The organism is Mesotoga sp. UBA5847, from assembly GCF_002432735.1.
Classification (GTDB): Bacteria; Thermotogota; Thermotogae; order Petrotogales; family Kosmotogaceae; genus Mesotoga.
The window spans coordinates 1-57671 of the sequence record NZ_DJGL01000074.1 but is presented as its reverse complement, the minus strand read 5'-3'; the positions used below and the strand labels follow the sequence as shown (position 1 = coordinate 57671).

Genomic DNA, 57671 nt, shown 5'->3' with positions numbered 1-57671 from the left:
CAAAGATGGCTCAACTCCTATCAAGTCGTGCAGAAGGAATCCTGCTATTATTCCAAAAAACACGGTCAGCGATTTGTACAGTGAGGATTTTGAGACTATGGCCTTGTTGGGATCCATACTTGCAAGCCGCTGAAGTCTGTCTCCCATCAATCTATAACTCTTGAAAACCCTTCTGTCAAGAAAGACGACAGTTATTAGCAGTGCGATGAGAGTAATAGGGCCATCTATCCTTATGAAATCCATAAATCCGAATCCACTCGCTGAACCGACAAGGATATTGGGCGGATCTCCAATCAGCGTTGCCGTTCCTCCAACGTTTGCGGCGAGGACACCCGCAAGCAGGAAGTTTCTGGGGGAGACTTCCAGAGAATCCGCAACAAGAAATATTACCGGAGCAAAGAGAAGTATAGTAGTGACGTTGTCTAGAAAGGCAGAGAAAAGCGCAATTGTAACCATAAAGAAGACTAATAATGCTCTAACATTTCCCTTCGAAATCCTCACAACATGAACAGCCACAAACTCGAAGAACCCGGTTGTCCTAAGAGTGCCGACCACTATCATCATTCCGATAAGAATGCCTATCGTATTGAAGTCTACAAGAAAACCAATTTCCTTCATATCGAAGTTAGGTATTACTTTAGAAAGAAGTATGATTATACCTGCTGCAAACGCAACGGTAGATCTATTGAATTTACCAGATATTATGAGAATGTAAGCCAGAACAAAAACAACTAGAACGAACAACCACTGCATTTCAAGTCACCTCTCGAAAATGAACTATAACAGTATATCACCAACCAATTCCTTGAACAATGAACAAAAATCTTCAGTCAAATTGATACCGGAGTAGCCAACTCGAAGAAGGAGGTCAGAGTTATGAAGAAGGTTTTTGTAGTACTTGTTGTAGTTATGTTATCAGTGGCTTCTCTGGCCCTGGTTAATGAAGGCTACGAGAGCCCAGTTATTAACGTAGTTGAAGCAGCAGGACCAGCAGTTGTCAAAGTAGACGTTGAGGCGACAAGGAAATATTCCATCAGAGATCCTTACGGTTTCGAGGAATTCTTCAGGCGTTTTTTTGGTGAAATTCCCGATCAGAAGGTGACCGGCGTTGGGTCCGGATTCATCTTCAGTAAAGATGGCTATATTTTCACTAACGAACATGTTGTCGCTGGAGCAGACAAGATATCGGTATCTCTTCTCGACGGCAACGTCTATCCGGCAAAGTATATTGGAGGAGACGCCGAACTGGACATTGCCGTGATAAAGATCGAACCTGACGGTGCCGATCTTCCCATTGTTGAAGTCGGTGACTCCGACTCTCTTAGGATAGGCGAATGGGCAATTGCGATAGGCAATCCTTTTGGTCTAAAACACACAGTTACCCTCGGCGTGATCAGCGCTGTCGGCAGGCAGCTACCGAAACCCGACGGTAACGGAGTCTATTCGAATCTTATCCAGACTGATGCAGCAATCAACCCCGGTAATAGTGGAGGTCCACTCCTCAACATTTACGGTCAGGTTATCGGAATCAACACAGCCATTATATCTCCCGACGTTGGGACTTCTCTTGGCTTCGCAATACCGATCAACGTTGCTATGAGATTCGTTGATTCGATAATCGAAACGGGATCGGTTCAGAGGGCTTATCTGGGAGTATACATGGACTCCGTCACTGAGGCAATCTCTCGATCGTTGGGTCTCAAAGTTGATAAAGGTGCCTTAATAACCGATGTCGTACCTGACTCAGCTGCTGACAAGGCGGGAATTAGGCCACAAGACGTAATAATCGGATTCGAAAACCTTGAGATCTCAAACTCCTCTGAGCTTAGAGCAGCTGTACTCAACTACCCTGCTGGTTCTCAAGTTAGAATCACGATCGACAGGTTCGGAGAGAGAATTGTTGTAACTGCAGTCCTTGGGACTCTTTCTCAAGAAAGTACTTCTTCGCAGGAAGAGAGTGAAGAGCCAAAAGCTTTCGAGAGCTCTTTAGGCCTCTCAGTTTCCGAGATAACTCCTGAAGACAGAGAGCGTCTCGGCCTTTCTCAAGAGTTCAGAGGGATAATCGTTAGGAGTGTAAGCACAGAAGGAATAGTATACAGGCTGGGCATAGGCAAAGACGACATAATAACCCGTTTAAGCATAAATGGAAATCAGGTGGCTATTGATAATGTAAGTGCTTTTGAAGAAGCTGTTGATAGCATAAGAGAGGGAGATTACGTGGCTTTCTTCGTCTATAGAAGCGGCGTAAGATTCGTTGCTTCTTTCCAGTTCTAAAACGGAAATGCCGTCACCCTTCGAAGGTGACGGCTTACCCCCTTTAGTCCCCTGTGCAGGATCAACGCCTAAATTATAGCACAGGGGTTTTTTCTTTCCAAAATCATTGATCTAGCGAAGTGACAAGTAGAACTGCCTTGACAGAAAGTTTGCCGTCTACAAAAGCTGTAGCATCTATTTTGGCAAGATTCATCTTTCTTCCAATCAGTCTGATTGAGTATTCGAGTCTGCATGGAGGTTTAACTATGGTCTTGAACCGAGCCCTTTCTATTCCTACGAACAAAGGGGTTGTCCCAGGCTTTAGAAGAAGAATTCCCGCCGTTTGTGCTAGACCCTCAATTATTAGTACTCCCGGGTAGATTGGGCACCCGGGAAAGTGACCTCTGAAAACGGGATCATCTTCAAGGATATCTCTGTAAGCTTTAGCCTCCGTTTCTCCAATAGATGTTACACCATCCACTAACAGAAAAGGGTCTCTGTGAGGAATTCTCTCTTGAACATACTCCTTGTCTTTCAAAGCTCTCCTCCTGTAGCGTTTCCGGTCAATAAGACCGCAAAGCGTCCGAAATCCATACTTTATTGGTCTCCTTGGGCCCTGGTATAGTGTTGCTGACTCTTTATCAGCATTTCCGTGCCAGGAGGAACGACATTGACGAGACAGGGAAGAACACTAACTGAACTATTAGGAATAAAGTATCCAATATTACAGGGAGGGATGGCCTGGATTTCAGACAACGGCTTGGCAGGGGCTGTTTCAAATGCTGGCGGGTTAGGGATTATTGCTGGCGGTAGCCTTTCGGCGGAAGAGTTACAGACTGAAATCCGAAGAACAAAAGAGATCACATCAAAACCTTTTGGCGTAAATATTATGCTTCTCTCTCAGAACATCGAAGATCAAATAGAAGTTGTCTGCCGAGAGAAGGTACCGGTGGTGACCACAGGTGCAGGAAGCCCATCACGCATTATTGAAAGGCTCAAGTCTTCTGGGACAAAAGTAATCCCGGTTGTTGCTTCAACGGCACTTGCACGAAGGCTCGAAAAACAAGGTGCTGACGCAGTAATTGCCGAAGGAATGGAAGCCGGTGGCCATATCGGAAAGGTGACAACAATGGTTCTGGTGGCTGCCGTTGCATCCGTAGTAAAGATCCCCGTTATTGCTGCCGGTGGAATCGCAGATGGAAGAGGGCTCGTAGCAGCTCTTGCTCTAGGGGCAAGCGGAATCCAGATGGGAACAAGGTTCATTTGCACGACGGAGTGTTCGGCACACCATAATTACAAAGAAAGAGTTCTTTCATCAAATGAGCTTGATACAGTCGTTACAGGGATCTCAACCGGACATCCTGTCAGAGCCTTCCGAAATAAATTGACTAGGAAGATTGAAGAACTTGAAAGACAAGGTAACGGAGTCGAGGCAATTGAAAGAGTGGCGATTGGCGGCCTTAAAAGAGCCGCAAGAGAAGGTGATCTCAATTTTGGCTCGCTCATGGCCGGTCAATCTAGTGGATTGATCAGAGACATCAAAAGCGTAAGTGAGTTGTTGGAAGAAATCATCGGGGAAGCCGAAGAGGTCATCGAAGTTTTGGGAGGGATCAAGAGATGGTAGCATGGATATTTCCTGGTCAGGGGAGTCAGTACGTTGGAATGGGAAAGACGCTGTTCGAGGAAAGCGCCATAATACGAGAATTCATTGGGCTCTCGGGCCGAATGCTTGGATTTGATATGTTAAGATTGATGCTTGAAGGTCCGGAAAGTGAGTTGACTCTTACACAGAATGCTCAGCCGGCTATTCTCTCTGTCAGCATCGCTCTTTCGGATTTCCTCTCGGAAAGGGGTGCTAAACCTGATATTGTAGCAGGTCTATCTCTTGGAGAATTCAGCGCGCTTACTGTTGCGGGATCACTTGAGTACGCTGATGCTCTTCGACTTGTCAGGTTGAGGGGAATAGCGATGCAAGAAGCAATTCCACCCGGTGAAGGAATAATGGCGGCAATCATAGGTTTACCCAATGAGGTCGTAGAGAAAATCTGTCTGGAAATCTCTTCTGAAGAAGAAGTTATCGTTGCCAATTACAACTGTCCAGGCCAGGTTGTGGTTTCGGGAACTACAGAAAAAGTGCGTTTGGTAACTTCAATGGCACTGGAAGCAGGTGCTAGAAAGTGCGTTGAGCTTTCCGTCAGCGCACCTTTTCACAGTCGATTCTTACAGCCAGTAGGCGATGTCTTGCGGGACTTTCTGAAGGACGTCAAGGTGAGTCCTCCTAGAATCCCCGTGATCTCAAACGTCACTGGAGACTTCTTCCCCGAAGATCCAGAGGAAATCAAAGAACTCATAATCTCCCAGGCATATAAGCCAGTTAAATGGGAACAATCAATAAGAAGAATGATACAACTTGGCTCGGACAGATTCATTGAAGTAGGACCCGGAAAGGTTCTTAGCGGATTTATGAAGAAGATTGATAGAAACGTTTCGATTAGCACAACAGATTGCGAAAGCCTTGAAGTAATAAGAGAATTCCAGGAAATCGCTAACTAAAATACTTTTAAATGAGAGGTGAGTTCAATGGAAAAGACGTCTACTGTACAGGAAAGAGTGATTTCGATCGTAGCAGAGAATCTGAGTATTGAAGCTGGAGAAATCGTCGGAAGTTCAAGATTCATAGAAGATCTTGGAGCTGACTCCCTTGACTTGGTAGATCTTGTAATGGAACTTGAAGACAAATTTGATATCCAGATCAGCGACAGTCAGACTGCAAGCTTCAAGACCATCGATGACGTTGTGAAATTCATAATCAAACTGGAAGAAAGATAGGATGAGAAGAGTCGTAATAACTGGAATGGGTATAATTTGTTCAATAGGAAAGAACCTATCGGAGTTTTGGGAGTCGCTAGAATCTGGTAGATCTGGTATTGACTGGATTGACACTTTTGATGTCACTCAGTTTGGATCAAAGGTTGCTGGTCAGGTAAAAGACTTCGATCCTGTTGCATTTATGGGCAAAAAAGAAGCAAAAAGAAACGCAAGATTTGTTCAGATGGCTGTTGCAAGTGCTTGCCAGGCGTACGATGATTCCGGTCTGGACGGAAAGATTTCTAATCCTGAAAGGGCTGGGGTGGTCTATGGTGTAGGTCTAGGCGGAATGGATGTCATTGAGGATCAGCACTCCGTCTTGATGGAAAAAGGCCCCTCGAGAATCAGCCCTTTCCTGATTCCCATGACTATCGCGAATATGGCACCAGGACTTCTCGCCATACGTTTCATGTTCAAGGGTACAAACTTCACTGTGTCCACAGCTTGCGCCTCTGGCACAAATGCGATTGGTGAAGCAACGAGGCTTATAAGAAATGGGATAATCGATATCGCGATGACCGGCGGTTCTGAAGCCACGATCACGCCCCTTGCTCTTGCCGGCTTCTCGAATATGACAGCCCTATCACGTGGAAATCCTGAAAATGCTTCAAGACCGTTTGATCGCGAACGCGATGGATTTGTTATGGCCGAAGGATCCGCAACACTGATCATCGAGGAATACGGGCATGCTTTGAAGCGTGGAGCAAAGATCTACGGGGAAATCGCCGGATACGGTTCAACCGATGATGCGTTTCATATCACTTCACCCGAGGAATCTGGCGATGGAGCTTACAGAGCTATGAAAATGGCTCTTGAAGAAGCCGAAGTTGACCCATCAGAAGTTGACTATATTAACGCTCACGGCACTTCTACACCCTTAAACGACTTGATGGAGACACGAGCCATAAAGCGTCTATTTGGGAGTAGTAATGGGCTCAACATAAGTTCCACGAAGTCAATGGTCGGACATGCCCTGGGAGCCGCAGGAGCAATTGAATCTGTAGCAACTCTTCTTGCAATTCAGAACTCTTTCGTTCCACCAACGATTAATTACTCTATCCCCGATCCTGAATGCAATCTGAACTACACACCAAATTCAGGAGTTGATAGGAAAATCAACTACGCCCTAAAAAACTCATTTGGCTTTGGAGGCCATAACGCTTCTTTGCTATTCAAGAAGCTCTAACTATCTTAATCGGGCGGGGCGCATCTGCGCCCCGCCATAGCTATGATTTGCCCGGTTCAATGAAAGCGCTTCCTACCCTATTAAGAAAAGCAGAACTTCCCAAAAATGCGCCTCACTATTAAGCTCGACTTTCGTCACCAAGTATCCGAGATAGCGTTCTAACGGCGAATTTTACCGCTCTGGTCCTAAAAGGTTTCGCTTGACTATCTAGTTGAATCAGCCAAACTTCTTCCCTTTTGGAAAGACTTATATAGAATCTTTGAGAATAGCCTCTGTCAACCGAAAGAGTCTCAATTAGAAAGACCTCATTGTCAAGCTTTCTGTAGACCCCCATGAACTTGACAAACATCTCATCACTAGAAAACGACCGCCCTGCAACTCTATCGAGCCGGGACTTGTCGATGTTCTTCACCCACAAATGCGACAAGTTAACCACATCCTCTTCACATTTCACTGCTTTGCTGTTTCTTCTACAGATGAGTCTGAATATCTCCCTCTGCATAGCCAGCCATTTTCTCTCGTATCTAGTTCCCACTCCGGCCGTTGGATTTATTTCGACTGTGTCCGAATCGAAGAGACCAGTTAGGTCTACGCTCGAGCTCATCTCAGAGATGAATTCCTTCGAATCGGAATAGAGCTGAAAGAAACCCCCTTTTTTTAGAACCCGCCCAATCTTCAAAACGAAATTGAGGTCGTTCAGCCGCCGATTTGAATGTCTTTTCTTTGGCCACGGACAGGGGAAATTCATATAAACACCGGACAGTGAATCCTTAGGAATTACGTTATTTAAACAGAAAGACGCATCCGTCAGAAGCACTCGGACGTTTTCTACAAGCTCTCTCTTAAGCGATTTAAGAAGTTTCTCTGTGCTTATTACAGACAACTCAACTCCCAGGAAATCTTTTGCAGAATTATCAATCGCTTTCTGAACAAGGAACTCGCCACTACCGAACCCCACTTCCAGGTATGTTTCGCTTTCCCTCCCAAAGATTGTAGGCAAATCTAGAGGAATCTCATATTCGGAAGCGTCGAGGTAATTACTCAGAAAATGTTGATCCATACAATCGCCCCATTCTGTAGGCAAAAAGATTAGCCAAGAAATCCGTGCAACTTCACAAGAAGGATTGTAACCTACTCAACCTCGCATTTCCACTTAATGCTTCATAAGAATAGATCGTTTCATAGTCTTTCTACGATGGTATAATTATCATGACTGCCGGAGGTGAAGGAAATGCTCTTTGATCCTGCTAAGATCGCGGTTCTTTACTCAGAAGAGGCCCTTGAGAGAATTGTTAGTAGACTTGCAGAAGAAATCAACAGTTACTACTCCCCGATTACTGAAGAGATAACGGCTGTCTGCATTCTGAAGGGCTCAGTTCATTTCTATAGCGATCTCCTAAAGAGACTTGAGTTGAAGGTGCGCTATAATTTCGTTCATGTTTCCAGTTATTCAGGAGTCTCCACTACGGGAAGAATTCGTGTGAAGACATGGGTGGATGAATCTGTTACGGACCGTTACGTTCTTCTTGTTGAAGACATAGTTGACACCGGAGGAACTTTGAGATACATAATAAACTATATCTGGAAGCAGAAACCGGCAGACGTGAAACTGGTCTCGCTCTTTGAAAAGACTATTCACGATCATGGAGTTGTGATAGACTTTACCGGCGAAAGAATAGGCGATCAGTTCATTGTTGGATATGGACTTGACTATGATGAAGTATACAGAAATCTACCTTACGTAGGTTATTTGAAAGGTGATTGATGAGAAGAGGCAACATTGTTACACTTGTTCTCTCTGTCTTACTTCTGAGTATCTGTATGATAACTTCTTTTTTTGCACTGAGTGTAGTGAACTCAAATCGCAAAAACACGCAGTTAATGCTTGAGGCTTCAGTAAAGAGAGGAGTAAGGGTTTCTGCCGAAAGACTTCTTCAGTTCAGCATAGATAATGGCAGACCACTTGCTGTGGAACTTAACGGGTATTCACTGGAGACTGATTTTGTCGATGGTAGATGGTGCGTGAGAATAGATAACGGAGACGACCAAGAGCAGATTTTCGCCGAAGGAAGGTGAACGAATTGATTGCGGTATCCGTTGATTCAGGTTGTGCGCCAACGAGAAGTTTCGTTGAGGAGCATAAACTCTTTTTCATGGGAATGAAAATCATTATTGATGACAAGGAATATAACGACGAGTTTGACTTCATGGAGAATGTTTTCTACAATATCGTCGAAAGCTCCAGAGAGTTTCACACAGCTCAACCGCCACTCGGACAGGTTCTTGATTACTACAATGACATAAAGTCAAAAGGTTACACGAAGCTACTTGATATTCATTTCTCATCGAAGATGTCGGGTCTGTATGATACTTGCGTTATGGCCTCCAAAATGGTGGAGGGGCTGGAAGTCACAGTTGTTGATACCAGAAAAGTCTCTATTGGAGCTCATTTGATCGCTAAGAAACTTATTGAGTTAATAGAACGAGGGTTGGAGATCGATGAGGCAATATCGAGAGTGCCGGAGATAATTCAAGACACGTTCATGGAATTCAGCGTTCCCACGCTGAAATACTTGATAAAGAATGGAAGAATAGGAAAAGCACAGGGGCTAGCCGGAACCTTGCTCAACATCAAGCCGATTCTTTCAGTTGATGAAGAAGGATATATTAGTCCTGTGGCGAAGCTTAGAGGTATGAAGAAGTTGCAGGAGCAGATGGTTTCAAACGTCCTTGAGTTTCTCGAGAGAAGGAGAGAATCAGTTGTTTTGTACTCGATCTACGGGAGCGAGGAGTACTCGGATATTGCGAAAGAAACAACCGAAAAAACCGTCGAGTTGATCGAAGAGAATTTAGGCATCCAAAGAAATGAGATTGAACTTGTTACCGGAAGAATCTGGCCAACAATAGCCTGCCATAGCGGACCCGCAGTCTTTGGCCTGGCGTGTTACGGGGAGAAAGAAAGAAAGTAATGCTTTTTGAGCAAGTCCTTGACGAATGTGAAATGCTTTTCGAAGCTTCGCTCTCAGGAAGAGACAATGAAGTTCTCTTCTCAGAACTGAAGCGAATCGTATCTCAGACAGACAAAGAGGAGTTTTCCCGATTTCCCTTACTCAACGAATACTTGTCCAAATTCGTCTCCTACTTCTCGAAAAGCGAAGCGCTTAGTCAAGATAGAAGGAAAAAGAGACTGATAAATGGACTCGAAATGGTAGCAAAGTTGAGAAGGATTTTCCTTCTGCGAACTGTTGACGAAATCGAGGCGCTACTAGGAAGGCCCGCATCACTCTCAACACCCATAAAGTATGCTTACTCAGTCGGTGAAGCAAGATCCAAAATTCTTAAGAGAATGGATATCGAAACAATTGGTGATCTAATCTATTACTTTCCGAGAGACTACGAAGATCGAAGGGTGATTCTCCCGATTTCGTCACTTTCAGCTGATTCCAAGGTAAGTGTAAGGGCGAGAATACTTAACTTCTCAGTTAAGAAGGTTTCAGGCTACACGATAATCTCTGCAGTCGCAGGCGATGGCTTCGGTCAACTGCTTCTCAAATGGTTCAATCAGGACTACATTCTACAAAAGCTCAAGAAAGACAAAGAGTATCTCATTCACGGATTGGCAAAGAAGACCCCATTTGGTCCTCTGGAGATGAACTCTCCGGAAATCGAAGAAGTGAATGGCGAAGTCTCGGGTGAGATTCTGCCCGTCTACTCCCTTACTTCAGGAATCTCTATGAAAATGATGAGGAAAATAACCAAGCGCAATCTTGGTGTTGTGAGATCCCTAGAAAACCTTATCCCTCTGAAGATCAAAGAAAGAAGGCAGCTCCTCGAAAGAAAGCATTCATTCACTGCGATACATTTTCCCAAGAGCATGTTCGAAGCAAGAAAGGCTCGCGAAACGCTTGCATATGAAGAGTTTTTCTTATTTGAGATTGCAGTTCTTTCTCGTAGAAGACAGATGAGGTGTAAATACCAAGGCCTACCTAAGGAAATCGCCGGGATTCTCGCCGAAAGACTTGTAGAGTCCCTGCCCTTTGAGTTAACAGAAGATCAGGTAAAGGCTTTCAGAGAGATAAGAGATGATATGAGGGCCACCTCGCCAATGAGCAGGTTGCTTCAGGGAGATGTGGGCTCTGGAAAGACACTTGTAGCCGAACTGGCAATCACAGACAACTATGAAGCTGGATATCAGAGCGCCTTGATGGTTCCAACGTCTGTCTTGGCAATGCAGCACTTCGAAAAGATGAAGAAGGATCTTGAACCGCTCGGTATCGACGTCGCACTGTTGACTGGTTCACTCAAGAAGACTGATCAGGAGAGTATCAGAACCAGATTGACAAAGGGAGAGATAGACGTAGTGGTTGGAACCCATTCCCTAATTCAGGAGGGTGTGGAGTTCAGAAGCCTTGGTCTTGTTGTGGTTGACGAACAGCACAGGTTCGGAGTTAAGCAACGTGAAACATTGACTTCAAAGGGGAGACTTCTTGATAGTCTTGTCATGACTGCGACTCCTATCCCCAGAACACTTGCCTTGACGGTATACGGTGATCTTGACGTATCAACAATTCATACGATGCCAAAAGGAAGATCGCCAGTACGAACGATACTGCTTGCCCGAAGCAGGATCGATCATCTCTATTCATTCATTTCGGAGGAAATAAAGATGGGTCATCAGATTTTCTTCATTTATCCTCTCGTAGAAGAGTCAGAGCAAGTGGACCTGAAAAATGCAACAGATGAAGCGGCAAGGCTAAGAGAGAAAGTCTTCCCTGGTACAGGAGTGGAACTGCTCCATGGAAGACTAACCGACACCGAAAAGCAAGAGATTATGCAGAGATTCAAATCAAAGAAGAGCATGATTCTTGTTTCCACAACTGTTGTTGAGGTAGGAATTGATATACCTTCGGCAACCGTTATGGTTATTGAACACCCCGAAAGATTTGGAATGGCGCAACTTCACCAGCTCAGAGGACGTGTAGGAAGAAGCAATCTCAAGTCGATCTGCGTCATGCTAATGAACCGAGCGATTTCGGGCGAAGCGCTCTCGAGGTTGAGAGAGTTTGCTTCGACCGCAAGTGGATTTGATGTTGCTGAGCTCGATCTTAGACTTCGAGGCCCCGGTGAGTTCGTTGGTTTGAGGCAGCACGGAATGCCTCAATTTCTTCTCGGCGACATTGTCGATGATCGAGATCTCCTTTTCAAAGCCAGGGAAGATGCTCAGGAGACTATTGAAAGAGACCCCGATCTTCTGGAGCATGGAGCTCTCAGAATCGAAATGCAGAGGCTATACTCGGAAAGAGTAAGATTGATAGAGGTTGGATAGTATGTTGGTCATAACGGGAGGGAAGTGGGCTAGACGATCTATAAAGACTCCTCCAAGGAGGAGTACAAGATATACACCTCAGTCCGCCAGAAAGGCCCTTTTCGATATAGTGGACGTGAGCTCGAAGACCTTTCTTGATCTCTTCTCAGGAAGCGGGATAATTTCTTTTGAAGCATTGAGCAGAGGCGCAATAGATGTAACATCAGTTGATTCATCAAAGAAGGCATGTCAATCAATTCTCGAAAGCAAGAATGGACTTGATCCTTCAGCGGACTTGAAAATAGTCTGCTCCGACTTTCGCAGAGCCATCCCTTCCCTCGTAAGAAAGGGTGTTGAATTTGATATTATCTTTGCAGATCCCCCTTTTGATGAACAATATATTAAACCTCTTATTGAATTGCTAGAACAAAACTCTGTCGTTCTAAACTCTAGAAGTCTCCTGATAGTCGAAACTTCAAAGAGAGAAAGCGATTCTCTTGCAAGAACCGGTACTCTGTTTAGGCTTATCGATCAAAGAGAATATGCAGGGATAGTATTCTCGATCATGGTGAAGAAATGAAGTTCCTAGTTGAAGACTCTCTTACAAAGCTGGCGAAGAAGCTCCGGTTTCTTGGCTTCGACACCGAGATATGCTCAAGAAATGAGATTGAAGGAGCTGTCAGTAATCGAGACGTATTTCTTACCAAGAGCAGGAAAGCTCTCGAAATTGCAATGAGATTCAGGATCAGATGTTACCTTATCAAATCTGAGAACTGGAAGTCGCAACTGAAGTCGGTCGTTCACAGGTTCAGGATAAATTACAAAGATATCGATTTCCTCAGCAGATGTTCAAAATGCAACGGCGAGCTAGAAATAGCCTCTCTTGAAGATCTTTGCGGAGTACCGGACTATATACTACTTACAAAAGAGAGCTTCTCAAAGTGCAAGAAATGCGGTCATATCTACTGGGAGGGAAGTCATGTTGAGCACATGAGACTGATAATAGAGATTGTCGAGAAGTGGTGATTGAACTGAGAGGAACGGGGTTTGAAACATCTTCTGATGAGATAATCCAGAGAATACTGAAAAGAATAGCGCTGGAAATCTCATCGGAACCATCACTCTTTATTCTGGAGAAGTACCGGGATGTCTTCAAGGAAGTGAATTTCAGAGAAGGATTCACCCGTACAGGAAGGGAAATTGGATTGAATAAGAATCCCTTTCTGAGAGAACTAAACAAAGCTGAAGTGTTCGAGAAGGAGATAGTCCTTTCTACTCATCTCGAGGAACACAAGGAAAAGGTTAAGTTCATAGGTTTGTTTTGCGAGGGTGAACCGCTTGGCCTTTTGACCTTCCCTACAAAATCTAAAGTCAAAGGCTCACTCGGAAGCTGGATAAAGGAGCTAGAAATGGTTCTGCACTATTCAATCAAGAGATCGCTAGAAGAAGAAGGCTACAGGAGACTGAAGCTTGTCTCTCGATTGACTTCGGTTCTCGAAACGGAAACCGATTCGGAAGAGCTTGTATATAGATCTCTTGAAATTGCCAGAGAGATGTTAAGGGTTAGATGGATCTTCTTTCTTGAAAGGCTTGACACCTCATTTCACCTTAGGGCAGCGATTGGTGAAGGAACAAGTCCTTTACGAGGAATAGAGATGAGTATTTCCGATGAGCAACTTGATGTTCTCTCAAGAGAGAGGCTTTTTGTTTCAGCCAAGAAGTCGGATCTTTCATCAGTAATCTTCACAGAAGAAGTCTCCGTGGGTTCGTTCATAGCAGTTCCACTCTTGGTCGAGGGAATGGTAGTTGGATTGATTGTTGCTGCCGATAGAGAAGAGGTAGAAGGTGAATTCAGAGCTTACAAACACCTTGACAGAGAAGATTTGAAGATGCTTGATGATATGAGTAGAAGGATGGCATTTGCCATAAGTAGGTTAAGACTTACTTCTCGACTGGAAATAGAAGTGAGAAAACTCAGGCAGCTCGGAAAGAAGCATGAGGAACTAATAAGCGAACAGAAAGAGCAACTCTTCAAATTGAGCGTGCTTCACAAAATCACAGAGGCAATGAAGAGAAGCCTTGACAGAGAGAGAATAATTAGAATTCTTCTTATGGGCGCAACCCACTCCTCCGGACTTAAATTCGATAGAGCAATATTCTTCAGAGTGGATAACGCACGTTCTGTTCTTGTTGAAGAGAGCAAAATGCTCTCAAAAAGCAGAGAAAACTCGGACAGATCAGTGTATAGCGATCTAGCAAGATATCTTCAGGATGTGTCGCTTGAGGAATCTTCAAAAGATGAAAATGAATCTGGGGCGTTGATTTCTTACCCGGGTAATATCATCCTTGAGAGAGTAGTCCTGAGGAAGAAAATCGTTCATGTCACACCCGAAATGCTTAGGCTGAGAGGGGAAGAGTTGGCTCTTCTCAATAGGATCATCGGTTCAGATGAATACTTGATTGTTCCCGTATCCGGTGAAGAAAAAGTATTAGGAATTCTGATAATCGACAACAGTGATTCTGGAAAGAGAATCAGCAATGCCGATACGGAGATTCTCGGGTTGCTTGCCGACAGCACAGGGGTAGCTCTGGAGCTTACGGAGAACTACGAGAGAATTGTCCAAATGGCTGAGAGCCTTGAGAAGGAGAAAAACCTATCTAATTACTATCGTAGGTTTGTATCAAGTATTCTTCAGTCTCTCGAATCGGCAATAATCGTCTGTTCGGTTGAAGGCAAAATAACAGAGGTAAACAGAACCGCTGAGTTCCTTCTTGACGTCAATAGAAATGACCTTATCGGAAAGAGCATCCAGTCCATGAATTTGAAACTCGACGGTATCATCGAACTACTCTTTGACGCGATGAGAATTGGAGAGACGATTACTTTGACTGATCAGCATTTTAACGCTTTTGGCGACAAGTATTTCGATGTTCAAATAACACCCTTGAGAGAAGAGAGAAGAAAGAAGCTTACCGGTGTGATTCTATCTCTAGATGAAATAACTAGAAGAAGAAAGCTGGAACAGGAGTTGAAAAGCAGAGAAAAACTCGCTGCTCTCGGAGAAATGTCTGCCAAAGTTGCTCACGAAATCAGAAACCCCATCACGATAATCGGCGGTTTTGTTAAGAGGATTCTGGCCTCTTCCGACAGGGAAAAAACTAGAGAATATGCGAAGATACTTATGGACGAACTCCGTAGACTCGACAGCATAGTTGGAGAAGTACTAGAAGCCTCGCGAAGAAGGAGTGTAACAACGGACGAGGAGTTCGATCTCGTTTCCATAACACGCGAGATACTTGCCGGTTTTGAAGAAAAAGCCGACCAAGAAAGTGTTAAACTTGTTCTATACTCAAGAAAAGATAAAATTGAGTATTACGGCAACAAAGACAGGATTAAACAGGTAATAATTAACCTTGTTCAGAACGCTATTGAGGCTTCTGAAAGTGATGGTGAAGTACGGATAACTATTCAAGAAGAAGATGATAGTATAGACTTTTCCGTCTGGAATGGCGGAAGAACGATACCAGAGGAGACCTTGAAGCGTATCTTTGAGCCGTTCTTCACTACCAAGACCCTTGGCACGGGTCTAGGACTTTCGATATGCAAGAAGATTGTTGAGGAACACGGGGGAGAGATTTCCGCTTCAAGCGGAAGCGGAGGAACTAACTTCACTTTCAGGTTGCCGACTAGAAGAGTTGGGAGGTTTGATCTTGAAAAGAGTGCTGATAGTTGAAGATGAAAAGAACATGAGGCTACTCCTTGAAGAAGAGCTCAAGGAATCGGGATATGAAGTCGAGGGCTCAAGTAGCGCAGAAGAAGCTCTGAGCATCTTAAAGCAGGGAACATCGTTTGATCTCATTACTATCGATGTTGAAATGGAAGGGATAAATGGACTTGAGCTAGCCGGCATATTGCGCGAAAAATATCCCGATAAGAAGATCGTTCTTTTGACAGCGTATACACACTACAAACATGATCTCTCTTCTTGGGCCGCTGACGCGTATGTCGTTAAGTCACCCGATTTCTCGGAATTGAAGTCTGAGATCAAAAGACTCCTGGAAGAGAACTGAAAATTGAAGAAGGAGGAAGTTACATGCGTTTGAGAATCATCCCGCTTCTAATATTGCTTGTTATTACAGTTTCCCTTTTCGGATACTCGGTTAGACCAGGTGATCTGCTATCAATATCTGTTTATGGTTCAGGCGATCTTTCCAGCGAAGTACTTGTTGGTCCTGACGGTACCGCTTCTATTCCACCGCTAGGAAATATTGCTTTACTGGGAAAGACTCTCGAAGAAATCCAATCTTTGCTTTCTTCTCAGTTCTTAAATCAGGGCATCCTTACATCTAAACCACAGGTTACAGTATCTGTGAAATCATATGCACCATTCATGTTCTACATCCTTGGGGAAGTAAACAAACCAGGGGCGATAGAGTGGCATGAAGGCACGATCGGAATCTCTCAGCTTCTTGCCCTTGCTGGCGGGCTCCAGGATGGGGCAGATCTCTCTTCTGCCTTCGTTGTCTATAAGGATGGAACCAGAAAGCACGTCGATCTGTCTTCCATTTTGTCGGCAGGCGAAGCTTTGAAGGAGAAGATTACGGAAGGTTCAACCCTATACGTTCCAACGGGTACAAAAGCATGGATCTTGACTATGGGAGAGTTCAGGTCACCTACTCTAGTGAAATTCAATCCAGGCATTACGTTAACCCAGGTTATTGCTAAGTCGGGCGGCCTTGCCGAAACGGCCGACAAAGAAGAGATTCTGATCATTAGCGATGAATTCCAGGGCAACTCATCCTCAATAAACCTGAATAGTATACTATTTGGAAGAGTAAGCGACCCGGAAGTCCCCGCCGGGAGTATCGTAATAGCAAACGATTCTTCATCAAAATCCGTGAAACTTCTTGGTGAGTTCAACAACCCAACATCGCTACCATACCGTGAAACACTTACCCTTCTACAGGCAATTGGAGAGGCCGGCGGCCTAAGACAAACTGCATCAGAAGGATTGTACATTCTGAGAAGCGGCGTCGCGGTACCTGAGTCCTTTGAAGTCGATAAGCTCTTGAGCGGTTCAATCGAGGACGTGAAATTGAATCCGGGTGACACGGTCTTCGTTCCTCGTCTGCGAGAAAGGTTCGTCTATGTCGCTTCAGCATCATTCGGCGGAAAAGTAGAATTCAGCATCGACGAGAATCTTACTCTTGTAAATGCTCTGGTTAAGGTAGACCTATACGACCCATCTAGTCTCGATTCTGTCGTGATAGTTGAACCTTCTGGAAAACGTTATGACTCCATCGAAAAAGAGGATATGCTTCTCGAGGCAGGCTCGATGATTATTATGCCCCACGGAGAGAAGACGGTCTTTGTAACTGGAGAGGTTAGAAACCCAGGCTCTCTACCCTTTTCAAATTTCGAAGAAATCACTCTCAGTAGAGCAATTGCTAAGTCAGGCGGTCTTAGTGAAAAGGCAGGACTTGTCGAGGTTCTTATGAAAGATGGAACAAGGCTCTTGTCAATAGAAGAGGCCACTAGAAGCTCTCTGGTCCTAGAACCGCAATCTATCGTTCTTGTTAGGGAGAAAGAACAGCGATTTGTCTACGTTGTCTCTTCCACAGAGGGAGGAAGAGTCGACTTTCAAGAGAATGAAGCCTTCACCCTGAGAAACCTCCTTGCCAGAATCAATCTCCTTAATTTCAAGTCAAGCAAGTCCATTTCGATTATTAGTTCAAACGGTACTAATCTAGAGATCCCTGCCTCGGAGTTGGAAGAGAAGGATTACTTCCTTGAACCCGGCTCAATCGTAATTGTTCCTGACACCAGCACTTGGGTATACTTGTTTGGAGAAGTGGGAAGACCCGGAAAAATCGAGCTAGATGAAGATGACCTTCTCTTAACCAGAGCCATTAGCGCGGGTGGAGGATTTTCGCAAAATGCCGACATTTCTTCAGTACAGGTTCTTTCAGGAACGAAAATAATCGACATCGATCTCGATAGAGTTCTTAAAGGTCTTTCAATAGACCCAAAAATTGAGTATGACGATTTAATCTATGTTCCAAGAATCGACAACAGATTCGTGTACGTTATCTCCGACAACAGCGGAGGCAAAGTTGACTTCTCTTCGGGAGAGAAGATCACATTGAGAAACGCTCTGGCGAAACTAAATCTCGTAGAGATTTCCTCAGAGAAGGAAATAAGAGTGATATCTCCTGACGGCGGCGAAAGAAGGATTCCTATCAGTTCTCTAATAAAGACTGACTGGGAACTTGAGACAGGAAGTGTTGTGTTCTATCCGCAGGCAAGCAACGTGGCGAATGTTCTTGGGCGAGTAAGAAACCCCGGTACAATCACCCTGAAACCCGGTATCCCCTTCAACCTGGCTACCGTGATTTCCGCTGCCGGTGGTTTTGATGACTATGCTGACAGATACGGCATAACAGTAATTGACTCGAGAGCAGCCTCAATAACCGTATATACTATGGATGATCTATCGAAGGATACCCCTCCGTCTATTCCTGATGGAGCAACAGTCTTCGTGCCCGAGATAGAATCAAGATATGTGTACATTCTTGGTGGTGTAAAGGAGCCTGGGCTCAAATTGATTAGCAGAGAAGAACCGAATCCCACCCTGACAAAGCTAATAGCAATATCCGGAGGGTTAATCGATCCTCTATCAAAAAACGTTGAAATAGTTGAATCCGACCAACGCAAGAAACTTGACCTTCAGGCAGTTATAAAGGGCATATCACTTGATCCACAGATAACAAGTGGTTCAATAGTATACGTGCCCGAGACTTCAGAACGGTTCGTTTACGTTATCTCAAGAGAAAAAGGCGGGAGAGTTGACTTTTCTAGTAATGAGGAGATCACCCTTAGAACTGCCCTTGCAAAGCATAACCTGCTTGATTTTGACTCAAACAGTAGAGTAACTGTGATTCTCCCCGACGGAACAAGAAGAGAAAGACAGATCTCCGATCTCAAAGATAATGACATGGTACTTTCACCCGGATCGATAATCGTGTATCCCAACGTTCTCCGCCAGATATTTGTGGTTGGTGCGGTAAATAGCCCAGGATTAGTTCAGTTCGAACCAGGAGAAAAAGTTACATTGACTACTCTAATTGCAAGAGCTGGCGGGATGACGCCACTTGCACTCAGCAACAAGATACAGATAACAGATCCCTTTGGTAGAACTTCCACAGTAAGTGTTGACCCAATACTACTAGGAAAGGCCCTCGATCTTACGCTTGAAGATGGGTCCTTCGTATATGTACCAGTTTATGAGGCTGTTAGAGTGAATGTAATTGGAGAAGTTAGAAACCCGGGAATCGTCGAGTTTTACAAGAATGAGACCCCTAGCCTGATGCTAGCCATTTCCAAGGCCGGCGGTCTAACAAATAGGGCCGCTTCGAATATAAAGATCACAGATCAAGATAGAGAGATTCGCTGGTTCGATCTAATTGAAGGTGAAGACATTCATTTGTCGGCAGGTCAGACTGTGTATATTGCCGGAGATGACCGCTACGTTTATGTTAGCGGAGAGGTGAATTCTCCTGGCAAGTATGAGTTTTCCTTCGAAGAGGAGATCACTGTTCTCAGAGCACTTGCGAGAGCAGGAGGAGAGAAGATTACTGCTTCAGACCAAGTTAGGATTCTTATGCCTTCCGGAGAGATTCTCCCGATTAGTCTGGCTGAAGTCAAGAACGAAGGTAGAGACACGGTAATTGAAGCGGGAAGCACGGTTATCGTTCCAAGAAAGGTGATTAGGATAACTGTTCTGGGTGCAGTAAACAATCCAGGCCTCTACACATTTAGCGTAGATGAAAGCCATTCTCTTTCTGATGCAATAGCAAAAGCGGGCGGAATAGTTGACGAGAATCAGGTTGGAAAGATAGTAATTCATGATGGAAAATCCGTCAGCGAGTTCACCGCATCGGTTCTGCAAAAGCGAGGGGATCCTCTATCAGACAACTCATACATTTATGTGTCGAGCAAATCTTTGATATCAATCACAGTGCTCGGCGATGTAGTAAGACCTGGAAAGTACGAGATCAGCGGAGAAAAACCTTCATTGGCGACAGCGATTGCAGTTGCTGGAGGACTCGACAAATCAGTGACTACGCTCAGTCTTGTAGGAATCGATGGCACAATAAAGCTGGTAGATGCACTGAAGACCGAGGAACTGGCTAGAAGCTATGTTAAGGATGATGATACCATTGTTGCGCTAAGAAACTATGATTCATTCGTTACTGTCGTAGGAGACGTCAAGTCACCAGGCATATTCTCTGTTTCAGAATATGGGGAGCTTTCGCTTGCAGAACTACTGAGTCTTGCAGGGGGTCTTGCCAGCTTCGAAACCAGGGGCAGAATCTTCATCTCTTATTCCGGAAAGACTGAAGAAGTGATTACTACCCCGGAAGATTTCCTCACATTAACCAGAAGGATTGTCCCACCGGGGTCAACGATATATGTTCCTTATTCTGAACCCGCCAGAGTGTACGTCTTTGGCGAAGTGCAGAGACCGGGAGTTGTAAGGTTCTATGATGGCATAACGGCAATCGAGGCGGTCGTCGAGGCGGGAGGTCCCACAAGCTATGCAGTTTTAGGTAACGCGCTGCTGTTCCAGGACCCTGACAAACAGCCTCTGGTACTTGATCTTGATCAGCAGAAGGGGAAGCCTGCGAAAGGCAACGTTCCTTTGACGCCGGGAAACATCATTTTCGTTCCCCAGTCGTCTATCGTGAACATCAAAGACATCATGTCGATTGTTGCTTCATCGCTTAGCATAGTGAATTCGGCCGTCGGCATATTCAAGTGAGGTTGATCTGCATTGAATATCGACTCTCACTGCCATCTGCTCCCTGGAGTGGATGACGGTGTTGATAGTATTGAGGAGTCTCTGGCACTCCTTGAAGAAATGAAGCTCAAGGGGCTTCAGAGACTTTACTTGACACCTCACCTTTTTTCCCCGATGAGTCCTTCGGATCCTGAACAGATAGTGAAGAGATGGAACGAATACCATTTTGAACTGAACTCTCACTCAGTTGAAGTCTTGCTTGGCTCTGAGATATTCTTTAGACCAGAGATACTGGACGTCGATCTGATTACTATGGGTGGGTCAGACACTGTTCTATTGGAGCTTCCAACGCAGCGAAGACCTCACTATCTGTTTGAAGTGATCGAAAAACTGCAGGTCAAGGGATTAAGAATAATACTTGCTCATGTTGAGCGTTATGAATACCTTTTCAAAAAAGGCGGGTTGTTTTTTGGCAAGCAAGAGCTTACAGACGATATACTTAGGCTTAGAGACATGGGAGTTCTCTTTCAGGTAAACTGGAACAGTCTGGACAAGAATCCCAAGACTCGGGTTCTTATCAACGAGGGAATAGCCGAGATCATTGGAAGCGATAAACACAAGTCTGGCGACAACAGACTCTTCATAGATTTTCACGATGATCGATGTAGGTTTTTTTTGAACGATTACTATCTCTAGATGGAGGTGCTTTCGTGAGCGAGTTCGAGGGCAGCGATTATAGGGAACTAACTCTTGAAGACATTTTTAGAATGTTTAAGAAGCGAATGGTTCTCTTCGTTTCTATTGTACTTGCAGTAGTTGTTGTCACAGGCGTTTATCTCATTTTCGCTACGCCAATTTATGAAGCCAGCGTCACCATCAAGGTCGATCCAACCTCTCAATCATCTGTGGGGGATCTCTTTAGTAGTTCCCTTACAGGGAGCTCGGGATCGAATATCTCAACCGAGGTTGAACTTATTAAGAGCAGGACGAACATCGAAGAGATAATCGAAGTGCTCGGGTTGGTCGACAGAGTATATTCAGAAGAGACGAAGGCTCGGCTACTATCGGAAGGTTATTCGGACCGTGATCTAGTAGCTTCACTCACGCGAAGTATTTCATCAATGATAACTGTCTCACCTGTTAAGGATACCAGGATTGTCAGAGTCTCAGTTCAGAACAAGGACCCCGTTCTTGCGAGGGATATCGCCAATACCCTAGCCGAGGTTTACAATACCAAACTGGCAGAATTGTCAAAAAGAGACCTGACAAGAAAACGTGAATTCATTGAGGCACAGATCCCACTTCTGGAGAGCGATCTGAACGAGGCTACCGATAAGATAAAGCAGTTCAAAGAAGAAACAGGCATCTACGTACTCGACAAGCATGCCGATCAACTATTCCAAATGCTCAGCAACTATGACAAGCAGCACAACGAACTGATGATCTCCGCTGAAGAGAAGAAAGCAGAAATCGAAACTTACCAGAGTATGCTCGACGATTTTGACAGCACTGATTCAAAGAGCATAAAGGCACTTTGGGTTCAAACATCTGAGAGTTTTTCCGTAAACCCCGTGCTTACCAGTCTAAGACAGAGCCTTGCAACTCTTCAAGTTGAGCTTGCTTCGCTGGAGGAGCAATATCCAAAAACTGACCCTAGAGTGAGATCGAAAATCACAGAGATTTCGAAGACTGAGAGTTTGATTGCAGAACAGATTCAAAACGAGTTCATAATCTCAGGCCAGGGCATGACCTTGAATCCTGCGTACCAGCAGATAATAACTGGCGTCATCAGTTCAGAAGCAGGATTTCAAATCCTTCAAGCTTCGATTCAGGCAGTCGGTCTTTTGAGGGACCAGTATCAATCTGAACTGAGAAACCTGCCGGCAAAGGAGCAACAGCTGCTCGATCTTGAGAGGCAGATAGCAGTTAAAGAGAGCCTCTACACCTTGCTTCTGGAGAGACTTGAGGAGGCAAAGATCAGTGAAGCTGCCGTAGTTGGAAACGCTGCAATTGTCGACCCCGCGACCGTGCCTCAGTCGCCGGTGAAACCCAACAAGAAACTATCTCTGGCCATTGGAGGAGTTTTGGGGATCTTTCTTGGAATGCTAATGGTCTTTCTTGCCGAGTACCTCGACAAAACTCTCAAGACAGAGGAAGAGATAGAACGTTTCAGTAGGCAGCCGATAATCGGAAGAATTCCGAGTATCGAAGGAACAAGCGAAGAAATGTATGTCGAGAAAAACCCGACCGCCCCTTCTTCAGAATCGATAAAGCTTGCAGCAAGCAATCTCTCTTTCACGATGGGCGAGGGAAAGACAGTGGCAGTTACATCGGTTCTCCCTACTGAGGGAAAGAGTTTTGTAATTGCAAATATCGCCTATTCAATGGCAAACAGCGGTCAAAGAGTAGTCCTCTTGGACCTTGATCTGCGTCGCCCCAGGGTCGAAAAGATACTTAAAGCTGGCAAGAGAACCAAGGGCGCGGTGGATGTGATAATGGGAACTGCCTCAATTGATGAAGTTGTCGAGAACTACGCTGAAAACATGGATTTCATAGGGGTGGGAAGCATTCCCCCGAATCCCACAATAGTCCTTTCGTCGAAAAGGATCGACACTCTCCTTTCTGAACTGAAGCAGAGATATGACAGGGTTCTGATAGATATGCCACCGGCGGTTGTCACTTCAGACGTTTCTTTGGTGGGAAACAAGTTAGACGGAATCGTGCTAGTTGTTAGGCCCGGAAAGGCAATAAAAGATGGCTTGAGAATAGTTGTGGAGAATCTCAAGACCGTGGGAGTGAAGATTCTTGGAGTAATAGTCAATGGAGTAGATGAGAAGAATTCAAGCTATTACTACCACTACTATTACTATTACAACGAAGAAGGAAAAAGAAAAAAGAGAAGGAAGAGGACCAGCAAGTAGATGTTTCAGGCAATAACGTTGCTTTTTGGCAAGCTATGAAGACAACATATTGAGAAGGTATCTCTTTGTAGAATTCTAATCTCATTTTTCGAGGTGGTCTTAATGACGGAGAAGAAACACCTAATAGACTTCGAAACCATTGTTTATCTGATTCTGACTCTGTTTATTCCTTTGTTTGTCACCAAGGGATTCACACACGAGCCTTCAACCGGAAAACATCTCTTCTACGTTGTCGGATTCACAGTAATCTTCCTTTCTGTGTTTATTAGGAAGAGAGAGGTTTTGATGCGGTTTGGGTACGTACATCTGGCCTTTTTCGGAATCGGAATCGCTGCCTTACTCTCGTTGATTGTGGTTTCGATGGACAATCCTCAGTACTTCAGGTACTCTTTGGAGATTGCTCTTTATGTTGTGTTCCTTTCCTTCACCGCGATCTATATTTCCAGTAAATGGGACTCCGTCGAGAAGATTGAAGTAATTATGCTGTTCTTCTTGATTGGAGCAGCCGTTGTCGCAGCTGATGCACTCCTTAACTTCTACCTGGGATTTGACATTTTTCTAGGCAAGGTCGGAGAACCTTTTGCAAGAGCCTCCGCTAGATCGACTATTGGAAACCCGAATTTCGTCTCTGATTACATGGGCATGACAATTCCTATGATCTTCTATTTCCTGATCTCCAGAAGACCACTCGGGATTCTGTTCAAGAGTGCAAGAAGTCAACTTATCCTTAAGATAATCATGCTGGTATTCTTGATTCCGATGGTAGCCTCTGTATTTGTATCACAGACGAGAACGGTAATAACTGCGATATTCATAGGCAATCTACTATTCTTGCTATTGTACTTCTTCTTGAGGAAAGGAAAGAAGCCAGAAGCTCTGGAAACCTCTGAAGAGAAGAAGTTGAAAAGACTCTCACTCATCTTTCTTCTGTTGGCTCTAGTAATCATAGCCGTATTGTCATATCTTTATCTCACACCATCTCCCCTGACCGGCGACGGAAAAATCAATATCACTGCCAGACTTGAATATGTATTAACTTCCTCTGGATCGTGGAAAGAGAGGTTCTCAGCATGGTACAACTCGCTTTTCCAGTGGCTCGATGATACCAATAAGCTGAGAATTCCTTTCGGGAGTGGAATCGGAACGTTTCAGCTGTATCATCTCTTATACAGTCCTCAAGTACTTAACCATAGTCCTGACTTCATGCCTGTATGGAATAATTTCAAGAGGACTCACAACGACTACGTCCAGGGTCTGGGAGAGATGGGAATCATCGGCCTCCTCTTCATTGTATTGATGGTCGGCCTACTGGTCTTCAGGTACGTAAAAAACTTGTTCAGAATAGACAATAAGAGGGATCTGCTGCTTTATGGCTCCCTGGGAGCGGGAATATTTTCCCTGGCAGTTCACAGTTTCTTTGAATTTCCTCTCCACATGCAGCCAAATCTTATGCTGGCCATCTTTTTGGGATCTATCGCCGTTGGAAAGTACTTCAATCCAGATCTGAAGGAAAGAAAGCTTCCAAGAGTTCCTGCTGTGATTGCCTTGTTCGCTATAGCCGCCGTACTGATCTTCCTGAAGACGTCGGCGTTTCTTGGAGAGGGCTTCTTCAGAATTGGACAAACTAACCAGCAGTATTATCTTGCTTACTATAATCAAGCACAGAACATCAATCTAAGTGCTCTTCAGCAAATCAAGAATGAGATCAGCACTTTCTCTGGCAACTACGCTCACCTGCAAGATGTCGCGAGTTATATGAATGTGAAGGGAAGCGAGATCCGATCGAAGTATCCTGGCGCCAATCAAATCGATCTTCTTGAGCTAGCTGAAAAAGAGAGACAGAGCGAGATCAGAAAACTATTGGATGAGATAAACAATCGAATAAACCAGTACAACTTCTATATTTCCAAGGCGGCGGAGTTCTATGATAAGGCATTAGCCGATTTCAAACTTTCAAACAGACTGTATCCCGTATTTGGCAAACCCTTATGGTATATTGCAGGCCTGGGAACAAAGGCACAGCGACTTGAGACAGCGAGAGACAACCCGGAGCTCATGAAATCGATTCTAACAGGGAAGGATGAGTATTCCTCTGACATAATACTTGAGTTCAAGGGAGATCCCGAAATAATTCCGGTTCATAGAACAAGCATTAGAACTCTTCCGTTCGCTGAGTTCTTCCAGAAGCACGCTTCGGTTTTCGACAATCCTGAACTTGTGTCGGGCTTACAGCTTTACTTCATTACACAGATTCAGATGATACTCGATGCTGCCGACTACTATGAATCATCTGTTATACTGTTCAGCGAGCGCCAGACGCCAAGGATTCTTGGCCGCCTATACACAAGCTTGAATAGCGAACTCAAGAAGTACTTCAACTTCATCAATTCTAGAGAAAGCACTGTGGTCTCTGCCTTTGGAGAAAGCGGAGAGTTCAGGCAGATAATCATAGATCTGGTATACGAAAGTGGTGATCGAGCAACTTACTGGTTTGATCTTGCGATCACTCTTCTTCCCGGCACATGGAACAGATACCCGGACTGGGAGGACATCTACATTGAATATTTGAACTCAATACCCTCGATTGTTGATTCTATAGATGCACAGAAACTGAAGATACTTGAGGTTGTCCGGAAACACGTATGGGCCTGTGAGAACATGGGACCGGCAACTCCAGACGAAACACTGCAATTCGCAGTACAGTGGGGCAGATCAAATCTATCTGGAGAAGAATTAAGTAGCTTCGAGCAAAATCTGAAAAATATTTACGAAAGAGTGGTCAATCTAAATAGGGATCTGATTGAGAAGACGCCCAATCTTCCAGAGAAAACCGTTGATCAGATACAAAGCTTAATCTCGCTCTTCGAAACGCTTTGAGTGATTTTCCCTGGTATACATTTAGCTAGGTAAATGATATAATACTTCTGGAGGTGTCCTGTGAAGAAGTTCTATGTTACCACGCCAATATACTACATAAATAGTGAGCCTCACATTGGCTCTGCCTATACTACAATAATTGCAGATGTAATTGCCAGATACAGGAGACTCTCCGGCTATGAAGTATTCTTCCTCACTGGCACCGATGAGCACGGTCAAAAGGTCTTGAATGAAGCGCTAACGAGAAATATCAATGCTCAGGAATACTGCAATATAATGGCCGCCAAATTTAGAAAGCTCTGGAAAGATCTTGAATTGACGAACGATGGGTTCGTGAGAACTACTGATGAGAATCACATGAGAGCCGTGCAGGAATTCGTTTCACGACTAAAGGAAAACGGTGATATTTATAAGGGGAGATATGAAGGGTGGTACTGCATACCAGATGAAACTTTCTGGAATGAGGAAGATCTGAAGGAAGGAAAGACTTGCCCAGAATGTGGTCGCGAAGTGAAATGGGTGAGTGAAGAGAACTACTTTTTTAGACTTTCTAAGTACAATGATCCTCTTCTCAAACTCTACAAAGAGAACCCTGAATTTGTCCAACCGGATTTTAGAAGAAATGAAATGCTGAAAATTCTCGAATCCGGGCTGAAGGATTTAAGTATAACGAGAACGTCTTTCAATTGGGGGGTACCGATGCCTGACGATCCAGAACACGTGATTTATGTTTGGGTGGACGCGCTGATAAACTACTTGAGTGCAATCGAGTTCCCGAATGATCACGACTCCTTTGAACGGTATTGGCCCGCCGATGTGCATCTGATTGGAAAGGAGATAAATCGTTTTCACTCGATTATTTGGCCAGCTATGCTTATGTCTGCTGGAATCTCTTTGCCTAAGCAGGTTTATGCCCACGGATGGCTAACAATTAATGGTCAGAAGATCTCCAAGTCATTGGGAAACGCGATAAGTCCGATGACCTTTGTCAAGGTTTACGGTAACGACGCTCTGAGATACTACCTCCTAAGGGACATCCAGTTTGGTCGCGATGGCGACTTTTCCGAAGACAACCTTATTGGCAGGATCAACGCAGATCTTGCAAACGATCTGGGTAATCTTCTGCATAGAACAGTCGTTATGATTCAGAAGTTCAATGACGGAGTTGTTCCTGAAAGAGGCGTAGAAGAGATGGTTGATGAGTCCCTTAAAGAGCTTTCGGAAAGCACCTTTTCCACATATGTGGACTCAATGGATAGACTCAGGTTCACACAGGCACTTGAAAGTGTCTGGGAACTCATAAGATATGGTAACAAATACATCGATCTGACTGAGCCATGGAAGCTCGGGAAAGACAACGAAAAGAAAAAGAGACTAGACACTGTCCTGCACAATCTTGTTTGTGTTCTTGGAAATGTGTCGTTAATGATTGAACCGGTTATGTTCAATACTGCAAAGGAGATTCGAAAACGATTAGGTATTGAGTCGAGAATGACTCTTCAAGACCTTGACTGGGCCGATCCGTATTCTGGAAGTAGAGTCAGTCACGGTGAACCGATTTTTCCGAGAATTGACATAGAAAAACATAAGAAGGTGACAGATTTGAACGGTCAGGATACTAAGCCCGAAACTGAAAATAACGTTCTAATATCAATCGACGAATTCACCAGGGTTGAACTTAGGGTGGCGGCTGTAATTGAGGCGGAGAACGTTCCGAAATCCAAGAAACTTGTCAAGTTGCAGCTCGATCTAGGTGAACTTGGCAAGCGGCAGGTCGTAGCTGGAATCGCTCAATTCTACAGCCCGGAAGAATTGGTCGGTCTGAAGGTGGTGGTGGTCGCTAATCTTCAACCTGCAAAACTGATGGGGATTGAGTCAAACGGGATGCTTCTTGCCGCAAAGATAGGAAATGCGCTTTCACTGCTAACTGTTCATAAGGATCTGCTTCCAGGCGCCAAAGTCTCATGACAAGTAGAGGAGGAATAAGTCTTTGCCCGAAGAAATTATCCACAAGAATATTGATGATGAACTGATTAATTCATACATGCTCTACTCTATGAGCGTTATAGTAGGGAGAGCGATTCCGGATCTGCGCGATGGTCTGAAACCTGTTCAGAGAAGGATTCTTTTCGGGATGTCGGAATTGGGTCTTCGCCATAATCAGAGTTTCAAGAAAAGCGCTCGTATAGTCGGAGAAGTCATGGGAAAGTTCCATCCCCACGGCGATGCTGCCATTTACGACGCTCTAGTGAGAATGGCTCAACCATTCTCTATGCGTTATCCTCTTGTCGAAGGGCAGGGCAACTTCGGATCAGTCGATAGAGATCCTCCTGCTGCAATGAGGTATACCGAAGCACGAATGCAAACTCTTGCAGAAGAATTGCTTCAGGACATCGATAAGAGCACCGTACCGATGATGCCGAATTTCGATGGGTCTCTTTCAGAACCTGATGTGCTTCCTACGAAAATCCCAAACCTACTCCTGAATGGCACTTCTGGAATTGCCGTGGGAATGATGACGAGCATACCACCACACAACCTAATCGAAATCGTTGATTCCCTAAATCTGCTGATAAAGGATCCAGATTGTACGGTTTCCGATCTCTTGAAATTCGTGAAGGGACCGGATTTTCCTACTGGCGGAATGATAATGGATGCTGGATCCATCCCTTCAATATATGAGGAGGGGAAAGGAAGAATCACCGTTAGAGCTATTGCCGAGATTGAAGAGTCAGGTGGAAGTCCTCAAATAGTTGTCCATGAGATACCTTACAACACATCGAAGGCAGATCTAATTCAGCAGATAGTTAGCGCAACTCAGAACCACCGCGACCTTCAGATAAGAAACATAAGGGATGAGTCCGATCAAAAAGGGCTCAGGGTAGTTATTGAACTGAAACGCGGTGCCGATCCTAACGTAGTCCTTAATCTTCTTTTCAAGCATACACAGCTTCAAACAACCTTTAGCGTGAACATGCTGGTTATCGACGAGAAGAAGCGCCCAAGAGTAATGAATCTTAAGCAAATACTTCAGGGCTTTCTTTTTCACCGGTTCAATGTAATTAGAGCAAAGACTGAATACGATCTTGAGCAAGCATCCAGAAGAGCTCACATTGTAGAGGGGCTGACGAAGGCGACAAGATCTATTGATACAGTTGTAGACATAATAAGGAATTCGGCTAATACGGAAGAGGCATCCAGGAATCTGATGGAAACACTTGAAGTAACTGAGGAGCAAAGCGCCGCGATTCTAGACATGCGAATGGGTAAGCTTACAGGAATGGAAATCGAGAAGCTTCTCGGTGAGTACAGGGATTTGGTAGCCAAGATCAACGAGTACAGATTGATTCTAGGAAGTGATGAAAAGGTCTATGAGATCATTGTTAAGGAGCTCGATGAAATAAAGACCAAGTACGGAGATGCTAGACGCACTAGGATTGATTTGGGCAATGGAAGGGATTTTGACATCGAAGACATGATTCCGGATGAAGAGATCGTCTTGATGGTAACAAAGAAGGGGTACATAAAATCTACACCTCTTGAAAGTTACAGAAAGCAAGGGCGTGGTGGCAAAGGCGTCATCGGAGTAAGAACGGGCGAAGAGGATTTCGTTGTCAACATTCTTACAACAACCAGGCTTAGCAAGACAGTTATCATCACATCAAAGGGAAAAGCATACGTACTTAGCAACCACATCATCGATCACTCTTCGAGAGACTCAAAGGGAAAGCTTCTCGCCAACTACATCAAGATCGATCCCGATGAGAACGTACAGGCAGTCCTTTCAACGAGAAAGGAAGAGGTTCAAGGAAAGCATCTGGTTATTACCACTAGATCTGGCAAGATCAAGAAGACGGTATTCGAGGCCTTCCTGAATGTGAGGGTATCTGGAATTAGGGCAATCGGTTTGAACGAGAACGATAGGGTGATAGATGCTTCACTTGCATCAAGGGAAGATGATACCATTATTATTTCAACAAGGAACGGTATGGTAACTAGATTTCCGCTTGTACAGGTACGTGCAATGGGAAGAGGAGCAGCAGGAGTTATGGGCATAAGACTGAAGAAGAATGACGAGGTCGTTGGAGCCAGCATCGTTTCTGCTGACGACAAAAGATTCCTCCTGACAACTACAGAAAAGGGAGGAGGAAAGAGAACCTGCATTTCCGAGTATAGATGCCAGAATCGTGGAGGCATGGGTGTAAAGAACATCTACGGACTCGAGAAGATCGGTCCTGTTGTCGGAACTCTCGTAGTGACCAGCGAAGACGAGATTATTCTTGCGACCAAGTTGGGCATGTCAATAAGAATTCCTATCTCACAAGTTAGACCGACCGGAAGAATAACCAAGGGAGTTAGGATAGTGGACCTAAAAGAAAACGATACCGTCGCTACGATGGCAGTTGTCGTTGATTAGTAACCCAGCCAAGAATAGGGGGTGTAATGAATTGACTCTGACCGAGAAACAAAAGAAGATCCTGGAGTACATTGAGAATTTCATTAAGCTCTATGGTTACCCGCCTAGCATAAGAGATATCTGCAGAGACTTTGAAATATCTTCTCCAAGGGGAGTGGCAAAGCATCTTGAGTCACTTGAGAAGAAGGGTTACATTGAAAGAACCGGCGTTTCTCGAGGAATAAGAGTCTTGAAGAGTCCTGACGGCTCATCGCTTGAACCTGGCGAAGATGTTGTCATGCTCCCTGTTATTGGTAACGTAGCAGCGGGTGAGGCTGTCCAAGCTGTCCAGACTGAGGAAGAGAAAATTCCTGTTCCTTTGTGGATGATAAGAAGAGGTTTTGAATACTACATGCTGAAAGTAACCGGAAACAGCATGATTGACTCTCATATCATGAGCGGTGACTTTGTTATCATTAGAAAACAGGAATGGGCTAATAACGGTGATATTGTTGTGGCCCTAATAGACGACGAGTATGCTACCCTTAAGAGATATGAGAACGAGGGACCTAAGATTAGGCTGGTGCCTTCAAACCCGGAGATGCTTCCAATTGTCGTTGAAGCAAACAGGGTGAAAATCCAGGGACGGCTTTCCGGTGTACTCCGCTGGTACAAATAGCAAAGCCATTTCTAAGGAGTATGAACATGAAAATCGCAGTTGCTTCTGATCACGCTGCCTATCAGCTCAAAGATTTCGTTGTAAACTACATCAGAGAAAAGGGGCATTCAGTGGTCGACTTCGGTCCTGAATCTGGTGAACGATCTGTTGATTACCCAGACTATGCTGATAAGGTATGTAAGTCGGTAACCACCGGAGACTCCGACTTCGGTGTTTTACTATGTGGGACTGGAATTGGCATGTCGATTGCCGCAAACAAATATCGGGGTGTTCGCGCTGCTCTTTGTCTATTTCCGGAAATGGCCGAACTTGCCAGAAGACACAACCACGCTAACGTTCTCGTGCTGGGTGGAAGGTTGATAGGCAGCGAACTCGCCGGTTGGATAGTGGAAGCTTTTCTCACTTCAACTGAAGAGGGCGGACGTCACCAGGTCAGAGTGGACAAGCTTGAGACTGGACCTTCCGGGGACAGGGTGAATGGAAATTGATAACTTACTATGACAGAAGACATCTCTTTCATCTACCTATGAAAGAACTGGAAGACGGTCTTTGGATCGAAAATCCGGACAAACCTGAAAGGATAGAGGCAATCCGCAGCACGCTGGAGACCGCGGGCTTTCGTATTAGGGAACCAAGGGATTACCACTGTTCTCATCTTTATCAGGTGCATACACCAGAATACGTTGAATGGTTAAGAGAAAAGAGTCTCTCAGTATCAAGAGACAGAGAGTACTTCCCCGAGGTCTTTGGATATGACAAACTCTTCGATACTGGCACGCCGGTCACCTCGGGTTGCTATGTTGGAGGGCTTGCTGCCGTTTCCACAGCCTTAAACGCCGTCGATTCAATCCTCGACAGTGAGAGTGTTTCCTATGCTCTTTGCCGACCCCCAGGACATCATGCCGGTATATCGACTGGTGGAGGATACTGCTACTTCAACAATGCAGCAATTGCCGCGCGATACTACCAAAAACACACTAGAGGCTTCGTTGCAATTCTTGACGTCGATTTCCATCACGGAAACGGAACTCAGGAGATCTTCTACTACGACGACACGGTATTCTATGTCTCCATTCATGGCGATCCAAAGATATTCTACCCCTGGATAAGCGGCAACTCTTGGGAGATTGGTTCCGATTCGGGCGAAGGCTTCAACATGAATTTCCCTCTTCCGGGTGGCACAGAGGGACCTGAATATATGCGAACTCTTTCGAAAGCACTTCAGGAAATCGATGATTTTTCCCCTGACTTGCTTATTATTTCTCTTGGAGTTGACAGCCACAAAGACGACGGGATAGGCCATTTCAGTTTGAACAATGAGGACTTCTCAATGATGGGGAAACTCATACAGGAAGTTGATGTTCAAAAGCTTATTGTACAGGAGGGTGGCTACAACCCTGTTGCGAACTCAGAATCTGTGCTTAACTTTTTGACTGCAGTAGTTTAACCTTGACTCACCAATAAAGAAAGCGCGGCTAAAGCCGCGCTTTCTTTATCTTCTTAGAATGCAGGCCCAAAACCAAAGAAGGGAGTTCCATAATACGGCTTGCCATACTTGGAATTCTGTTCAGCAAGGCTCGTGTTGTATCCGTAACCAAGACGAACCAACCCAATCATTGGAATTGATATATCTATGCAAAGACCAAAGTCAGCAAGAAAGTTTCCTCCGATTATGTCCCCGCCCGAACTGTTCCGATAGAAAAGCAAGTCGCCGAACCCAACTATGTCAACAGGTATTGACGATGTTTCCGGTGTCAACGGATATCTCAGCTGGGCAGAACCGACAGTTACACCGTAGGAATTCTGGCCGATACTCTGAGAACCCCTTACCCTAATGAGAGAGTCCGGGCTAAACAGATAGTTTCTGAAGACACCGTTTGAAGAGAGCGGGAAAAGCTGCTGCGTTCTTATTCTGAAGCCAAGAACTGGATCTCCTATTGACATGAAATTCTTGTACTCTGCATATCCCGAAAGGAACAGTTTGTCGTCCTTCCCAAGGATACCTCTAGCAGTGAGGCCGGCAAGATACTCACTTCCCATTGTCGGCCTTAGGATGTCATCTCGGGTAGAGAGCTGATAACTTATCCCAGTAAACAGCCCGTCAAAGCTTTCCGAGACGCTCCCAGTATCGTCGCCAGTCGCAGGCTTGGTCTCTGTAGAAACCTTGCTCTCTGACATAATATACTCATACCCCGCAGTGAACCCAATTTTCTGTCCGGGTGACAGCTTGTAACTTGGAGTAAATGAGAACATGAACTCTGTATCCTGAGAAGCTTTGGTTACTATGGTATCGGTGGAATCGATTGTTGTCGTAAATCCAGTAAATTTCAGTCTGAAGGCCGTGTCCAAGTCAAGCCTGGAACCACCGATCTTGGGAATCGAATAGCCTACAGTGGCATCAAAGGCAGGTCTTCTCGTTGTTGTTTCCGTGGCTCCTTCAGTCACAAAAACTTCTTTGTTGTTGGGCATTGGAACGGTAACACTGAACGTAGTTGAGATATTCTGACCATAACCCCACACATTGAGCAGTCCGAGATCAAGATAAAGATTCAGACCATTCTGCCATCCTCCGCCGCCACCAATCCTGTTGTTTTTATCGGTTTCCATAAGTGTGATCTTCACATCCAATGCATCGCTACCTACAGGAACAGGAGCAATATCCACTTTCGAGAAGTAACCTGTGTTGTTTAGGAAGGCATATGTGTTTCTAAGCTCATCCAAGGACAAAACCTTACCCTTCTCAATGACGATTTTGTCATTGATGAGATAATCCTGAGTCTTCTTTGGACCATCAAATTCAACTGTTACATCTCTCACCAAAGGCTCAGTTATCTTCAGACTGAAGAAGCCGATTTTTTCATCAATTACCGGCTCAATTCTCATAAAGGGATAACCCCTATCGGTGTATAAGTCTTGAACTGCCTGAATTGCCTTTGTCGCAATCTCGTTGTCAACCATCTGACCTTCAGCAAGACCGGTCTGTCTAAGGATTTCTCCTTTCTGCAAGTTAACGCTCCCCTCAATAAAGACACTTCTCAATTCGAATCCCGATTTTACATACTCTATCGGCGTGAAAGTGATACTCATTGATAATGCGCTGCTTTCCCTAACTTCATCGGGAAGCGTCACCTGTCTCACGCTTTTCAGGGCGTTATTCAATGTCACGATCATCGCCTGATAAGTTCTGTCATCGAATCCCCACTGTCCGTTTGAATTAGCATAATAAGTGGAGTAAATCGTCTGAACGACTCTGTTAATGTCTTCGACTCTTGGAACATACTTTTTCTTAGAATTGACCCATCTAATCAGGATCGAAGTATCGTAATACTTTTTCAAATAATCTATCTCCAATCTACTAAGGAGATAGGATTTAGCTTCATCCGATATTGGAGCATCGATCGAAAGCTCCCACAGGAAAGAGATTTTAACTGTAAAAGTGACCTTCACCTTATCAGTAACATTACCTGAAAAAATGTCGGCTCTGTCTTTATCGGTCTCCCACTCTACCCGTACAAACGGTTCTATATAACCGCTTTCAGCCAGTTTGCTCTCTATTGCTTCTAGGGTTAAGGGAATATCATACATCAACCTTGAAGGATTCATAGGTTTGCCACTCTTGATAACTGAAGCAGCTTCGAGTAGAGATGTTTCAACGATTTTCGGACCGTCGAAAACAACTGAAACCTCTACAACAGGGTACTCTTTGACCTGAACTGTCAGAAGTCTGGATGCTTCATCGAAGCTGTGATAAACATCGGAAAAGTAACCACTGTTCTTCACTCTCTCTATCGCCTCTTCAAGTTCAGAACCGCTTATTTCCTTTCCACGCTGAATGTTCAGAATCTCTAGAACTTCGTTGTCTGAGATCACTCTGTTGTCAAGAACAGCGATCCTTGACGGAACGATGCTTGCCAAACCAAACCCACATAGCAAAAGCATACTGAGAATAATCGATAATCTTCTAATGGACATCCGATAAACCTCCCAATGAAATTTCTGCCTCCTGAAGAATTTCAAGAATCATCTTCATTTTGACTGGAAAAACGAAACAGTCGTTCCCCAGAACTTCTCTGAATTGAGCCGAGGAGAAAGAATAACCATCTTCATCTAGAACTCTCTCTATTGTCCAGTCTACATTTTCTTTCATAGTAATCACAGCAAATAGAGTCGATGGGACATCACCTACAGGCTGGCAGTCGACACTTGAAAGAATGAACAGTGCGCTAACCTCTGTACCAATCCCAGGCTCTGAACGAATTTCGAAGTTGCCTCCCGTAGATTCAGCTGCAAACTTCAACATCGGCAAGCCTAATCCGAACTTGACTTTCTTTTTCTTTTCCGTATAGAAAGGATCCATGACTGCTTCCAAAGATTGAGCATTAATCCCCTTACCCCAATCCACAACCGAGAAAAAGAGAGTCTCTTCCTTCCTTTCTTCGATCGTTAACTTCGCTGTTTTTGTTCCAGAATCTACTGAGTTCTGAGCAATATCCAGTATATGGTCGCAGATTGTTCTCAGTCCCATATTATCCTCAACGCCCTTCCTGAGGAAAAAATCGCAGCTTTGAACTCCTCGAAGCTTCTTGTGCTGGCCGAAATTGCCACTGTGGGCTTGATTAGGTCTAAACTGTGTGCATCACTTGAATGTATAATGTTTTTCGTCTGCAGCCCCCGCTTCAGAGTCCGTTCAAAAGAAATCTCCATGGGCACTTCTATACATTCTTCTGGTACAAGTCCGAGCTGCACAATGAGACCCATTTTCCTATCAATATGAGCCATTACTGAAATCCCACCATTCTCTTCTACAGTCTTAAGAGTCTCAGAAATGCTCAGAGAAGCTGGCTGTCCAAGCCAGATTTCCTCCATACCTACAAAAGAATCATTCTCATCAACCAACAACTGATAACCAGATATCTCAGGGTCTATCGTAACTATCGGAAGCTTCTCTCTCTTAAGAAATGCAGAATACCCTTCTGCTGACGAAACATCTGGAAAATATGCTAATACGTGAACATCCTCAAGTGTGTGTACTTCTACGCCGGGGATCACGGAAACCCCCACTTCTTGAAGAACACTGCTGAAAACTCTAACGTTACCCGCACTGTTATGATCCGTAATAGCAATCCAATCGATCCCTCTTGATACACATACTTTTGCAATCTCGCCTGGCGTCATTGTAATTTCGGCACATGGAGAGAGACAGCTATGAATGTGAAAGTCACAAAGAAACTGCAAAACACTTCAGCCCTTCAAACCACTCTCTATTAGCCTGTAAGCAAGATCGAAGGTAGTTTCTTCGCTTTCCATAAGGACGATTCCCGTTTCCTCGGCCTTTCTAATAGTCGCGGCGTCGAAGTGAAGACCATTACACAACACAATTGCTTTGACCCCTACAATAGTGGCAACTGCCAGAATATTCATATGAGACTGAACAGTCAACCAGATAGAATTCGATGGGGCATTTCCCATTACGTCGCTAAGCAAGTCTCCAATGTAAGCATCCGATATGTCAGCCTCAAGAGGTAAGTCTGTGACTACTTTTGTCCCACATTTGTCAACCAGTTCGCTCAATCTCATGTCATTTCCTCCCATTTCGATAGAAGTGCATTTCAACCACAACCCCTTTTCCCGCCTCAGATACTACAACCATTTTGTCTGAGTACCTTCTCATGTTCGGAAGGCCCATCCCCGCTCCAAAACCCAGCTCGCGAATGTGATCAGACGCCGTGGAGAATCCTTCCTTGATTGCCTGCTCCACGTTTTCAATACCTCTTCCATAGTCTTCAACTCTCACTCTTACCAGGGCCTCATCGTACCAGGCGAAGATATAACCTTCGCTACCGCTATGAATTACGACGTTCACTTCAGCTTCATAACAGGCGATTGATACTCTCCGTATCAGATTGTCGTCCTCTGTAAGCGTCTTCAGATAGCTCTTCAGTTTCGCAGATCCAACTCCGGCCATGTCAATTTCCGAATAATCAATATGGAATACGAAGTCAGCACTCTTTTTCTCAACGGCATCTCCCGAAATAAGAGACTTATCAAACCAGTCAACGCTTCTCTCCAGAACTTCCCTTCGTCGGGTATCGTGAACATAGATTAGCCTGAATTTATCAAGAATGGCTCCGATAATATCCTTCTTTGTAATTATTCCGATGAGCTTCCCTTCGGAATCAACAACCGGGAATCTCCCGTATCTATATCTGTTGAACTTTTCAATCAGTGCCTCAAGATTCATCTCTGGAGAGAGTGTAACTAAATCCCTTGTCATATGCTTTTCAATCGAATCAGTTATGTAGTTGCCCTCCAGAGCAACAATAATGTCCTCTATACTCACTATGCCTTCCAGCTGGTTATCGGCATCGGTAATGGGAACTCCTGATATCTTGCAGATCCTCATCAGTTCTTTCGCCTGCCACATCGTTCTATCTTTGGTAAGCGTGATAACGCTCTTCAACATTATGTCTTTTGCCGTTATATCTACAAATAACCCTCTTAACTTATCAAGGAGGTCGTCAACACTTCGTTCAGTCAAAGTTCTTCCCTTCTTCGAGTGAATCTCCAAGACCCTCTCTATAAAGAATTCCGCAAGCCCTGTACATCGACATTCTCGCGTGAATCAAAGGCATCTCAAGCTCTTGAGCCAGATGAATCGTGGTCTCAGGAACATTTCTTTTCCTTATTATCAACACTGCAGCGGCTCCAACCACTGAGGCAGTTCTAACACATTGAGGAGAGTTCAGGCCTGTTACCAGAATCATTCCAGGTCCTCCAAAAGCAAGCACATCACTCATCAGATCTGCAGCTCCTACCGACTCTATTTCAGGATCTTCAGTTACATTATTCAGTATCTCGCAATCAAGTAACCGGATGATATTGGCAAGTCTCATCCCCTAACCTCCTTATTCAGAAGATCACCTGTGTAGTTGTACCTGATGAAAGCATCATATACTACCGGACATTTAGCTTCGAAAATCTCTGCGATTGCACTAGCATACAGTTGGATTTCTGGCTGAGCATGAGAATCTGCTCTCTGATTTAGGAAATTCATAATCGACCTTCCATTGATAGTCCAGTACGCCTCTGTGTACATAGATGTGGGAAGTACAATTCTCGCCATCTCTTTTGCAACGCCCATTTCTATGAGCCTACTATAAGCGACAAAAGCGTTCTTATAGGCTTCTCCGATTATTGCAATCGCCTTTTGAGTGATTGCCTTATCTGCACATTCCACTGAACCCTGTTTGTTTTCGCCGTCTGGAGTCCTTATGGAATCGGGCAGATACCACTCATCAGAGAACTCAGTATATCTTCCGCTTCGCTCATTTATTGACGCTATTCTGTGTCTCACGAGCTGTCTCATAACGAAAATCGGTAGCTTCAAGTGGAACTTGAACACTATGTGTTCAAAAGGGGAGTGGTGACCATGCTCCATCAAATAACGAATTAGGCGATCATCTCTATCTTTGCTAGTTAAGCCCTTACCATAACTTACTCTAGCTGCCTGAACCGCTGAGTAGTCATCTCCCATTCGGTCTACAAGCTCGACGAACCCTTTGTCAAGAACATCAATTCTCATCATTTCCTCCGTCTTCTTTCATCGCCTTTCTCTCTTGTGAACTCTTTCTCTTTCTACTAAAGTATTCTAACAGAAAGAGCCCTAGGACTACTACGGCAGTAAGCGGGACTACTGTAACAAGCGCCAGTTCAAAGATTACTCTTCGCCTTAACTCCTTCAGTGCAGAACTTACTGCATAATCATAATCTTCGAATCCACTCAGCTGAAGATAGAACCTAGCTAAATCATAGTAGTCTCGATCTTTCGTCTCATAATAGGCCATTCCAAGATTCCTAATAGCCCTTGAGTTGTTCGGCCAAAAACGTACTGCCTCCTGATAGCGCTCAATTGCTTCTTCAAAGTTACCATCTTCAAGGTAAATGTCTCCAATTACCATCGAAGCATTAGACGCAAATCTGGGAGGAATCTGATTTAGATCGAGGGAGTCTAAGATCTCCCAAGCTTGAGGTACTTCACCAAGTTGCAGATAGGACATCGCCACATAATAGCTTGAAAGTGGATCCTCTGTTTCCAGCCTCGAAAAGTCCTCTATAACCATCTCTGTAAGCCCTGAGACAAATTCGCTTTCGATGAGATCGTCTCCGAGCAGTCCCTGAAGGTTTTCAGAGAATACCGTTTCTCGGATTTCCATTAACCTTTCAATATCCATTGAGCCGATGCTGGAATACAACTCCAGCAAAGCTTTGTATGGGAAATACTGCCCGGGTCGAGCGTCAATCAACTCATTTGCCGTCTCCGCGATCTGCTTTGCCGATCTCGGGTCTCTTGTATCAACCCAATCATAGAAGAAGGCTCTCAGAGATACCGCCTTCAAGAGATGGTCCTCGCTTTCAGACGAATAGAGCATATTCAACGCGGAGACAGTTGAAACAGCGACTAACTGGTAGACCACCTCGATGGCTTCCTGAAGGTACGGAGGAAGTACCTCTCCTTGAAGCTCTGAATAGAGATTACTAAACCAAACCTTGTAGTTTGGTTGGATAGTCTCTCTGTACTTCAGACCCACGGCTAACGTAAGATAAGCCTTCGTTTCCAAATCTCTGCTGTCAAGTGATTGTATATCCATAAGGTAGTTCTTCGAAAGAAGCAAATCCGTTTTGTCAACAGAAAAGGCAAGAGCTGAAACGGTCAATATAAAGGCAAGAACCAAAATGTGCTTCACAAGTCCTCACTCCAAAATGGTCCCAAAGTGATAGCAAGAAATGGCATTTGGGATTCAACATTATCATTGATAACCACATATAGATTAGGTCTTTCCTCAATTGTGACACATATTCCAGTACCGGAGAATGTCACTGTCTTCTCTATCGAAAAGTATTTCCACTGAAAACTCTTCATGTTCTTACAGTATTCTGGATTAACAGACGGCTTAATTACTTTGATTGCCTTGTCAAGATGAAGATCCCGACCCCTGTTCCAGTCGAAGAGCCTGTACGTTGTGTCACTGTTCTGCTGAATCTCGATCAGCTTAGAACTCGGCCCTATTGCGTGTACGACACCTGCAGGCAAAGCCAGAAGATCTCCCTTATTAAGACTGATGTGATTCAGGTCTTTCTCTCTGATGTCGATTGTCTCGGTTTTTTTCTTTAAGCCTGCAAGCACCTGACCATTTGTTAAGAAATACCAGCATTCGCTCTTACCCCATGGTTCTCCTTCAATGCGACGGGCAAATTCATCATCAGGATGAACTTGGACTGAAAGCCATTCCTTTGCCGAGATATATTTAACCATCAAAGGAAACCTAGGCAAAGCTCGTCCACAAAGCTCTTCAGTAACATCTTCAGGATTCAGTCTTGAAGAGCTTGACTCAAGACTGGTCTTCATATTAGCTGTATCTGACAGAAGCCAAACTTCTCCTATCGGTTCTTCAGAATCTACTCCGTAGATGGTGTTCAAATCACTATCACCCCACGGTCTACTCGAAAAGACGGGTTTGCTTCTGTATATCACTTTCTCACCTCTTTCAGGAAATCCTCCATCTGCTCTTGCGCTCTTAATACCTTTCTTCTATTCTTCTCTCTCTTATCTCTCATCCTTATCTCCGGTAGAAGACCAAAATTCGCATATACTGGTCTTAAGGGACTCCTGCCAGATACTGTTACATGGTTGACCAGCCCTCCAAGCATTGTCTCCTTCGGAGGAATTAACGTTCTGCGACCGTCAACAAATCGATTGACATTGATTGCCACAAGCCTTCCGGAGACTATTGCCTCCACGTATCCTTCAAGACCGCAAATCTGTCCTGCAAAGAACAGCCCTTGGTAATCTTTGGACTGAAGATCGGGATTCAGAAGCTTGGGTGAATCGAGGAAGGTGTTCCTGTGCATTACTCCATATCTGGCAATGTCGGCGTTCCTTAGAGCTGGGATAAGTCCTAGGATTCTCTTCTGCTCGCTCCATTTCAGCCTCGTTTGAAACCCAACAAGACTTAAAAGTGAACCTGATAGATTTTCCTTTCTAAGCTGAACAACCGCAAAAGGTTCTTCTCCCGTTGCAGGATCGGTCAGTCCCACCGGCTTCATTGGACCAAATCTCAGAGCTTCTTTTCCGCTTCGCGCTATCTCTTCAACAGGCTGGCAGCGTTCGAAGAGAAATCGATCCGAGAAGTTTTCGATCTCCAAAACTTCTGCCGATACAATCTCCTTCCAGAAAACTTCGTACTCCTCAATCGTAAGAGGGCAGTTCACGTAGTCTCCGGTGTCGGAATATCTGTCAGCAACAAAGGCTCTCTCGAAGTTTACCGAATCCGAAGCGACTATTGGAGCTACAGCATCAAAGAAAAAGAGTGCGTTGCCAAACAGTTCACCTAGATAATTCTCAAGGCATTCAGAAGTTAGTGGGCCGGTACACACTATATTGACTGACCCGGAGATGTCTAGCTGGCACACCTCTTCTCTCCGAACACTGATAAGTGGGTGGTTCTCTATCCTCCTAGTGATCTCTCTTGCAAAGGTCTCTCTGTTTACTGCCAAAGCCTTTCCGGCAGGTACTCTATGACGGTGGGCGGCTTCCAGAAGTCGGGAGCCAATTAGCAAACCCTCTTCCTTCAACAGGCCCGATGCATTGTCCAGTGACTTAGATTTCAAAGAGTTGCTGCATACTAGTTCCGCAAAGTCTTCCGATTGATGAACATCGGTTTTCCTGGCAGGTCTCATCTCAAAAATCATTACCTCTTTTCCGAAATCCGCGAGGCTCAAAGCAACTTCAGAACCGGCCAGTCCTCCACCGATAACATTTATCCTCATTTCTTCTCTCTTCCTAGTTTGTGAGTTCTATAGTACCTGAATAGTGCTTCTTGATAGTACCCTCCATAAGGAAAGAAGGAATCCATTCCAAACTGCATTACCTTCTTTGTTGAACCGTCCAGCGCGAACAGATCTTTCATCACTCTGCTCACCCAGATATCTACCGGGAAGGCGCTCAGCTTACCGTAGGCAAAGAGCATTACACAGCTACCTACCTTGTAACCAATGCCGTCATGCTTCATCAATTCTTCGAGCAAGTCTTCGGCAGCCAGTGAAGAAAGCCGTGAGAAATACCCTTCTGTCTCTATGTCTGAAAAGAGTTTCATAAGCCACGGAACCCTGAAACCGATTTTGAGCTCGGTCAGAGCTTCTGCTGAGATTCCCTTGGCCTGCTCCAATGAAGGAAACGTGTAGTAACTCTCCTGACATAGATCGATCCTGTTTTCGGGAAAGAGTTCCGATAGTTTGTCGCTCATCCATCGAATCATAGGAATGCTGTTTCTAGTTGAGAGAATATACTCCACAACCATCTCAAAAGGATCTTGCCTAAGTATTCTCAATCCTTCGGCTTCCTTGAGAGCCTTTTCAGACACGATTCTAACCCTTTGATCAAAACACTTCAGTCTTTCCAGAATTATTGAGTGAATCTCCTCCAGATTATCTCCAAGTCCAAGGTAGTTCCCAATTTCCTCATAGATATCTTTTCCGAGCAAAGATTTGGAGGAAGATCTGACAATAATTCCATCTGAGTTCTCTTTCAGGAAGAGAACTGTATCTCGAACAACTCCCTTCCACCAGTCTCCTTCTTTTCGCCATCGAAAAGTCTGACCACAGTCAAGTGTCGAATCAAGATCAATTAGACCCGCAGGTTTCAAAGTGAATTCAATCACAGGTTCGCCTCATGGGACTCGATAACCGTTTTCAAAAGCCTATATGCGTTGTCTTCAAGGAACTCACCGAGCACTATGAGATAAGAACTCTTTCTAATTCCATCAAGATATAGAGCGGTAATCTGCGTCCCATTCACAACCGTTGAGCTTCTCGAACCCGTAGCTTTTGAAAGCGCTATTATGAGCTGAGGGATATCAAATTCCAAATCCCCATCATAAGGAATTCCTTTTTCGTCGACCAGGCGAAAGACCATGCCACACTCTTCCCCCAGTGATCTGATTCTTTTTGCCAGAGTATCCATTACTTCTTCTCCCTGATTATCCGGCAGTTGTAACTCCCGGTTTTCAACCATCTTTTGCCTTGTAGTGAAACATCTTCGACATCATCAAGAAGTGCACAAGGCTTAATGAGAGTTATCAGCTCTTTCAACACGGAGACCTCTTCAACGGGGATGCTGCTTCGAGAAATTACGGCACCTCTGAATCTCCAGAGATCGGCGAAGCATGAAAAGTCTCTCTCTAGCGCCTCTTTATCTCTCCTTTTCTTGATCTCTCTGGTCTGGACAATTTCGTTGAGACTAGATTTGCAGCCACAGTAATTCTGGACATAGACATTACCCAAAAACTGATTTAGCTTTCCCCTTTCTAGTCTTAGGTTTTCCGAAATGAACTCCAAATCAAACGATTCCGAAACTTTCTGCCCAATCTGACAGATCAGATAAATTGGCTTCTGGGGGCTTGCAAGAAGCGTGGTACTGAAGCTCTTGGCACCTAAGGATTTTGCAGCTTCCGCTGCCTTTCTCAGCCTTAATTCTATACATTTCGTACATCTCATGCCCCCTTCCGGCTCATCTTCAAAGGAATCATGAATAGCAGAGAAGTCCTCGGGGCTGTAGTCTGGTTCAGGACACTCAACTCCCATTTCTTGACAGACTCTTCGGAAAGCATGATATCTTTTGAAGAACTCTTCTTCAGGATAGATATTCGGATTATAGAAAAGCAGCATTGAATGCTTCAGTTCCTCTCTCCTCAAAACAGAACTAACTAGATCCGGTGCGCAGCAAACATGAAGCAGATTCAAAACTCAACCAGCTCCTTCAAACTGGCAATGGTCTTATCACCAATTCCACTTACCTTAGCCAGATCATCGCACGAACGAAATGGACCGAAATGAGCACGCGCCTCAACTATTCTCTGAGCAAGTACGGGCCCGATGCCTGGAAGCTTACAGAGGTCTTCCACATCTGCGTTATTAACATTCACCTTTCTCGAACCGGATTGTTCTTCAGCCCCGATAAGAGGAATAATGGCAGCAAGGATTTCAGGAAGTATGGAAGGTCCGATTCCAGGTACATTGAGAAGGTCTTCCTCAGTTATTATGGGTCCCTTGAGTTCCCTGTATTCGATTATAGCAGCTGCCTTAGCTTCACCGATTCCTGGAATTTTCTGAAGAGACTGAGAGGAAGCCGTGTTTATGTCGATTAAAACCACTCCTTCTGCGTTGGAATACAGCTGACCGGAAACGGTCACCATTTCTCTCAAGTTACTCAGGGTCTTTTCACCAATTCCCCTGACAAGAAGAAGATCGTCAATGGAAAAAAACGGACCGGACGTAGCTCTGTAATCGACTATTGCTCGAGCCTTGGCAGGGCCTATCCCCGGCAACAGCTCCAGCTCCTTCTCCGAGCAAGAGTTCAAATCAATAGGGAAGCTAACCGACTTCGATTTATCAGAGTTTTCACCGATGGCCATTGTGTTGCTACCGCTATACCCTGAGAGGGCCACAAACCCCATGATCACTAGTATCACAATTGATCCGATTATCTGTAACTCCTTGACCGAAATCTTCCTCATCTCAACTGCCTCGGAAACCTGTCAGTGATATTCCAGCCCGTTATCCTCTGGAGTGCCTGAACGTCGACTGATGAAGAGTACTCTCTGGCCGCTGCCGCATCAGGGAAAACCCCTAAAACAGCTGCATAGAATGTTCTCCCGTCCGCGGTTATTGACTTATACACAAAGGCAGGGTAACCTGCACTCCTCAGATCCATTACTTGTGGTGCTATCCCATCTGAGACTGTGTGCGATACGAGTTGAATTCCATACGCCGTCTTTGAGTCATAAAGTCCGTCAAGTGGGTTCTTCCCCAGAAACATCACGCCAAAACTATCCCCCACCCTGGTGATAAAGTACTTCCCGAGACCTTTCTCCACGCACAACTTGAATGCTGTATCTTCTTCCACAACAACATAACCAAACTCGGAACCTTCTGCAAGAAAGTCGAAGGAGTTCAGTATTAGCCGCCTATAGTCGAATACCTCAAGAAAGAAGTTCTGAGTCTCTGGAATCGATATTGTCTCTCTGACAACCTGTGTTCCTGTGGGAAACTGTACGGGATTGTCCGGCTGTTCAGGCTGATCGATCCCCTGAGAAAGCACAGAACTTCTGATTTCCTCAATTATGAGTTCCGACTTTCTGTTTTCCTCCCGGAGAAAAATAGCATATCCTCCAAGCGTCATGACAACTGCCGACAATGCAAGAACGATAACGATAAGAGTCTTCAGAACATAATCATGCGATACTTCGCTCATACAAAATTCTCCAATCCCCTCCAGGTCTTTTCCCTGACAAATCTCTCAAATACAGAACACCCCACGAAGTAAGTCTTGTCGAGATTTCCGTCAGGAGTACTGATTCTTACACCACCTTTCTGTTCGACCAAGTCAACCAAGGACGACATATCAATTCTGGAAGACCATCTACTGTCCCACAGCAATTTCACCACTCTAAAAAAGTCTTCTGTCACACTGCTATCCCCTGTACCAAATTTCTCGGCCAGACGTAATTCCATCATGGCTCCAAATAGAAGTGAAGCATCATATCCAGCCTTAAGCCTAGAAGCAGTTTCAATAAGCCTTCCAATTTCCGTGCCTACAACGAATCGGCCAGTTTCAATTCCCTTAAGATAAGCTTTCACTGACGAGAAAACAATATCTTCCCATTGCTCAGCAGAGATATCTTTACCAGAGACCACAACGTTAAAAAGATACTTGAAAAGCCTATTATCAAACGAAAGGGCAACCAGCAAAGGAAAGATCAGAACACTCTTAGACGAGCAAGCATACTCTCTGTAACTGACCTCAAAATCAATGAAGACTTTGTCCGGGAGACAGTTGAAAGAGAGAAGGTCCTTCACAAACTCGAAATTCACCCTGAATCCTTTCAGCGCAGGCATCACCTGACTAACTGTCGTCGTAGGAAAGAGGAAGAGCTTCTCAATATCGGTATGACCTGATGACGCATAACCTACCAGATCGATGAGAGAACCTCCTCCAACGGCTGTTATTGCTTTTCTTCTCGAAGCCCTTATAACCTGATATATTTCGAACACTCTGTCAACTGACTTCACATGTTCTCCACCGGGCATCAAGTATTCGTCTTCCAGTCTTTCGCCAAAGACCTTTCTAAAACCAGAGTCTACTATTTTCAGGGACTCTGGAAGTCTTCCAGCAAAAGCCTTCCCAAAAATCAACTGACACCTTTCAGCTGATTCACTGGTAAATGTGATTCTTCTCATTCCACTCCTTCTTCAGCAAGTGCCTTTAACAGACGAACCGCATTAATAACATCATCATAATCAACCATCTCGTGAGGCGAGTGCACGTATCTGCAAGGAACCGAGACCGTTCCTGAGGCTATTCCTCTTCCGGTCGTCTGGTAACCTCTAGCGTCAGTGCCTCCAAAAATCAAGACCTCATACTGAGTGGGAATCTCCTTTTTCTCAGCAATCTCCTTCAATCTAGATACTACTCTCGAAGAGCTTATGCTTCCGCGATCCTTTATCTTTATCGTAGGTCCTTCTCCAAGTTTGAATCCCATTCTCTTCAAAGATTTCGGGGTGTCGGGTCCTGCGGTAACATCTACTGCAACAGCCATATCTGGCATAATATCAAATGCAGCGACACTTGCACCCACTAGTCCAACTTCTTCCTGAACGGCGAAGACAAAGTAAACATCGTCTTTGGGATCCTTTAGCTCTTTCAAGACCTGTATCATAATAGCACAGGCGATCCTGTCGTCCATAGATTTCGAGATGAGTCTCTTTCCAAGATCGATGAACTCTGAATCATATGTTCCAAAAGTCCCGATCGGTGCCTTCCTCTCTGCATCACTCTTATCTATTGCTCCGATGTCAACGAAAATGTGGTCGAAATCAAGATTCTTGATGGTCTCCCCGAGCTCTTTGATCGTCTCCCCTTCTAGGTCAACGACACCTGATGCTCCTGTCTCAAAAATCAATCTCGAACCCAAAAGCATATATGGAGACAGCCCACCTATCGAATCAATCCTGAGAAAACCATTTGAGTCGATATGTGTGACCACGACACCGATTTCGTCCATGTGACCGTCAAATAGCAGCTTCTTACCACTCTTTCCTTTCTTCAGAGCAACAAGATTGCCTAACGGATCTATCTTCATGCTATCAACGTATGGTTTGATCTCTTCGGCGATCGCTTCCCTTATAGCATCCTCCCTACCACTGGGAGAACTAATCGTAACCAGTTTCTCAATCAGCTTTTTCATCTAGACAGCACCTTCCCTTCCTTAACTAGTAAACTGGCAAGTTTTACCACTCCGAGAAAATCATTGACGTTTATTACAGAAGTTGGAGAATGTATGTATCTCGAAGGAGTCGAGATAACACCTGACGGTATACCCGAAATTACTCTTGCAAGCCTAGCTGCATCAGTACCCCCAGCTATCCTGCTCTTGTACTGGAATTTTATTGAGTTTTTCTTAGCAGTATCCACGATTGTGTCGAGTATCCTCTTATCTAGCACCAATCCACTGTGGGCAAATGTTAAGACGGGGCCTTTTCCAAGACTTGTGGCCCACCTGTAATCAGGAAGCTCCGGGTTGTCTCCAGCCGTAGTGTTCTCGAACACAAGAGCTGCGTCCGGCTTTATCTGTTTCGCCGCGACCCCGCTTCCCCTCAGACCAACCTCTTCTTGGACCACCCAGGCGAAATAGACATCAAAATCCAGACGGTATCCTTCAAGGCTCTCAAGAATCCTTATTAGTACTTCGCACCCCGTCCTGTCGTCAAATGATTTCGCAATCGCATAGTCGCCAATCTCTTCGTACTGAGTATCGAAGAATACTGGGTCGCCAATGCGATGGTTCTTCTGAGCCTCTTCCTTCTTTGAATAACCCAAATAGATTCTCAGTTTGCCCATACTTGGTGTTTTAAGCAAAGCGGTTGGATCCTGAGTGTGTATGGCTTCAAACCCTATCACTCCAGGAGCAAAATCCTTTCCCACCAAAACCTTTTTACCCATCAATACTCTTGGATCGACTCCTCCTACACTGGTGAAGGAGAGTGTGCCGTCTTCATTGATCTTCCTCACCATAAGACCAACCTCATCGGTATGAGCAAGAAGCATAAGCTTCTTAGAACTCTTCCCCGTCCCCTTTTTCACCGCGATTAGGTTTCCAACTGTATCGGTCCAGATCGAATCGACTCTTGGCTCGACAATGCTCCTGATGAAGGAAGAGACTTTTTCCTCAAAACCTGATATTCCCGGGAGTTCGCAAAGGTCTTTCAGGCGTTCTAGCTTCATTGCTCCTCAGCCCCCTTCAGAGATATGAAAAATCCTGCAAGTAATCTGGCCGTTCCTGCAACATCACTAACTTGAACTACTTCGACTGGAGTGTGCATGAACATTTCAGGGAGAGAAAGCAGAAGCGTTGGAACTCCGGTACCGGCTATTTGGACATTGTCTGCATCAGTTCCCGTTCTACCTGAGCTGAAGTCATATTGAACTTTGATTTCATTGTCTTTCGCATGTTTATCGAGTAACTCAAAGTACTTCTTGTGGATATTCGGGCCTCCAACAGTTAAGGCCGGACCCTTTCCAAGTTCGACATCGTTCTCTTTGTCATGGTGAGTAACGTCCATGGCAACACCAAGATCGATTTCCAAAGCTTCAGCGGCGCCCTTTGCTCCTATTGCCCCGACTTCTTCTCTTGTTGTGAACACGAAATAGACGGTAGGAGTTGTACTGTATTTCGAGAGCTCTCTTGCAGTCTCTATGCTAATCGCTGCACACGCTCTGTCGTCAAGAGCTTTCCCAGCAACCTTGCCGTTCATCTCAAACGCCAAAATGTCTACTACTGCAAGATCGCCAACACCTATCTTCTCATAATCCGGATTAATCGAAGCATCAATGAAGAGCTCATCGAAAGAAGGGACTTCTCCTCTTGTCTCCCTTTTCTGAAGGTGGGGAGCCAACATTCCAATTACTCCTGATCTTTCCTTTCCATCTCTGCTCCTGATCTTAACCTTCTGAGAAATCAATACCTTAGGATCGACGCCTCCTAGCTCTTCAAACCTTGCAAACCCTCTTTCATCGACTCTCGAAATCACAAGCGATACCTCGTCAACATGAGTGAATACGCCTATTCTCTTCCCACTTCCTTTCTTAACTGCAATCAGATTTCCAATCTCGTCTGTATAGGTCTCATCCACAAACGGACCTATCGCTTCCCTAATTACCGAATGGACTTCATCTTCGTATCCCACAGGTCCAAAGGCATTGGAGAGATTAATCAATAACCTGGCTAAACTCAATTCGCCTCCCCCTTTACTTCAAACTTAACATTGTCCGCCTCTTCAACTACTATCCTACCCGTCCTTACGTGTGCCACGGCAGGCTTATCAAAACGATCGTATTCCTGAGTTATGAAATTCCCAATTTGGATCAGTGAAGGCTGCAAATCGATCGCTGCGATTATCCCGATTTCACCCTGAGAGTAACCGGCTCTAACAACCCCTCTTGCACTTCCAAATATTACAACGCTACCACCGGCGATTACCTCTGCACCGGGATGAACATTGCCAACCACCACAACATCATAATTGTGAACGACTATCTGTCCTGATCTGAGATTACGCCTAATGATCTGAGCTCCTCGAACTTCAGTAATCTTCTCTCTAACAAGATCATACTTCTGACCGACTTTCACATCCTTTTGCTCCATACTACCCACGAGTATGTCCTTAACGTGGACACCAAGATCACTCAACAGCGAGACGATCTTAACGATGTCATCCGGTTTGCTTGTATCTTGAGTAAGCATGAGCGAGATCTCATCTCCTTCACGAAAGAAATCCTTCGCGTCAGCAAACTTCTTCATGATGTCTTGCCTCAATTCATCGACGGTTCTGTAAGAGTCAATGAGAAGAATCAGCCCTTTTTTTGTCATTCTGAAGTCAATCGGCATCACGATCACCCCTTTCTTCAAGATTCTATCATGAAAAAACCCTACCCAAGGCGGATTATGAACCCAAAGTAGTGGGCGAAAGCCACGAAAGAAAAGCATCGACCTCTTGACCGGGGACGGTTTATAGTGTAATATAAATTCGTGCTTCGGCCCTCATCGTCTAGTGGCCTAGGACACTGGCCTTTCACGCCGGCGACCGGGGTTCAAATCCCCGTGAGGGCGCCAGAGGTGGAAGCGTAGCTCAGAGGAAGAGCGTCTGCCTTACAAGCAGAAGGCCACAGGTTCGATCCCTGTCGCTTCCACCAGATTGATGGCGAGGTAGCTCAGCAGGTAGAGCAGCGGACTGAAAATCCGTGTGTCGACGGTTCGATTCCGTCCCTTGCCACCAGAGTTTTTCGTGGATTCTTAATTCACGACATGTCCTTACGGACATATTTTTTTAGACTGAATTACTGTAAAGTAGCTGCTATAATTAGCTTTATGCTGGGGGTGAGGTGGTGGAGAGATCTTCGCGATACAAACACATCTTAGAGACTCTTGAAGCTTCGACCGTTCCGGTAAAGGGACAGACTCTGGCAGCTGAAACAGGCGTTAGTAGACAGATGATCGTAAAGGATGTTGACGAGCTAAGGGAAAGAGGCTATAGAATCGTCTCTACTCCGAGAGGATATGTTCTTGACGGAAGAAAGAGTTTAAGAATGGTTGTCTCCGTAAAACACGAGGAAAAGGATATCTACGATGAACTTTCAGCAATAATAAGAGCTGGAGGACGCGTAATCGATGTCAGCGTGATTCACGCAGTCTATGGTGAGCTCAAAGGTCAGCTTAATCTATCAAGCATAGATCATCTAAACAGGTTTGTATCTGCTCTGAAAGCATCAGATGCACTTCCTCTTCTTAGTCTTTCAAAAGACGGAGTCCACCTTCACACTATTGAGGCGGACTCTGAAGAGGTACTGGAGAGTATCAGAAACATGCTGGAGGAGAAGGGCTTTTTTGCCAAGTAGAGGGGTGAGCGAATGAACATAGACGAAGTCATTCAGAAATATATCACTTCCGGTAGAAGAAGACGAATGCTTCTCTTGACATCAATGGAGTGGATGCTTGTGGCCGGAGGGGTGATGATTACCTCCCTGACTCTTCCTTCTATTGTTGACGATCTCGCAGGAACTGTTGGAAGCCAGAACATGATGGCGAGTTCCGTGTTTGCAGGTATGCTTCTTGGAGCACTATTCTCCGGTGCAATTTCAGATAGATTCGGAAGAAAGTGGACTAATCTTGTTCTTTTGTTGATCGCCGGATTTGCAACAGGACTCACCGGCGCTTCTAACTCAATGAGAGTGTTCTCCCTGGGAAGATTTTTCTCAGGATTTGGTTATGGCGGACTGTTACCTGTTGTAAACGCCTACCTTACCGAATTCTCGTCCATCAGAATCAGGGGCCTTTATCTTGCTCTCCTGGAATCTAGCTGGGCAATTGGAAGTATCTTGATAGGCGGATTCACAATGTTAACGCTGGAATCCCTTGGATGGCAGTGGTCATACTACTTGCTTGCCTTCTTCAGTATTCCCCTTATATTCGTATCCTTTCTTCTTCCTGAAAGTCCAAAATATGAATTCATGAAGAAGGGAAAATCAGCTCTGGAAAAGATTCTTTCGACGAGTATAGATGAGGAAGTTGAGATGCACCAACGCTCAAAGCAGCCTATTCTGGGGCTTTTTAGAAGCGGTCTTGCGAGAAGGACAATCATGATATGGATAAGCTGGTTCTCGGTTAGCTTTGTGTACTACGGAATCTATACTTGGGCTCCAAAGATTTTCATGTCGAAAGGGCTCACCCCAGTCTCATCTCTCTGGTACACCTTTTTCATGCTTATCATGCAACTTCCAGGATATCTTGCCGCAGCGCTTCTTATAGAGAGGTTCGGTAGAAGGCCATCTCTCACATTCTTTTTTGCGGGAATGGCAGTATCGTCTATTGTGATGGCTTTTGTAAGCAGCTCTTCGCTTCTTCTTTTCGCCAGCGTTCTGATTTCTCTATTCGTTCTTGGAGCTTGGGGCATGGTATACGCTTATACCCCTGAATTATACCCAACCGAGATGCGTGGCCTTGGAAACGGTACTTCAGGAGCTGTGGCAAGGTCAGCAGGAATTATCGCGCCCTATTTCACCAGCACTTTAATGGGAGCCACCGGTAGCGTATTTGTTGTAATGATTTTTATGGCTGCTCTCAGTACATTTGCAGCTATAGTTGTCTTCAGAATGGGTGTCGAAACAAGACAGGTGATAATTGAATAGTTTGAATCTCCGCATTCATTTACATCAAGGATTGTCTTGCAGAAGCGTGTCTCCGTTGCAGAAAACACCTAAAGTTTTCTTTCCAGGTGAATTTCAGGAATTGTTTCAATAATGGTCATTTCTCTGTCATGCGCACACTCCATCAAATCGAATCGTTGGAATATATCTAGAATTCAGAAGAAATAAGATTTTGCTTATGCAATATTTGCACTTATTAGTTATTGTCATATATTTATCAATTATTAGATAATATTATTGAACTTTATTGAATTGATGACTCTCCAAAGATTGACTTCTTCCCGGGTTTACCGATATTTTCTCTTGCAGTACGCATATTGCCGATCGGATGGAGAACTCTGGATGAAGAAGCGGCTTGCTAAGTGTCCCAGCTGCGGCGGATATCTACAATTACCGAGTATACCTTTAAGAACTGCGAGATTAAGATTATCGGGACCTTTGTGCAAGACGAGCTGCTTTACCTGCCCGAAGAACTCCTTGACTTCCTGAAAGTGTTCATTAAGAATAGAGGAAATCTCTCTGAACTCCAGAAGGAGCTAAGTATTTCCTATCCCACTGCAAGAAGCAAACTGGAGTAACTGGTCACAAGTCTCGGATATGAGCTTGCAAATCGCCAAATTCAGGAAGCTTCGAAGATCATCAGGAAATTGGAAGAAGGAAATCTCAGTGCCAAGGAAGGTGTAGAGCTTCTAGGCAAGAAGAAGAAAAGGCAATAGCTTCTCTTAATCGTTCTCGAATGGTGGCTTCTTCCAAAAGAAAGAAGCACTGCTCTTCGAAAAGAAGAATTGCTTTCCTAGATACTCGGTATTCGTAACCATCCAACGATCTGCAAAGAAAAAATGGTATATTATTGTTGCTTGAATACTTCCCGTGAAGGGGTGTATCTGATGAAATTGATTAAAGCGCTCTTTTTGATTCTGCTAATAGGTGCTGCTCTCCTCGTTATCAACAGTATCTTCAGCGTTACCATAGCCAGGATTTATTTCGGAAGAATAGAGAGAGACGGAAGGTATTTGAAGGTAGAACAAGAGGAGGTCTTCTTCAAGGTTATTGGAGATGGGGACCCAGTTCTAATGATACATAGTTTTGCTGGATCACATTTTGATTTTCTAGAGCTTGCTAAACTGCTTTCATCGAATAGAAGAGTCTACTTGTTGGACTTGCCCGGTTTTGGGCTGTCCACTGCCTCAAACAAAGGTGACTATTCAAGAAAGGGTTATGCTGAGCTTGTGGTTGATTTAATGAGCCTATTGAACATTGAGAAAGCTGATTTGATTGGCCATTCATTTGGAGGAGAGGTCTCTTTGTACATCGCCTACTATTTTCCCGAAAGGGTCAACCGCCTTGTTCTCATTGACTCTTCCATTCACGGGGATAGAGATATTCTCCCCGGTTTCTTTGCGCGAAGCAAGATAATGACGCGGATCGCTATGAGGTTCTATTTCCAAACTTTTCCGGTTCAAAGATTACTTTACACTAAAGGATTGGGAGACAAATCCTTATTCAGTTCTGAGACTTTCGGCAGATATTTCTCGCTCGTGGACCACATGTCCTCTTCTTTTATTTATGAATTCATAAACAGTGATGACACAGCTTCTATATCGGATAAACTTGGCAAAATCGAATGCAGCACGCTGATCCTTTGGGGAGAAAATGATATTATTCTCCCAGTTGCGGAGCATGGAGAGCCACTGGCTAAAAAGATTCCCAATAGCATTCTGAAAGTAGTAGAGGGAAGCGGACACGCTCCATTTCTTGAATCACCTGAAAGGATAGCAAAAGAAATCATCGGTTTTCTGGAATAAACGAGGAGGGCGATGTGTTGAGACTAGCCAAACCCGAAGTGGTCGTGAGCAGGTGCCTGGGCTTCGAAAGCTGCAGATACAACGCTCAGATGATCCCGAACAAATTCGTGGAGAAGCTGGAGAAGTTCGTCAATTACAGGACCGTATGTCCGGAATACGACATCGGGCTCGGAGTTCCTAGGCCGCCCATCCGCATGGTTTTCAGATCTAACGAAACAAGACTAGTGCAACCCTTAACGGGAGTTGACGTTACTGAACGCCTCTTGGAGTTTACGGAGAGTTTTTTTTTGGACTGGAAAGGGTAGATGGCTTCATTCTTAAGTCGGCCTCACCTACGTGTGGCATAAAGGATGTTAAGGTCTATCCAGGAGAAGGGAAAGTCGCCTCTTCAGGAAGGGATTCTGGTTTTTTTGGAGGCATTGTACTAGAAAGATACTGTGGGCTTCCTATAGAAGACGAGGGAAGACTTTCTAATTTCACAATAAGAGAGCATTTCTTAACTATTCTATTCACCGTCACGCGCTTCAGAGACCTCTCCATAAATCTCACCAGAAAAGGTCTGGTTGATTTTCAGTCGGATAACAAGCTGCTCTTCATGTCCTACAACCAGAACGAAATGAGAATCATGGGAAGAATAATCGGAAAGATGGATTCAAGAGGTATTGAAGAAGTATACAGCGATTATTCATCCCACTTCTACAAGATGATGTCCACCCCCCCAAAACATACTTCACACATAAACGTCTTGATGCATGGGCTTGGTTACTTCTCCAATTACATCTCTTCTTCTGAGAAGAGGTTTTTTCTAGAGACGCTTGAAAGATATCGAGACGGAAAAATCCCGCTAAGTGTTCCTCTCTACATATTGCGTTCTTACATTGTTGCATTTGACAGTGAGTATCTTGCTCGTCAAACATTTTTCCAACCCTACCCTGCTGAATTGATTGAGATAACGGACTCCGGGAAGGGAAGGTCCGGAAAATGAAGAGTGATAGGATTCATAACCTGAGTAAGAGACGAGATATCAAAGGTAGATTCATTATGTACTGGATGCAGGCCTCTCAAAGAACCGAAGAAAACCCCGCACTCGAGATCGCAAAGCAAGAAGCCAAGAGAAATAGCCTTCCTCTTATAGTCCTTTTCGTCTTCAACACCGATTACCCCTCTGCAAATCTCAGGAACTTTTCCTTTATGATTGACGGGCTCAAGGCCGTTAAATCAAAGCTCAAAGAAATGGGTATCAGATTCACTGTTCTAGAGGGTAATCCAACAGAAATCGTCCCCCGGGCCTCAAGGAACTGTGCTTTGATCGTCACAGACGTTGGATACCTCAGGCACCAGATCGCATGGAGAAGGGAAATTGCGAAAGCATCCTCGTGCCCGGTAATCGCGGTCGAAGCCAACGTAGTTGTTCCTGTCAAAGCAGCCAGTAATAAGGAGGAATACAGCGCAGCTACGTTTAGGCCAAGAGTGTTGAGTCGCCTTCAAGATTTCATAACTGACTTCGAATCCGTCGTGTTCGAACCCGGAGACCCTGTAACCGACTTTGAGACCACATTTGATCTCGACAATCCGGACCTTTCAAATATCGACCACACGGCATCCGTGGTCAGCAACTTTCCTGGCGGACAGGAAGAAGCAAATAGACAACTTGAGATATTTCTAGAAACCAAAATAGATAGGTTCGAGAAAGAGAGAAATGACCCCAATTGTGACTGTCTATCAGAGATGAGTCCATTTCTTCACTTCGGACAAATCTCCCCTTGTCTGATCGCCAGGAGGGTTATGGAGTCTGGTTCATCGGGAATAGAAGCTTATCTTGAAGAGCTTATTGTTAGAAGAGAACTGAGCATGAATTTCGTGTTCTATAACTCCAGGTACGATTCCTTCGAAGCACTCCCCCCGTGGGCTCAGAAGACACTCAATGAACATAGAAGTGATAGGCGAGAATACGTATACTCACTTTCTGAACTGGAGGACGGGATGACTCACGATCCTTACTGGAACGCAGCACAGAGAGAAATGGTCGCGAAGGGCAAAATGCACGGTTATATGCGTATGTATTGGGGAAAGAAGATCCTCGAATGGAGTCCTGATCCTGAAACTGCAATCAGCTCGGCGAACTATCTTAACGACAGGTACGAACTAGACGGTAGAGATCCGAATGGTTATAGCGGCATTCTCTGGTGCTTCGGAAAACACGACAGAGCTTGGGCGGAGCGTTCAGTATTCGGAAAAGTCAGATATATGAACTCAAACGGCCTAAAAAGGAAGTTTGATGCCGATGCCTATGTACAAAAGATCAGTTCTTTGACGAGTAAAGAGTGAAACACGAGCTGTATTCATAGATATCAATCACCTCGCCATCCTTGAGCACTTCCATTCGAACTGAGACATCGTAATTGCCGGAATGAAGCCCCAGAATTCTTATCGCTTTATGAGGATAAGTGAAGGCCTGTGTAACGAAATCTCCGCTTCCCGGAGTCTGCAGTTTCGCAGCTACTTCAATGGTTCTATCTTCGTGGAGATAAACGCCGTCTATCACGATGTTGTAGCCGCCCGTAGGCCTTTCTCCCCCCTTGACTAACAATACAGGTTCTTCAAGGACTGCAGAGACCTGAGTAAAAAGACCTTCATTAACCTCCCCGAGAAGAATGCTCACATCGCTATGCCACTCAACTTCAATCGAGACGTCCTCAAACGCAAGTTCTATAGCATCATCCCCCCTATTTTTATCATAATCAACTTCGAGTCCCATTACCACGAGTGTATAACCTCTTCGAAACGAGAGAATGAAGGGATTCATTGTGTAGTATATACCCTCTCTCATCAATGAAATCTTTTTTTCATAACTCTCCCCATTTCCTCTAAGTTGAATGAATACTTCTCGCTCCGAATTCTCGCTTCCTGGATCGAACAACCAGCCGGACAAGACAATTGCGACTTCTTCTGAATTGCTTTTCGAGAGAACTGTGAAGTTCACATTGCTTGTTCTACTTCCTACACTCTCCGTAAGAACAAACGGCTCAAGTTCTGCAAGCTCAATATAGCCAACGTTAAAAGCAAATAGATAGGATAGAAGAGAGAAAACAACAACGAAAACCCAGAATGTCTTCTTCATTCAGTCACCTCCCTGGTAATAAGACTACATAAACTGACAGTTTGTTTGTACGAACAAATTGGTGAGTAGCCCAGGGGGATTTCACCCCCAACCATCCGGGGACGTAAGGCTGGCTTCGCCGGGAGGGAGAACCTTTCTAGGGG

Annotated in this window: 53 protein-coding genes and 3 tRNA genes (1 of these 56 running past the window's edge); 32 read left to right on the top strand and 24 right to left on the bottom strand. The window is 44.7% G+C overall.

Features of this window, described 5'->3' with window-relative positions:
* On the bottom strand, positions 1-753 hold the 5' portion of the coding sequence (locus B3K91_RS08595) for an SLC13 family permease (RefSeq protein ID WP_214060399.1). 522 nt of this gene lie to the left of the window's left edge; the window shows 753 of its 1275 coding nt (coding positions 1-753); the start codon lies at positions 751-753; its stop codon lies off the left edge, out of view.
* 123 nt (positions 754-876) lie between these two features.
* Here B3K91_RS08595 and B3K91_RS08590 point away from each other — a divergent pair, with 123 nt between their 5' ends.
* A complete protein-coding gene (locus tag B3K91_RS08590) occupies positions 877-2274 on the top strand; it encodes a Do family serine endopeptidase (RefSeq protein ID WP_214060398.1) in 1398 nt (465 codons plus the stop codon).
* 103 nt (positions 2275-2377) lie between these two features.
* Here the strand turns inward: B3K91_RS08590 and fabZ are convergent, their stop codons facing one another.
* A complete protein-coding gene (gene fabZ, locus B3K91_RS08585) occupies positions 2378-2791 on the bottom strand; it encodes a 3-hydroxyacyl-ACP dehydratase FabZ (RefSeq protein ID WP_214060397.1) in 414 nt (137 codons plus the stop codon).
* Positions 2792-2923: 132 nt separating this feature from the next.
* Between fabZ and B3K91_RS08580 the strand changes: the two genes are divergently transcribed.
* Genes B3K91_RS08580 through fabF form a run of 4 tightly spaced genes read left to right on the top strand, consistent with a single transcriptional unit; the run spans position 2924 to position 6307 of the window.
* A complete protein-coding gene (locus B3K91_RS08580; protein WP_292590359.1) occupies positions 2924-3877 on the top strand; it encodes a DUF561 domain-containing protein in 954 nt (317 codons plus the stop codon).
* The gene (fabD, locus tag B3K91_RS08575) at positions 3871-4806 is read left to right on the top strand and encodes an ACP S-malonyltransferase (RefSeq protein ID WP_214060395.1); all 936 of its coding nucleotides are present in this window, start codon (positions 3871-3873) and stop codon (positions 4804-4806) included. Before B3K91_RS08580 ends, fabD begins: the two co-directional genes overlap by 7 nt.
* Positions 4807-4833: 27 nt before the next feature.
* A complete protein-coding gene (acpP, locus tag B3K91_RS08570; protein ID WP_099828787.1) occupies positions 4834-5082 on the top strand; it encodes an acyl carrier protein in 249 nt (82 codons plus the stop codon).
* 1 nt (position 5083) lies between these two features.
* The gene (gene fabF / locus B3K91_RS08565) at positions 5084-6307 is read left to right on the top strand and encodes a beta-ketoacyl-ACP synthase II (protein ID WP_292590358.1); all 1224 of its coding nucleotides are present in this window, start codon (positions 5084-5086) and stop codon (positions 6305-6307) included.
* Positions 6308-6425: 118 nt separating this feature from the next.
* Here fabF and trmB read toward each other — a convergent pair whose 3' ends face one another.
* Positions 6426-7367: a tRNA (guanosine(46)-N7)-methyltransferase TrmB gene (trmB, locus tag B3K91_RS08560; RefSeq protein WP_292590357.1), complete on the bottom strand. Its 942-nt coding sequence runs from the start codon at positions 7365-7367 to the stop codon at positions 6426-6428.
* Between the two features lie 171 nt (positions 7368-7538).
* Between trmB and hpt the strand changes: the two genes are divergently transcribed.
* The 17 genes from hpt to B3K91_RS08475 all read left to right on the top strand — a co-directional run bounded on the left by hpt (position 7539) and on the right by B3K91_RS08475 (position 32733).
* Positions 7539-8072, top strand: coding sequence for a hypoxanthine phosphoribosyltransferase (hpt, locus tag B3K91_RS08555; protein ID WP_214060392.1), 534 nt, complete (start codon positions 7539-7541; stop codon positions 8070-8072).
* Positions 8072-8383 carry a hypothetical protein gene (locus B3K91_RS08550; protein ID WP_099828783.1) on the top strand — a complete coding sequence of 104 codons (312 nt, stop codon included), beginning with the start codon at positions 8072-8074 and terminating at the stop codon, positions 8381-8383. Before hpt ends, B3K91_RS08550 begins: the two co-directional genes overlap by 1 nt.
* Positions 8380-9276 carry a DegV family protein gene (locus B3K91_RS08545; protein ID WP_214060391.1) on the top strand — a complete coding sequence of 299 codons (897 nt, stop codon included), beginning with the start codon at positions 8380-8382 and terminating at the stop codon, positions 9274-9276. Before B3K91_RS08550 ends, B3K91_RS08545 begins: the two co-directional genes overlap by 4 nt.
* On the top strand, positions 9276-11633 hold the full coding sequence (gene recG / locus B3K91_RS08540) for an ATP-dependent DNA helicase RecG (RefSeq protein WP_292590356.1): 2358 nt from the start codon (positions 9276-9278) through the stop codon (positions 11631-11633). Before B3K91_RS08545 ends, recG begins: the two co-directional genes overlap by 1 nt.
* A gap of 1 nt (position 11634) precedes the next feature.
* Positions 11635-12192, top strand: coding sequence for a 16S rRNA (guanine(966)-N(2))-methyltransferase RsmD (rsmD, locus tag B3K91_RS08535; RefSeq protein ID WP_214060389.1), 558 nt, complete (start codon positions 11635-11637; stop codon positions 12190-12192).
* Positions 12189-12638: a Mut7-C RNAse domain-containing protein gene (locus B3K91_RS08530; protein ID WP_292590355.1), complete on the top strand. Its 450-nt coding sequence runs from the start codon at positions 12189-12191 to the stop codon at positions 12636-12638. The genes rsmD and B3K91_RS08530 overlap by 4 nt, the downstream gene beginning before the upstream one ends.
* Positions 12635-15346 (top strand): GAF domain-containing sensor histidine kinase, encoded by a 2712-nt coding sequence (locus tag B3K91_RS08525; RefSeq protein ID WP_292590354.1) that lies wholly within the window; start codon positions 12635-12637, stop codon positions 15344-15346. Before B3K91_RS08530 ends, B3K91_RS08525 begins: the two co-directional genes overlap by 4 nt.
* Complete coding sequence (locus B3K91_RS08520) at positions 15324-15683, top strand: response regulator (RefSeq protein ID WP_349680390.1); 360 nt, start codon at positions 15324-15326, stop codon at positions 15681-15683. Before B3K91_RS08525 ends, B3K91_RS08520 begins: the two co-directional genes overlap by 23 nt.
* Before the next feature lie 23 nt (positions 15684-15706).
* Positions 15707-20434: an SLBB domain-containing protein gene (locus B3K91_RS08515; protein WP_292590353.1), complete on the top strand. Its 4728-nt coding sequence runs from the start codon at positions 15707-15709 to the stop codon at positions 20432-20434.
* Between the two features lie 12 nt (positions 20435-20446).
* Positions 20447-21109, top strand: a complete 663-nt coding sequence (locus tag B3K91_RS08510; RefSeq protein ID WP_214060328.1) for a CpsB/CapC family capsule biosynthesis tyrosine phosphatase — start codon at positions 20447-20449, stop codon at positions 21107-21109.
* A gap of 14 nt (positions 21110-21123) precedes the next feature.
* Complete coding sequence (locus B3K91_RS08505) at positions 21124-23334, top strand: GumC family protein (RefSeq protein ID WP_292590351.1); 2211 nt, start codon at positions 21124-21126, stop codon at positions 23332-23334.
* A gap of 102 nt (positions 23335-23436) precedes the next feature.
* Positions 23437-26211: an O-antigen ligase family protein gene (locus B3K91_RS08500; protein WP_292590350.1), complete on the top strand. Its 2775-nt coding sequence runs from the start codon at positions 23437-23439 to the stop codon at positions 26209-26211.
* Between the two features lie 60 nt (positions 26212-26271).
* Positions 26272-28179, top strand: coding sequence for a methionine--tRNA ligase (metG, locus tag B3K91_RS08495; protein ID WP_292590348.1), 1908 nt, complete (start codon positions 26272-26274; stop codon positions 28177-28179).
* A gap of 22 nt (positions 28180-28201) precedes the next feature.
* On the top strand, positions 28202-30628 hold the full coding sequence (gene gyrA, locus B3K91_RS08490) for a DNA gyrase subunit A (protein WP_214079209.1): 2427 nt from the start codon (positions 28202-28204) through the stop codon (positions 30626-30628).
* A gap of 31 nt (positions 30629-30659) precedes the next feature.
* Entirely contained in the window at positions 30660-31286 is a 627-nt protein-coding gene (gene lexA, locus B3K91_RS08485; RefSeq protein WP_099828772.1) for a transcriptional repressor LexA, read from the top strand.
* A 26-nt stretch (positions 31287-31312) separates the two neighbouring features.
* Positions 31313-31774, top strand: a complete 462-nt coding sequence (gene rpiB / locus B3K91_RS08480; protein WP_292590346.1) for a ribose 5-phosphate isomerase B — start codon at positions 31313-31315, stop codon at positions 31772-31774.
* Complete coding sequence (locus B3K91_RS08475; protein ID WP_292590344.1) at positions 31771-32733, top strand: histone deacetylase family protein; 963 nt, start codon at positions 31771-31773, stop codon at positions 32731-32733. The genes rpiB and B3K91_RS08475 overlap by 4 nt, the downstream gene beginning before the upstream one ends.
* Before the next feature lie 53 nt (positions 32734-32786).
* On the opposite strand, the gene B3K91_RS08470 is transcribed toward B3K91_RS08475, so the two are convergent.
* From B3K91_RS08470 to minC, 20 genes are read right to left on the bottom strand one after another with little or no spacing between them, the layout of a single operon-like run.
* A complete protein-coding gene (locus B3K91_RS08470) occupies positions 32787-35258 on the bottom strand; it encodes a POTRA domain-containing protein (RefSeq protein WP_292590343.1) in 2472 nt (823 codons plus the stop codon).
* Positions 35248-35811, bottom strand: a complete 564-nt coding sequence (locus B3K91_RS08465; RefSeq protein WP_292590342.1) for an ATP-binding protein — start codon at positions 35809-35811, stop codon at positions 35248-35250. The genes B3K91_RS08470 and B3K91_RS08465 overlap by 11 nt, the downstream gene beginning before the upstream one ends.
* The gene (locus B3K91_RS08460) at positions 35802-36521 is read right to left on the bottom strand and encodes a PHP domain-containing protein (RefSeq protein WP_292594638.1); all 720 of its coding nucleotides are present in this window, start codon (positions 36519-36521) and stop codon (positions 35802-35804) included. The genes B3K91_RS08465 and B3K91_RS08460 overlap by 10 nt, the downstream gene beginning before the upstream one ends.
* 6 nt (positions 36522-36527) lie before the next feature.
* Complete coding sequence (locus tag B3K91_RS08455) at positions 36528-36863, bottom strand: iron-sulfur binding hydrogenase (RefSeq protein ID WP_214060629.1); 336 nt, start codon at positions 36861-36863, stop codon at positions 36528-36530.
* Between the two features lies 1 nt (position 36864).
* A complete protein-coding gene (locus tag B3K91_RS08450) occupies positions 36865-37824 on the bottom strand; it encodes a CBS domain-containing protein (protein WP_214060630.1) in 960 nt (319 codons plus the stop codon).
* Entirely contained in the window at positions 37817-38179 is a 363-nt protein-coding gene (locus tag B3K91_RS08445) for a hypothetical protein (RefSeq protein WP_292594634.1), read from the bottom strand. The genes B3K91_RS08450 and B3K91_RS08445 overlap by 8 nt, the downstream gene beginning before the upstream one ends.
* Positions 38176-38868, bottom strand: coding sequence for an FAD-dependent thymidylate synthase (gene thyX, locus B3K91_RS08440; protein WP_292593225.1), 693 nt, complete (start codon positions 38866-38868; stop codon positions 38176-38178). The genes B3K91_RS08445 and thyX overlap by 4 nt, the downstream gene beginning before the upstream one ends.
* On the bottom strand, positions 38858-40030 hold the full coding sequence (locus B3K91_RS08435) for a tetratricopeptide repeat protein (RefSeq protein ID WP_292590339.1): 1173 nt from the start codon (positions 40028-40030) through the stop codon (positions 38858-38860). Before B3K91_RS08435 ends, thyX begins: the two co-directional genes overlap by 11 nt.
* Positions 40027-40818, bottom strand: a complete 792-nt coding sequence (locus B3K91_RS08430; protein WP_214079205.1) for a type I phosphomannose isomerase catalytic subunit — start codon at positions 40816-40818, stop codon at positions 40027-40029. Before B3K91_RS08430 ends, B3K91_RS08435 begins: the two co-directional genes overlap by 4 nt.
* Positions 40815-42113, bottom strand: a complete 1299-nt coding sequence (trmFO, locus tag B3K91_RS08425; RefSeq protein ID WP_292590338.1) for a methylenetetrahydrofolate--tRNA-(uracil(54)-C(5))-methyltransferase (FADH(2)-oxidizing) TrmFO — start codon at positions 42111-42113, stop codon at positions 40815-40817. Before trmFO ends, B3K91_RS08430 begins: the two co-directional genes overlap by 4 nt.
* Positions 42110-43003 (bottom strand): DNA-3-methyladenine glycosylase family protein, encoded by an 894-nt coding sequence (locus B3K91_RS08420; RefSeq protein WP_292590337.1) that lies wholly within the window; start codon positions 43001-43003, stop codon positions 42110-42112. Before B3K91_RS08420 ends, trmFO begins: the two co-directional genes overlap by 4 nt.
* Positions 43000-43305, bottom strand: coding sequence for a hypothetical protein (locus B3K91_RS08415; RefSeq protein WP_214060892.1), 306 nt, complete (start codon positions 43303-43305; stop codon positions 43000-43002). Before B3K91_RS08415 ends, B3K91_RS08420 begins: the two co-directional genes overlap by 4 nt.
* Positions 43305-44084: an epoxyqueuosine reductase QueH gene (locus B3K91_RS08410; protein WP_292590336.1), complete on the bottom strand. Its 780-nt coding sequence runs from the start codon at positions 44082-44084 to the stop codon at positions 43305-43307. The genes B3K91_RS08415 and B3K91_RS08410 overlap by 1 nt, the downstream gene beginning before the upstream one ends.
* Positions 44081-44857, bottom strand: a complete 777-nt coding sequence (locus B3K91_RS08405) for a ComEA family DNA-binding protein (protein WP_292593223.1) — start codon at positions 44855-44857, stop codon at positions 44081-44083. The genes B3K91_RS08410 and B3K91_RS08405 overlap by 4 nt, the downstream gene beginning before the upstream one ends.
* Positions 44854-45594 carry an SPOR domain-containing protein gene (locus B3K91_RS08400; RefSeq protein WP_214060889.1) on the bottom strand — a complete coding sequence of 247 codons (741 nt, stop codon included), beginning with the start codon at positions 45592-45594 and terminating at the stop codon, positions 44854-44856. The genes B3K91_RS08405 and B3K91_RS08400 overlap by 4 nt, the downstream gene beginning before the upstream one ends.
* Positions 45591-46580 (bottom strand): 3-dehydroquinate synthase, encoded by a 990-nt coding sequence (locus B3K91_RS08395; protein WP_292590334.1) that lies wholly within the window; start codon positions 46578-46580, stop codon positions 45591-45593. The genes B3K91_RS08400 and B3K91_RS08395 overlap by 4 nt, the downstream gene beginning before the upstream one ends.
* Positions 46577-47587 carry a M42 family metallopeptidase gene (locus tag B3K91_RS08390; RefSeq protein ID WP_292590333.1) on the bottom strand — a complete coding sequence of 337 codons (1011 nt, stop codon included), beginning with the start codon at positions 47585-47587 and terminating at the stop codon, positions 46577-46579. Before B3K91_RS08390 ends, B3K91_RS08395 begins: the two co-directional genes overlap by 4 nt.
* Complete coding sequence (locus tag B3K91_RS08385) at positions 47584-48624, bottom strand: M42 family metallopeptidase (protein ID WP_292590332.1); 1041 nt, start codon at positions 48622-48624, stop codon at positions 47584-47586. The genes B3K91_RS08390 and B3K91_RS08385 overlap by 4 nt, the downstream gene beginning before the upstream one ends.
* Positions 48621-49634: a M20/M25/M40 family metallo-hydrolase gene (locus B3K91_RS08380; protein ID WP_214079197.1), complete on the bottom strand. Its 1014-nt coding sequence runs from the start codon at positions 49632-49634 to the stop codon at positions 48621-48623. Before B3K91_RS08380 ends, B3K91_RS08385 begins: the two co-directional genes overlap by 4 nt.
* On the bottom strand, positions 49631-50287 hold the full coding sequence (minC, locus tag B3K91_RS08375) for a septum site-determining protein MinC (RefSeq protein ID WP_099828751.1): 657 nt from the start codon (positions 50285-50287) through the stop codon (positions 49631-49633). The genes B3K91_RS08380 and minC overlap by 4 nt, the downstream gene beginning before the upstream one ends.
* A gap of 149 nt (positions 50288-50436) precedes the next feature.
* Here minC and B3K91_RS08370 point away from each other — a divergent pair.
* The 10 genes from B3K91_RS08370 to B3K91_RS08325 all read left to right on the top strand — a co-directional run bounded on the left by B3K91_RS08370 (position 50437) and on the right by B3K91_RS08325 (position 56735).
* Positions 50437-50512, top strand: a tRNA-Glu gene (locus B3K91_RS08370).
* Positions 50513-50517: 5 nt separating this feature from the next.
* Positions 50518-50592: transfer RNA gene (locus tag B3K91_RS08365), tRNA-Val, on the top strand.
* Positions 50593-50599: 7 nt separating this feature from the next.
* Positions 50600-50675, top strand: a tRNA-Phe gene (locus B3K91_RS08360).
* Between the two features lie 106 nt (positions 50676-50781).
* Entirely contained in the window at positions 50782-51294 is a 513-nt protein-coding gene (locus B3K91_RS08355) for a 3H domain-containing protein (RefSeq protein ID WP_214060682.1), read from the top strand.
* Between the two features lie 12 nt (positions 51295-51306).
* Entirely contained in the window at positions 51307-52584 is a 1278-nt protein-coding gene (locus tag B3K91_RS08350; protein ID WP_292590330.1) for an MFS transporter, read from the top strand.
* Positions 52585-52964: 380 nt separating this feature from the next.
* Complete coding sequence (locus tag B3K91_RS08345) at positions 52965-53180, top strand: DUF2089 family protein (protein ID WP_243392211.1); 216 nt, start codon at positions 52965-52967, stop codon at positions 53178-53180.
* A gap of 309 nt (positions 53181-53489) precedes the next feature.
* Complete coding sequence (locus B3K91_RS08340; RefSeq protein WP_292594630.1) at positions 53490-54407, top strand: alpha/beta fold hydrolase; 918 nt, start codon at positions 53490-53492, stop codon at positions 54405-54407.
* A 17-nt stretch (positions 54408-54424) separates the two neighbouring features.
* On the top strand, positions 54425-54712 hold the full coding sequence (locus B3K91_RS08335; protein ID WP_292593220.1) for a DUF523 domain-containing protein: 288 nt from the start codon (positions 54425-54427) through the stop codon (positions 54710-54712).
* A 290-nt stretch (positions 54713-55002) separates the two neighbouring features.
* Positions 55003-55392, top strand: a complete 390-nt coding sequence (locus tag B3K91_RS08330) for a YbgA family protein (protein WP_292593218.1) — start codon at positions 55003-55005, stop codon at positions 55390-55392.
* On the top strand, positions 55389-56735 hold the full coding sequence (locus B3K91_RS08325) for a deoxyribodipyrimidine photo-lyase (protein WP_292593216.1): 1347 nt from the start codon (positions 55389-55391) through the stop codon (positions 56733-56735). Before B3K91_RS08330 ends, B3K91_RS08325 begins: the two co-directional genes overlap by 4 nt.
* On the opposite strand, the gene B3K91_RS08320 is transcribed toward B3K91_RS08325, so the two are convergent.
* A complete protein-coding gene (locus tag B3K91_RS08320; RefSeq protein ID WP_214060964.1) occupies positions 56710-57528 on the bottom strand; it encodes a protease complex subunit PrcB family protein in 819 nt (272 codons plus the stop codon). The two genes, B3K91_RS08325 and B3K91_RS08320, sit on opposite strands and share 26 nt — an antisense overlap.
* Between the last annotated feature and the right edge of the window lie 143 nt (positions 57529-57671).

Bases quoted from the DNA above. Each gene is read 5' to 3' on its own strand.
- B3K91_RS08500 (WP_292590350.1), top strand. From the start codon at position 23,437: ATGACGGAGAAGAAACACCTAATAGACTTCGAAACCATTGTTTATCTG.
- B3K91_RS08455 (WP_214060629.1), bottom strand. From the start codon at position 36,863: ATGAGATTGAGCGAACTGGTTGACAAATGTGGGACAAAAGTAGTCACA.
- rsmD (WP_214060389.1), top strand. From the start codon at position 11,635: ATGTTGGTCATAACGGGAGGGAAGTGGGCTAGACGATCTATAAAGACT.
- B3K91_RS08350 (WP_292590330.1), top strand. From the start codon at position 51,307: ATGAACATAGACGAAGTCATTCAGAAATATATCACTTCCGGTAGAAGA.
- B3K91_RS08530 (WP_292590355.1), top strand. From the start codon at position 12,189: ATGAAGTTCCTAGTTGAAGACTCTCTTACAAAGCTGGCGAAGAAGCTC.
- rpiB (WP_292590346.1), top strand. From the start codon at position 31,313: ATGAAAATCGCAGTTGCTTCTGATCACGCTGCCTATCAGCTCAAAGAT.
- trmB (WP_292590357.1), bottom strand. From the start codon at position 7,367: ATGGATCAACATTTTCTGAGTAATTACCTCGACGCTTCCGAATATGAG.
- B3K91_RS08470 (WP_292590343.1), bottom strand. From the start codon at position 35,258: ATGTCCATTAGAAGATTATCGATTATTCTCAGTATGCTTTTGCTATGT.
- fabF (WP_292590358.1), top strand. From the start codon at position 5,084: ATGAGAAGAGTCGTAATAACTGGAATGGGTATAATTTGTTCAATAGGA.
- B3K91_RS08415 (WP_214060892.1), bottom strand. From the start codon at position 43,305: ATGGATACTCTGGCAAAAAGAATCAGATCACTGGGGGAAGAGTGTGGC.
- B3K91_RS08400 (WP_214060889.1), bottom strand. From the start codon at position 45,594: ATGAGCGAAGTATCGCATGATTATGTTCTGAAGACTCTTATCGTTATC.
- B3K91_RS08325 (WP_292593216.1), top strand. From the start codon at position 55,389: ATGAAGAGTGATAGGATTCATAACCTGAGTAAGAGACGAGATATCAAA.
- B3K91_RS08330 (WP_292593218.1), top strand. From the start codon at position 55,003: ATGTCCTACAACCAGAACGAAATGAGAATCATGGGAAGAATAATCGGA.
- B3K91_RS08320 (WP_214060964.1), bottom strand. From the start codon at position 57,528: ATGAAGAAGACATTCTGGGTTTTCGTTGTTGTTTTCTCTCTTCTATCC.
- B3K91_RS08515 (WP_292590353.1), top strand. From the start codon at position 15,707: ATGCGTTTGAGAATCATCCCGCTTCTAATATTGCTTGTTATTACAGTT.
- B3K91_RS08590 (WP_214060398.1), top strand. From the start codon at position 877: ATGAAGAAGGTTTTTGTAGTACTTGTTGTAGTTATGTTATCAGTGGCT.
- B3K91_RS08390 (WP_292590333.1), bottom strand. From the start codon at position 47,587: ATGAAAAAGCTGATTGAGAAACTGGTTACGATTAGTTCTCCCAGTGGT.
- minC (WP_099828751.1), bottom strand. From the start codon at position 50,287: ATGCCGATTGACTTCAGAATGACAAAAAAAGGGCTGATTCTTCTCATT.
- trmFO (WP_292590338.1), bottom strand. From the start codon at position 42,113: ATGAGGATAAATGTTATCGGTGGAGGACTGGCCGGTTCTGAAGTTGCT.
- thyX (WP_292593225.1), bottom strand. From the start codon at position 38,868: ATGAGAATTGATGTTCTTGACAAAGGGTTCGTCGAGCTTGTAGACCGA.
- fabD (WP_214060395.1), top strand. From the start codon at position 3,871: ATGGTAGCATGGATATTTCCTGGTCAGGGGAGTCAGTACGTTGGAATG.
- B3K91_RS08395 (WP_292590334.1), bottom strand. From the start codon at position 46,580: ATGAGAAGAATCACATTTACCAGTGAATCAGCTGAAAGGTGTCAGTTG.
- hpt (WP_214060392.1), top strand. From the start codon at position 7,539: ATGCTCTTTGATCCTGCTAAGATCGCGGTTCTTTACTCAGAAGAGGCC.
- B3K91_RS08405 (WP_292593223.1), bottom strand. From the start codon at position 44,857: ATGAGGAAGATTTCGGTCAAGGAGTTACAGATAATCGGATCAATTGTG.
- B3K91_RS08445 (WP_292594634.1), bottom strand. From the start codon at position 38,179: ATGAGACTTGCCAATATCATCCGGTTACTTGATTGCGAGATACTGAAT.
- B3K91_RS08385 (WP_292590332.1), bottom strand. From the start codon at position 48,624: ATGAAGCTAGAACGCCTGAAAGACCTTTGCGAACTCCCGGGAATATCA.
- B3K91_RS08550 (WP_099828783.1), top strand. From the start codon at position 8,072: ATGAGAAGAGGCAACATTGTTACACTTGTTCTCTCTGTCTTACTTCTG.
- recG (WP_292590356.1), top strand. From the start codon at position 9,276: ATGCTTTTTGAGCAAGTCCTTGACGAATGTGAAATGCTTTTCGAAGCT.
- acpP (WP_099828787.1), top strand. From the start codon at position 4,834: ATGGAAAAGACGTCTACTGTACAGGAAAGAGTGATTTCGATCGTAGCA.
- B3K91_RS08340 (WP_292594630.1), top strand. From the start codon at position 53,490: ATGAAATTGATTAAAGCGCTCTTTTTGATTCTGCTAATAGGTGCTGCT.
- B3K91_RS08465 (WP_292590342.1), bottom strand. From the start codon at position 35,811: ATGGGACTGAGAACAATCTGCGACCATATACTGGATATTGCTCAGAAC.